The sequence below is a fragment of the Pseudonocardia sp. Ae505_Ps2 genome (genome assembly GCF_001932425.1).
GTDB lineage: Bacteria > Actinomycetota > Actinomycetes > Mycobacteriales > Pseudonocardiaceae > Pseudonocardia.
In genome coordinates, this window is record NZ_MCIP01000001.1 from 2,673,872 (window position 1) to 2,728,976 (window position 55,105).

Sequence of the window (55,105 nt, forward strand, 5' to 3'; positions counted from 1 at the left end):
AGCCGGAGCCGGAGCCGGAGCCGGAGCCGGAGCCGGAGCCACGACCTGCCCTGCCGCCACCGTGCTATCGCCGAGAGGCGGACCGGACGGCGCAGGAGGGACCTCAGGACCCACCGCGATGACTTCGTAGCCGGGCGCCGCTGCTGGCGGGCTATCACTGTCAACCGTCGGCCCCGATATCACCGCCGACGGCACACCACCGTCAGCAGGGGCTGGCATGGCGACTGCGGGCGGGGGCACCTCGCTCCACGTCCCTCCTGTCCCATCTGGCCCAGCCGCGGCCGGCCCTACTGGTACGACTGCCATCGCTTCCCAGTCGGTTGTGGTGTCAGGTGGGGAAGACTCGGTAGCTGCTCTAGGAACTGTTGCGCCGACAGGAGAGGGAGAACAGAACAGGAGGACTATAGTCGCGGAGATCGCGAACAAGAATTGCAAACCTCCCGCAGTTCCGTTTGGTGTGCGCACTCGTCGTCTCCTGTTGAGCGAGATATCCGGAAAGAGTGACCAGGCTTGCTTTTCGCCATTGTGGATCGCGGAGCGCGCAGCAAGCATGCTCAGTGCGAGTTGTGCGAGATCGTCCAGACCGATACCTGAGATGGCATAATTCGGCTACGAGTTCAGCTCAACGCTGGTGCGGTACTAATCAAAGTGGTCGATACTTGAGTATCGGAGCTCGGGTTCTCGTTGCCGACGCTCGGAACCCTGGCTCACTGAGGTGTTCTCAGTAGCGGGGTGGCAGGTCGTGGCGACACGCCGAGGGTGGTGAGATGAGCGGGAACGGGGCAGGACCCCGGTAGATCGGTTCGGTCCAGCACAGATCGACACCGTCACCGAGGTCCTGCATGTCTGATCCTGTCACCTACACCGCTGTCCTCCCGATCGGGGAGCGCACCGTGGCCTATCTGGCGCGGCTCCTGGTCCTTCAACGCCGTCGACGTGGCACCCGGCGGCGGGCGTTGACCCCGTTCGCCCAGGCAGTGCTGGTGATCCGCTGGTTCTGTGATGCTACCCGGGTCCGATGTTCGGCCGGTGACAACGCGATCAGCACTGCAACGGCCTACCGTTACCTGCACGAAGGCATCGACGTCCTCGCCGCGGCCGCACCCGGCCTGCACGGAGCCCTGCTCGCCGCCCGCACAGCCGGGCCCACCCACGTGAATCTCGACGGCACCCTGATCGCCACCGACCGGTGCCGCGCGCTCGGCCTCACCCCCGGGGTCGACCTGTGGTGGTCGGGCAAGCACCGCCGCCACGGCGGGAACATCCAGGTCCTCACCGCACCTGATGGATGGCCGCTATGGACCAGCGACGTGCGGCCGGGCCGCGAGCACGACACCCGCTGCGCCCGTACCCACCCCGGGCTGCTCGAGGGCCTGGCCGCGTTCACCGACGACACCCACGCCGCGCTGGGCGACCTCGGCTACGAAGGCGAAGCCGACCGGCTCACCGTGCCCATCAAACTCGCCCCCGGCCGCGGGCAGACGGTCAACCAGCGCACCGTCAACACCCTGCACTCAGCCCTTCGTGCTCTGGCCGAACGCGGAAACGCCCTGCTCAAGACCACCTTCGCCGCGTTGCGGCGAGTCACGCTATGTCCCTGGCGCACCGGCGCGATCATCGCAGCTGCGCTCGTACTACTCCACACCGAGTACGACCGCACGACATGATCAACCCGCTACTGAGAACACCTCACTGACCGAGATGGTCACCGCGCTGCACGCGGTCCTCCGGCGGTGGCGCGTCGAGCCGCTCTCCCCGGAGCCGTTCCGGCCCGCGGTGGAGGCCACCATCACCGCACGCGGCCTGACCCTGCGGGTCGTGGCACGGGACGCCGCACCGGCGGTCGGCGAGCCCTCGGCAGGGGCCGGGTGCCCGGCATGACGGCGGGCTACGGAGCGGGTCACCTCGACCACGACGAGCCGCTGGAGCTGCGCAGACTCCGGGCCCACGAGGAGTTCGCCGACGCAGGTTCCCGACGGGCCCTCGACGGACTGGACCCGATGCCCGGCTGGCGATGCCTGGAGCTGGGCGGGGGGACCGGGTCGGTGGGGCGCTGGCTGGCCCGGCGCTGTGCGCCGGGCGAGGTGGTGGTCACCGATCTCGACACCACCCTGCTCCCGACCGACGTCGCGAACCTGACGCCGTTGCGGCACGACGTCCTGCACGACGACTTCCCGGCCGCCTCGTTCGACCTCGTGCACGCCCGCGCCCTGCTGGAGCACCTGCCCGACCGGGCCGCCGCGCTGGCCAGGATGGTGGGGTGGACCGCGCCGGGCGGGTGGGTCTGCGTCGACGCCACGCTCCGCATCACCCCGCCCGGCGGCAGCCGCACCGCCTTCCACCGCTGCCTGGAGGGGCTCTCCCGGCTCGCGTCCGGCCGGATGGGCGCCGACATCGGGTGGGCCACCGGCCTGCCGCTGATGCTCGCCGAAGCCGGGCTGGTGGAGGTCGGCGTGCTCTGCACCCCCGGCGTCGTGGGGTCGACCGGCAACGCCACCAGCCTCGTGCGTGTCTCGCTGGCGCAGTTCGGCCCGCTGCTACGCGAGCACGATCTCGTCTCCGACGACGACATCTCCGACTGCCTCGCCCTGCTCGACGACCCCGGGCATGCCGACCTGCCGTTCCTGCTGATCTCCGCCTGGGGCCGGCGGCCCCGCCCGTGAGCACCCCCACCACCACGGAGGACCTGCGATGTCCGGTCTCACCCGCTACGTCCACGACGACTCCGGTCCCGCCCGCGCCGATGCGCTGACCGCGACCGCCACCGCGACCGCGCTGCCCTATCCCGACGGCTGGTTCTGCCTCGCCTTCTCCGACGAGCTCCCGCCCGGTGGCGTCCTCACCCGCACGCTGATGGGGGAGGAGGTGGTGCTCTTTCGCACCCGCGGGGGAGTGCTGCGGGCCGTGCGGCCCTACTGCCCGCACCTGGGAGCACATCTGGGGGCGGGCGGCGCGGTCGAGGGCGAGAACATCGTCTGCCCGTTCCACCGGTTCGCCTTCGACACGAGCGGGACCTGCGTGGCGACCGGCTACGGGCTGCAGCCGCCGAAGGCCGCGCTGACGCGGTACGACGTGTGCGAGGTGAACAGCTCCGTCTACGTGTGGCGGCATGCGCTGGGAGAGCCGCCGACCTGGGAGGTGCCCGCCCTGCACGGCCCGCGGCCCAGCGTCTTCCGGCACACCACGGTCGACCTCGCGGGCCATCCGCAGATGATCGTCGAGAACGCGTTCGACTTCGGGCACCTCACCCAGCTGCACGGCCTGAGCGGGCTCACCATCGACGCCGATCCGGTGATCGGGGAGCCCACCTGCACGATCCCGGTGACCGCGGGCGGGCGGGCGTTGGTCCCCAGCGCGTCCTACGAGCTGACCGTCGTCGGCCTCTCGACGTTGGCGGCCGTGGCGCGGCTCGGCCCGCTCGGTGACATGTACGTCCTGCTGCACGCGACCCCCACGGCGCCGGGCAGGCTCCACCTTCGCCTGGGCGCCACCGTGGCGCTGGAGAAGGTCCCGTTCGTGCCCGACGTCCTGGGCCGGCTGATCACCGACCCGCTCTCGCAGCTGTTCAGCCGCCTGGCGCACCACATCACCCTCCGGGACGCCGCTCCCGACTTCCCGGTGTGGAACCACCAGATCTACGTCGAGCACCCGAAGCTCGCCCCCGGTGACGGGCCCGTCGGCCGCTACCGGCGGTGGGCCCGGCAGTTCTACTCCGCTCCGGCCGGCGGGGACGTTCCGGTGGCCCCGCCCCGGACCTGACCCGGCCGACCGGCCCGGCGCCCGCCTGCAGTCGGGGCGGCTCGGCCTCGACGGGCCGGTCGGTGTCCCCTCCTGCGACGGGCGGGGTCGGCCGTCACGGGCGGAACAGCGGGCCCGCCGAGGCCGGGGGACGACGTCGAGCGGGGAGCCGCCTCAGCCCCGTGCCCGGTCCGTGGCGGCCAGCGAGCCGAGCAGCCGCAGGGCGTCGCCGGAGGCGCCCGGCTCACCGTGGTAGACGACGAGCTGCTGGCCTGGGGCCGAGCGGACGTCGAAGGTCTGCACGGTCAGGGTCAGCGGCCCCACCCGGGGATGCCGGAGGCGCTTGCGCTCCAGCGACTTGCCCCGCGCGTCGTGCGCCGCCCACAGCGCCTCGAACTCCGGGCCGCTCGAGAGCAGCCGGTGCAGGACCGCCCTGATCCGCGGGTCCTCCGGGGCGCGGCCGTGGTGGAGCCGGAACCCCGCGACGGTGTTCGCCGCGACGGCGTCCCGGTCGACGTAGAAGCTGCGGGCGGCCGGGTCGCAGAACACGATCTCCATCAGGTTCCGCGAGAACGACCAGCCGTCGAAGAGCGCATCGGCGATCTCGTTGGTCGCCAGGACGTCGAAGGCCCGGTTGTGGACCAGCGCCGGGTTGTCCGGCCACGCGTCCATCAGCTGCCGCAGCGCGGGGTCCACCCGGTCCGTCGCGACGGCCGTGGCCTTCCTGGGTGTGGCCCCCGCCAGGGCGAACAGGTGCGAGCGCTCGTCGGCGTCGAGCTGCAGGACCGTCGACAGCGACTCGAGGACCTCCGCCGACGGGCGGCGCTCGCGCCCCTGCTCCAGGCGGACGTAGTAGTCCACGCTCATCCCGGCGAGCATCGCGACCTCCTCCCGGCGCAGCCCCTGGACCCGGCGTAGCCCCGCCGAGGGCAGACCGACCGCGTCCGGGGTGATCCGGGCGCGCCGGGTGGCGAGGTACGCGCCGAGCTCCGAAGCCATGGCGCACACGGTAGGAGGTCCGCCGCGGCCGTGGGTGGGTGTGGCACACCCCCGGACGACCGGGGCCTGCCGGTGCGTGCGCGCACCGGCGACGGTGGGCCCATGACCACACAGAAGATCATCTTGGTGACGGGGGCCAGCAGCGGGATCGGGGAGGCGGTGGTGCGCCGGCTCGCGGGCGAGGGGCACGTCGTCGTGGCCGGGGCGCGCCGTACTGACCGGCTCGCCGCGCTGGCCGACAGCGCGGAGGGCGCTGTGGAGGCCGTGCGCGTCGACGTGACCGACCGCGACGACGTCCGGGCGTTCGTCGACTCCGCCCGGGAACGACACGGCCGGGTGGACGTCCTGGTGAACAACGCGGGCGTGATGCCGCTGTCCCGGCTCGACGCCCTGCTCGTCGACGAGTGGGACCGGATGGTCGACGTGAACCTGCGCGGTCTGCTGCACGGCATCGCCGCGGCCCTGCCGGTGTTCACCGAGCAGGGTGGCGGGCACTTCGTCACGACCGCGAGCATCGGCGCGCACCAGGTCGTCCCGACGGCGGCGGTGTACTCGGGCACGAAGTACGCGGCGTGGGCGATCACCGAGGGCCTCCGCCTGGAGAGCGACCCCTCGATCCGCGTGACCACCCTGACCCCCGGCGTGGTCACGTCCGAGCTCGCGGACTCGATCTCCGATCCGGACGCCGCGGGCGGGATGCGCACCTACCGCGCCCACGCGATCGACCCCGATGCCATCGCCCGCGCGGTGTCCTTCGCCCTCGCCCAGCCCGAGGACGTCGACGTCAACGAGATCGTGGTGCGGCCCGCCCGTCAGCGCTGACCGCTCGCCCCGGCGCGGGCCCGCGCCGGCCCGGTGCCGCCCGCGCCGTGGTCGCGCGCCGGCGGCGCCGGGACCGGGTCCGCGTTCCCCCCGCCCAGCACATCGGAGGGGCTGCGAGCTTCTTCCCGGCGCTACGCTGCCGCCCACGTCAGCCGTGCCTCGCCGGGGTACCGGTCCGGCCTGTGACGTAGTCGTGACTGCACGCGCCCGCTTCCGGCATTACCTTCCGAAAGACCCACGACCGGTGCGAGCGACGAGGCACGCGCAAGATCGAGGAGAGTGCATGAGCGACAGCCCTGAGCCGTCGGGACCGGTGATGCGGATCGGTGTGGCCGCGGAGTCCGAGCCCGAGACGCGCGTGGCGATGAGCCCCGAGACGGTCGCGAAGGTGGTCGGTCTCGGCTACGCCGTCACCGTCGAGTCCGGGGCCGGTGCCCGGGCCGGGTTCACCGACGAGGCCTACGCCGAAGCGGGCGCCGACGTCGCCGACGGCCCCGTCTGGGACACCGACGTCGTGGTGCGCATCAACGCCCCGCAGTCCGACGAGATCGGCAAGCTGCGCGAGGGCTCCGTGCTGATCGCGATGCTCGCGCCGCGCTTCGAGGAGGAACGCACGGCCGCGCTCGCCGCCCAGGGCGTCACCGCCCTGTCGATGGACGCGGTGCCCCGGATCTCGCGGGCCCAGTCGATGGACGTGCTGTCGTCGATGGCGAACATCGCGGGCTACCGGGCGGTGATCGAGGCGGCCCACGTGTTCGGCCGGTTCTTCACCGGTCAGGTCACCGCCGCGGGCAAGGTCCCGCCGGCGAAGGTGCTCGTGGCCGGGGCGGGCGTCGCCGGGCTCGCCGCCATCGCCGCCGCCAACAGCCTGGGCGCGGTGGTCCGGGCGACCGACCCGCGCTCCGAGGTCGCCGACCAGGTGCGGTCGCTCGGCGGGGAGTACCTGGCCGTCGAGGTGGAGCAGGAGGCGTCCACCGACGGCTACGCCAAGGCGACCTCGGCGGACTACGACAAGCGTGCGGCCGAGATCTACTCCGAGCAGGCCGCGGACTGCGACATCATCATCACCACCGCTCTCATCCCGGGGCGGCCCGCGCCGAAACTGATCACCGCCGCGGACGTGGCGTCGATGCGCCCGGGCAGCGTGGTCGTCGACATGGCGGCCTCACAGGGCGGCAACGTGGAGGGGTCGGTGGCCGGCGAGGCCGTCGTCACCGACCACGGCGTGACGATCATCGGCTACACCGACCTCGCCGCCCGGTTGCCCGCGCAGGCGTCGCAGCTCTACGGCACGAACGTACTGAACCTGCTCAAGCTGATGACCCCGGAGAAGGACGGGCGGCTCGCGCTCGACCTGGACGACACGGTGGTCCGTGGCATCACGATCGCGCATGCGGGGGAGACGCTCTGGCCCCCGCCCGAGGTGAAGGTGAGTGCGGCGCCCGCGGCCCAGCCGGCCGCCGAGCCCGTGGCGACGGAGCCGGAGAAGCCACGGTCCCCCTACACGGGGCTCGCCGCCGGCGTCGTCGGCGCGGTGGCGCTGTTCGCGGTCACGGCACTGGCCCCGGCCGAGCTCGCAGGGCACCTCACGGTGTTCGTGCTGGCGATCGTCATCGGCTTCTACGTCATCGGCAACGTGCACCACGCGCTGCACACGCCGCTGATGTCGGTCACGAACGCGATCTCCGGGATCATCGTCGTCGGCGCGATCCTGCAGATCGGCACCGGCGGCGACGCCCTGGTCATCGGGCTCGCCGCGGTCGCGGTGCTGCTCGCCGCCATCAACATCGTCGGTGGCTTCGCGGTGACGCGCCGCATGCTGCAGATGTTCACGAGGAGCTGAGCCGTGCAGACGTGGACCACTGCGGCGTACCTGATCGCCGCCATCCTGTTCGTGATCAGCCTCGCCGGGCTGTCGAGGCACGAGACCGCCAAGTCCGGTGTGCTGTTCGGCATCACCGGCATGACCATCGCCCTGGTCGCCACCGCCGTCGTCGCGCTGGGGCAGGCGTCCGGGCTCGGCGTCGCGCTGCTGCTCGCGGCCGTCGTCGTCGGTGCGGCGATCGGGCTCTGGCGGGCACGCGTCGTCGAGATGACGGGCATGCCCGAGCTCATCGCGCTCATGCACAGCTTCGTCGGCCTCGCCGCGGTGCTGGTCGGCTGGAACGGCTTCCTGGAGGTCGAGGCCGGGCACCTGGTGCTGGAGGGGCCGCTGCTGGGCATCCACCACGCCGAGGTCGCGGTCGGGGTGTTCATCGGGGCGGTGACCTTCACCGGCTCGGTGATCGCCTACCTGAAGCTGTCGGCGAAGATCAAGTCGGCGCCGCTGATGCTGCCCGGCAAGAACGTCCTCAACCTCGGCGCGCTCGTCGCGTTCGCGGTGCTGACGGTGTTCTTCGTCATCACGCCGCAGATGTGGATCCTGGCCGTGCTCACGGTGCTGGCGCTGCTGCTCGGCCTGCACCTGGTCGCCTCGATCGGCGGCGGTGACATGCCGGTCGTGGTGTCGATGCTGAACTCCTACTCCGGATGGGCCGCCGCGGCGGCGGGCTTCCTGCTCGGCAACGACCTGCTGATCATCACCGGCGCGCTCGTCGGGTCCTCCGGTGCCTACCTGTCCTACATCATGTGCAAGGCGATGAACCGGTCGTTCATCTCGGTCATCGCCGGCGACTTCGGGGCCACCTCCTCGGCGGCCGCGGCGGTGGAGGGCGAGCACCGCGAGATCGACGCCGACGGCGTCGCCGAGCTGCTCGCGAACGCCGAGAGCGTCGTGATCACCCCCGGCTACGGCATGGCGGTCGCCCAGGCCCAGTACCCGGTGGCGGAGCTGACCCGGTCACTGCGCGACGCCGGCGTGAACGTGCGCTTCGGTGTCCACCCGGTCGCGGGACGGCTCCCCGGCCACATGAACGTGCTGCTCGCCGAGGCCCAGGTGCCCTACGACATCGTCCTGGAGATGGACGAGATCAACGACGACCTCGCCGAGACCGACGTCGTGCTGGTGATCGGCGCCAACGACACGGTGAACCCGGCCGCCTCGGAGGACCCGGGCTCGCCGATCGCCGGGATGCCGGTGCTGCGGGTGTGGGACGCCAAGGACGTGATCGTCTTCAAGCGGTCGATGGCCACCGGCTACGCGGGCGTCCAGAACCCGCTCTTCTTCCGGGACAACACCCAGATGCTGTTCGGCGACGCCAAGGAGCGCGTGCAGGACATCCTGGCCTCGATCAAGAGCCTCGCGAGGACGGGCTGACCGTCGGGCGTCTTCACCCGGGCGGGGCGCAGGTGTTACCGAGCCGACTCCTGCGCTCCGCTTGCCCGGAACGTCCGGTGGGCACCCTGTGACCATGAGTGAGAGCAGCACGCAGCACGCGAACGAGACCTGGCCCCACCCCGAGAGCGAGCAGGCCCGACACGACGGGCGCTACACCCCGGTCGCCCGCGGGGGCCACCGCGGCCACCGGTCCGACGACCCGTCGACCGCCATGTGGGACTGACCCGACCCCACCGCCCGGTCCGCGACGGATCGGGCCCGATGAGAACCGGTCGCCGTCACCCGCCCTCGGGCGTGGGGTGCGGCGACCCTGTCGTTGCGGGGCCTGTCGTTGCGGGGCCCGTCGTGGGCCCGGGCGTCTCAGGACGCGGGGGTGCACAGCCCCGGGCAGCGGCCGATCCGGCCCCGGAACGTGACGGTGGTCCCGTCAGGACCCGGCTCCACCCGCACGTCCTCCGCGACCGCCTCGATCATCCCGATGCCCCGTCCACGGTGGCCGGGGTCGGTGGGCGGGTCGCGCCAGCACCCGCGGTCGCTGACCTCCATCCGCACCCGGTACCCCTCGGCCTCGCCGTGCAGCAGGACCGTCGCGGCGCCCTCCGAGCCCGTGTCCTCCGAGCCGGCGGCCCCGTAGGCGTGCTCGATGCAGTTGGACACGGCCTCGTTCACCGCGAGGACGAGGTCCTGCACGGTCGGGCACTGCTCGTCGGTCCCGCACAGCGACGCGAGCCACCTGCCGGTCTCCCGGCGGGAGCGACCTGCCGACGCGGGTTCGACGGGCAGCTCGACACGCAGAGTCGGGGGCATGGGGCAGCAGTACCCACCAGGTCGCCGTGCAACTCATCGGAGTGACCGCCGATCGAAAATGTCGACCAGGTCACGCGAAGTTCGACGTGCGGGCCCGCGGCCCGCGGCCTACCGTCGATCGGTGATGGCAGTCGATCGTTGCCGGCCGCGGAGACGGCATGGCTGAGCCGAGTACGGACGCGGACACCCGCCCCGACGAGTACACCCACCTCGTCGAGCCTCTCCGTGCCTTCGCGGCCGCCGGCCCCGGGGACCCGGAACGGGAGCGGCTGCGCTCCGAGCTGGCACAGGGCTTCCACCCGGTGGTCCGACACATCGCCGGGCGCTACCGGCACCGCGGCGAGCCCGTCGAGGACCTGGAGCAGGTCGGCGCGATCGGTCTGCTCAACGCGCTGGACCGGTTCGACCCGGACCAGGGCACCCCGTTCCTGGCCTACGCCGTCCCCACGATCACCGGGGAGATCCGCCGGTACTTCCGCGACCGCACCTGGTCGATGCGGGTGCCGCGGCGGCTCAAGGACATCCAGAGCCGCATGACCCGCGCCCAGGAGGAGCTGGCCTCGCGGCACGGCCGCGCCCCGAAGGTCTCCGAGCTCGCCGAGCACCTCGACATCAGCCGGGAGGAGGTCATCGAGGGGCTGCAGGCCCAGGACTCCTACCGGTCGGACTCGCTCGACAAGCTCGTCGGCGACACCGACAACCCGCTCGGCGAGATCGTCGGGGGGATCGACGCCGGGATGGACGCGGTCGAGGCCCGCGAGTCGCTGCGCCCGGCCCTGCGCAAGCTCCCCGAGCGGGAGCGGACCATCCTCATGCTGCGGTTCTTCGGCAACCAGACCCAGACCCAGATCGCCGCCCAGGTGGGGCTGTCGCAGATGCACGTGTCGCGGCTGCTCGCCCGGGCCCTGGTGACCCTGCGCGGTCATCTCGCCGACGACCAGGACCAGCACGACGGGGTCCCCGAGGCGGGCTGACCGCCCTCCCGCTACGACGGTCGGGTGCCCGCGATGGTCCGACCGGGGCAGCCGGGCCGGTCGTCGTTGCCTCGCCGTCACCTGGGCGTTTCCCCGCCGGTCTCCGGGGGCACCCTGTCGTGTTCCGCGCACGCCGCCGCCCGTTCACCGGGTCGCGGTGCCGCGCATCCGACGATGTCGGCGAGACCGTCGTCCCGCGACCCTCACCTCAGCGCCCGGCCGGTGTCCCCGTCGGCCGGTCCCGCGTGGTGCCGTCGGTCGCGAGGACAGGAGAGGACCCGGGTATGGCCGTGCAGGAGAAGAAGTCCGTGAGCAAGAAGAGCACGAAGAGCAAGAAGGGCAAGAAGAGCGGCCGGGAGGCCGTCGAGGCCGCGAAGGCCGAGACGAAGAAGGCCCGCCGCGCGGAGGAGAAGGACGCGGAGAAGGCCGTCCGCGCCGCCCGCAAGGCCGAGAAGAAGGCCCGCGAGCAGGCGAAGGCCGCGCGTGCTGCGCAGAAGAAGGCGGCGGCTGCCGAGAAGAAGGCCGCCGCGAAGGCGAAGGCCGCGCGGCTGGAGAAGGTCGCCCAGCGCGACGCCGCCGCGAAGGCGGAGAAGAAGGCCCGGAAGCTGGCGAAGGAGCGGGTCGTCGCCGGGCAGCCGGGCAGCGGTGTCGGTACGCCCGAGACCACGCCCGCCGAGCGGGAGCAGCGCCGTCGTGAGGCCGAGCAGGCGGCCGGCCGGCTCGCCGCCGCGGCCGAGCACAAGGCCACCGCCGAGCGCCCCGCCGAGGTGCACCACACCAACGGCGCGCGCGTCTGACCACCGAACAGAACACCGCAGCACCGGCGACGCCCGGACCCGGCCGGGTCCGGGCGTCGCCGTATGTCAGATCCTGCACACCTGTCCGGATATTCAGGCTTGCACGAGCCAACGGCGGGACCGTAACGTTCGCCCGTGCACATCGCCGAGGGCTATCTCCCGCCGCTGCACGCGGCGGCCTGGACCGTCGTCGCCGCGCCGTTCGTCGTGCACGGCGCCCGGGCCGTGGTACAGCGCGTGCGCGAGGATCCGGACACCAAGCTGCTGCTCGCCGCGGCCGGCGCGTTCACCTTCGTCCTGTCCGCGCTCAAGATCCCGTCGGTGACCGGGTCGTCGTCGCACCCGACCGGCACCGGGCTGGGCGCGGTGCTGTTCCGACCACCGGTGATGGCGCTGCTCGGGACGGTGGTGCTGTTCTTCCAGGCCGTCCTGCTCGCCCACGGCGGGCTGACCACGCTCGGCGCCAACGCGTTCTCGATGGCGATCGCCGGGCCGTGGATCGCCTACGGCGCCTACGTCGTGGTCCGCAGGCTCGGGGGGTCGCTGGGGCCCGCGGTGTTCGCCGCGGCCTTCCTCGGTGACCTCGGCACCTACACGATCACCAGCGCGCAGCTGGCGCTCGCGTTCCCCGACCCCACCTCCGGGTTCGGCGGAGCCTTCGTCACCTTCGCCTCGATCTTCTCGATCACGCAGATCCCGCTGGCCGTGGCCGAGGGGCTGCTGACCGTGCTCGTCGTGCGGCTGCTCGTGCGCATCACCCCGGACGAGCTGCGCCGCCTCGGCGTGCTGCGTCCGGCCACGAGCACGGCCACGACGACGAGCACGACCACCGACACCGGTGGCGCCGCCCCGGCCGCGACCGCGCAGGGCCCGGAGAAGGAGGCGTCGGCGTGAGTCGCTCGACCGTCGTGAACATCCTGCTGGTCGTCGCCGTCGTCGCGTTGTTCGCGGTGCCGGTGCTGTTCGTGCCCGGCGAGTACGCCGGGTCCGACGGCCAGGCGGGTGAGGCCATCGAGGCCACCGGCTACCAGCCGTGGTTCAGCCCGGTGTGGGAGCCGCCGTCGGGCGAGATCGAGTCCGGGATCTTCGCGATGCAGGCCGCGGCCGGCGCGGGTGTGCTCGGCTACTGCATCGGCGTCGCCCGCACGCGCAGCCGGGAGAAGGCCGCCCGGCAGACCTGATGCTGCTGATCGACGAGACCGCCCACGCCAACCGCTGGCGGTCCCGGCACCCGGGGGAGAAGGCGTTCCTCGCGCTGGGGCTCCTGCTGCTCGCGGTCGTCCTCCCGCCGTGGCCCGGTGCCGTGCTGACCGGTGGCGCGGCGCTGGTGCTGCTCCTGGGTGGGGCCCGGGTGCCGTGGCGGACCGCGCTGCGGCTGCTCGCCCTGCCGCTCGGGTTCGTCGTCGTGGGGGCGCTGCCGCTGCTGGTGACCGTGGGCGGGGACCCGTGGCTCGCACTCGCATCGGGCGGACCGGCCCGGGCGGCCGCGCTCGTCGGACGCTCGCTGGCGGCGGTGGCCTGCCTGATCCTCTTCGCCGCGACGACGCCGCTCGCGGACACCCTGCCGCGGCTGCGGTGGGTGCCACCCGCCGTCCTGGAGATCACCCTGCTCGTCTACCGGATGCTGTTCCTGCTGCTGGACTCGCTGACCGCGGTCCGGGAGGCCCAGTCCCTCCGGATGGGGTTCCGGACGCGGCGGACCACCTTCCGGTCGCTGGCCGCGCAGGGGAGCGCGGTGTTCGTCCGGGCCTTCGACCGTGCCCGCCGCCTCGAGGCGGGCCTCGCCTCCCGCGGCTACGACGGATCGCTGCGCGTCCGGGTGCCCGCCCGCACCGTCTCGCCCGCCTTCGTCGCGGCGAGCGCGGCGCTGCTCGTCGCCGTCCCGCTGACGGCACTGGTGGTCCTCCCGTGACCGCGGTCCTGGAGGCCCGCGGACTGGTCTTCGCCTACCCGGACGGGCCGGTCGTGCTCGACGGGGCGGACCTCGCCGTCGACCCGGGGCGCAGGCTCGCCGTGCTCGGACCCAACGGCGGCGGCAAGACCACCCTGTTCCGGCTGCTGCTCGGGCTGCTCGCCCCGGCGGCCGGAGAGGTACTGCTCGACGGTGAGCCGGTCCGGCGCACCCGCCGCGGGCTGGTGCGGCTGCGCGAGTCCGCCCAGCTCGTCCTGCAGGACCCCGACGACCAGCTGTTCTCCGCCGACGTCGCGCAGGACGTGTCGTTCGGGCCGCTCAACCTCGGTCTCGACGGGGCCGAGGTCGACGCCCGGGTGCACGACGCGCTGGCCGCCGTCGGCATCGCCGACCTCGCCGACCGGCCGACGCACCGGCTGTCGTTCGGACAGCGCAAGCGGGTCGCGATCGCCGGTGCCCTCGCCGTCCGGCCCCGGGTGCTGGTGCTCGACGAGCCGACCGCGGGCCTGGACCCGGCCGGGGTGGAGGAGCTCGTCGTCGTGCTGGAGGACCTGCAACGCGCCGGGACCGCGGTCGTGCTGTCCACCCACGACGTCGACCTCGCCCACCGCTGGGCCGACGACGTCGCCGTCGTCGCGCGGGGGCGGGTGCGGCGCGGTCCGGCGGCCGAGATCCTCGGCGACGCCGCGTTGCTCGCGGACGCCCGGCTCGGCCCGGCGTGGGCACCGGCCGTCGCGCGGCTGCTCGCGCTGGTGGGCCTCCCGGGCACGACCCCGGCCACGGCGGCGGAGCTGCACGAGGTCCTGTCGGGACTTGCGGCCAGGGAGACACCGGCGGGAGGGTGAGGTCCATGACCGTCCCGGAACCCGCACCCGTCCCGGTGGACGAGATCGACCTGACGCTGCCCAACCCGGCGCGGATCTACGACTACATGCTCGGCGGCGGCCACAACTTCGCCACCGACCGGGAGTTCGCCGAGCGCCTGCTCGTCGCGCTGCCCGACACGCGGGAGCTCGCGCTCGCCAACCGGGCCTTCCTCGGCCGGGCCGTGCGTGCCTGTCTCGGCCGGGGGGTGCGCCAGTTCCTCGACCTCGGCTCCGGCATCCCCACCGCCGAGCCGGTGCACGAGATCGCCCACCGTGCCGACCCGACGGCGCGTGTCGCCTACGTCGACGTCGAGCCGGTGTCGGTCGCGATGAGCCGCCAGCTCCTGACCGGTGTGGAGGGTGCCTCGATCACCGCGGCCGACCTCACCGACGTCGAGGCCGTGCTCGCCGCCCCGGGCGTGGCGGGCCTGCTCGACCCGGCCGAGCCGGTCGCCGTGCTCGCGGTCTCGGTGCTGCACTTCGTCGGCGACGACGACCTGCTCGGCGCCCTGTTCGACCGCTACGCGACGGCGTTCGGACCCGGCAGCATGCTCGTCGTCTCGCACGGCAGCACCGATGTCGACGACCCGCGCATCGCCGAACGGATGCGCACGGTCGAGCGGTTCACCCAGGACACCGCGCAGCCGGCCCGGTCCCGGGACCGGGCCCTGCTGCGCAGGCTGCTCGTCGACCGGCCCGGGCACCGGCTGGAGCTGCTGGAGCCGGGCATGGTCGACGTCGCCGACTGGCGGGCCGAGGCCGGGCGGTCGCCCGCCGGCCCCGCCGGGATGTACGCGGTCGTCGGTGAGGTCGTCCCGCGACGGTAGGGCGGATCAGTCCCGGAAGACGCCCTGGCGCTTCTCCATGAACGCGGTGACGGCCTCGGTCAGGTCGGCCGACACGAGCTGCCCGCCGTTCCAGGTGGCGATCTGGTCGAGCCCGTCGGCGACGGAGTGGTCACGGGCGTAGGTGATCGCGTACTTCGTGCCGCGCAGCGCCAGCGGGGACTTCGCCGCCAGCGACGCGGCGAGCTCGGCGACACCGTTCTCCAGCGCCTCGGCATCGTCGTACACGCCGTTGACCAGGCGCAGCTCCTTCGCCTCGGTGCCGGACACCGGGCGGCAGGTGTAGGCCAGCTCGCGGGTGACGCCCTCGCCGACGATGCGTGGCAGCCGCTGCAGGACGCCGACGTCGGCGGCCAGGCCCATGTCGACCTCCTTCAGCACGAACGACGCGTCGGCGGTCGCGTAGCGCAGGTCGCAGGCGACGGCCAGGTCCAGGCCCGCGCCGAGGCAGACGCCGTGGATCGCGGCGATCACCGGTGTGCGGCAGCGCTCGATCGCGGTCAGGCAGTCCTGCAGATCGAGGATCGTGCGGCGCAGCGCGTCGGCGCCGTGACCCACCGAGTCACCCGAGGCCTTCTCACGCAGCCCGCCCAGCATCGACACGTCGATGCCCGAACAGAAGTGCCGCCCGTTGCCGCTGATCACCACGACCCGCACGGCGGGGTCGGCGTCCAGCTCGCGCACCGCGTCACGCAGCCCGAACCACATCGGCTCGTGCAGCGCGTTCGCCGCCTTCGGGCGGTCCAGGCGCAGCCGCGCGACCCCGTCCGTCACCTCGACCGCGATCCCCGTCGGCTCGCCCATCGGTCCCACCCTCCACGTGTCCAGCCCGGTCACCGGGAGGTTACCCCGGAGTAGGACGGCGGTGTCCTAGGCTCGTCCGGTGCCCGACCTGACCAGCACCGCCAACCCGCGCGTCAAGAACCTGGTCCGGCTGCGCACCCGTCGCCACCGCGACGCGGCGGGCGTCACCGTGATCGAGGGGCACGACGAGCTGGCGCTCGCGCTCGACGCCGGCGTCGAGCCGAGCGAGGTGTACTGGGCGCCGGAGGTGGTGCGGTCCGACGCGCTGCTGGCCCGGATGCCGTCGGCGCGGGTGTTCTCGGTGAGCCGGGAGGTGTTCGCCCGGATCGCCTACCGTGAGTCCCCGGACGGCTGGCTCGCCGTCGCACCGGCCCCCGGCCGCCCGCTCGACGAGCTGGACCTCGGGCCGGACCCGCTCGTGCTGGTCGCCGAGGGCGTCGAGAAGCCCGGCAACGTCGGGGCGATGCTGCGCACCGCCGAGGCGTGCGGGGTGGACGCGGTGGTCATCGCGACGCCGGAGCGGGGCGGCACCGACTTCGCCAACCCCAACGTCGTGCGCGCGTCCAAGGGGACGGTGTTCGCGGTGCCGGTCGCGTCCGCGTCGACCCCCGAGGTCCTCGACTGGCTCGACCGGCGCGGCATCGCCACCCTCGTCACCACTCCTGCGGGGACGACCGGGCTCGCCGCCACCGACCTGACCGGGCCGAGCGCGCTGGTCATCGGGACCGAGGCGACCGGGGTGACCGACGCGTGGCTCGACCGGGCCGACGCCACGGTGGTCATCCCGATGCGCGGGCGGGTCAACTCGCTCAACGCCTCGATCGCCGCGGCCGTGGTGCTCTACGAGGCGGTCCGTCAGCGCGGCTGACCGGCGAGCTCGGCGCGCAGCCGCTTCTTGTCGGTCTTGCCGATCCCGGTCAGCGGGATCCGCTCGACGAACTCCACGGTGCGCGGCACGTACATCGCACCGGCGCGGTCGGCGACCAGCTCGGTCAGCTCGTCCGCGCTCGGGGACGGGGAGTCGGTGACGACGGCGGCGTGCACGGTCTCGGTGCCGTCGTCGTCGGGCACCCCGAAGACCGCGGCGTGCCGGACGGCCGGGTGCTCCATGAGCAGGTCCTCCAGCTCGGAGGTGTACACGTGCCCGCCCACGACGACGATCATGTCCTTCACGCGGTCGAGCAGGTGTAGGTAGCCGTCGCCGTCCTGGCGGGCGACGTCACCGGTGCGGACCCAGCCGTCGACGACCGTCGCGGCGCTCAGCTCCGGCTGCTTCCAGTAGCCGTCCATCTCCATGCCGGTGTGCACCCACAGCTCGCCGCGCTCGCCCGGGGCGACGGGCCGGCCGTCGGCGTCGGTGATGGCGATCGTGGTGGTGGGGATCGGCCGCCCGACGGTGCCGAGCAGGTCGGGGTTCCGGTGCTCCTCGGCGGTGAGCACGCTGATCCCGCCGGCCTCGGTCTGGCCGTAGAACTGGGTGAACACCGGGCCGATCCGGCGCAGCGCCTCGGCGATGCGGCGCGGGTTGGCGGGGGCACCGCCGTAGACCAGCGACCGCAGCGACGACAGGTCGGTCCGGTCCAGGTCGGGGTGGTCGAGGAGGCGGTAGATCAGCGGCGGCAGCAGGAAGGTGTGGGTGATCCGCTCCCGCTCGATCGCGGCGAGGAACGCACCCGGCTCGAAGGAGTCCTGCAGCACGACGGTGCCGCCCTCGGCCAGCGTGCGGTCGGCCATCGAGCCGCCGACGTGGGCGACCGGGGTGGCCACGAGCAGCCGCCCGCCGGTGGCGCCCGCGCCGAAGTTGCCGGCCCGGCGGCGCATCTCGGCGCCGCGCCGGTGGTGGTCGAAGGTGTAGGTGATGCCCTTCGGGTGCCCGGTGGTGCCGCCGGTGTGGCGGATCTGCTCGACGTCGTGCGGGCGGGCCCGGCCCCGGACCGGCTCGGCCGACGCGGCCGCGGCGAGCTCCAGCAGGTCGGTGCCGCCGTCGTGGGCACCCAGCCAGAGGACCTCGACGCCGTCGACGAGAGCCAGGACCGCCTCGGCGGACGCGGCGGCGTCGGCGTCGGCGAGCACCATCGGCGCCTCGACGTCGGCGACGATCCGGGCCGTGGCGGCGGCCGACAGGCCCTCGTGCGGCTGGGTGATCCCGGCACCGAGCAGGGTCACCGCGAGCCGCGCGACGACGGCCTCGGGGGTGTTGCCCGCCAGCAGCGCGACGACCGATCCCCGCTCGACCCGCCCGTCGAGGACGTGGGCGAGCCGGTGCACCGTGTCCACCAGCTCGCCGGCGCGGATCCGGCGGTCGCGGTGCACCAGCGCCTCGCGGTCGCGGTCGGCGGCGAGGGCGTCGAGCAGCTCCTCGACGTCGCTGTACAGGCCCCCGCCGTCCGGGACGGCGCCGTCAGGGACAGCGCCGTCCAGGACGTCCTCGTGCAGACCGGTGGTCATCGCGGGTCTCCTCCCGTCGGGATCGTTGTTTAACGCAACGATCAACTCGGAGGCAGGCTTCCCAGAGGTGATCCGATCGACACCTCTCGTTTACACCGGAGTGCTCAGGCGGCCAGGGCGAGCTCCGCGCGCCGCTCGGCGCGCTCCATCCGCACCGCCTGCCACAGGGCGACCAGGCCTAGCAGCGGCAGCACCGTCGCGACGGCGGCGGGCGAGGTCCAGCCCCACTCGGCGGCCAGGACGAGTCCGCCCAGTGCGGCACCGAGGGCGTTCGCCACGTTGAACGCCGCGTGGTGCAGCGCCGCGCCCAGCGTCGGGCCCTCGCGGCCGGCGTCCATCAGCCGGGTCGCGAGCGCCGGGGTGGTCGCGGTGGTGGTGAAGGCCAGGGAGAACAGTGCCAGCAGCGCGAACACCGGCGAGGACGCGGTGAGCGCGAACAGGGCCATCGACACCGTGGCGGCGCCGAGCCCGGCCGCGATCGTGCGCACCGGTGCCGCCTCGGCGAGCCGGCCGCCGACCTGGTTGCCCAGCGTCATTCCGAGGCCGAACACGGCGAGCGCGAGCGGCACGGCCGCGGCGGCCAGGCCGGACACCTCGGTGAGCACCGGGGTGATGTAGCTGTACACCGCGAACGACCCGCCGAACCCGGTCGCGATCACCGCCATGGTGATCCACACCTGGCCGCGGCGCAGCGCGGAGAGCTCACCGAGGATCGAGCCCCGGCGCTCCTCGCGGACGTCGGGGACCAGGCGCCACACGGCCAGCATCGTGACCACCGCGACGACGCCGACGGTCAGGTAGGCGGCCGGCCAGCCCGCCGCCTGCCCGAGCCAGGTCGCCCCGGGCACACCGACGATGTTGGCGATCATCAGCCCGCTCATGACGGTGGCGATGGCGCGCGGGCGCCGCTCGCGCGGCACCAGCGAGGCCGCGAGCACCGACGCGGTGCCGAAGTAGGCGCCGTGCGGCAGTCCGGCCAGGAACCGGGTCACGACGAAGGTGCCGAAGGTCGGGGCGAACGCCGACGCCACGTTGGCCACCGCCAGCGCGCCCGCCAGGGCGAGGAGCAGGTGCTTGCGCGGCCACCGTGCGCCGAGCACGGCGAGGACCGGCGCGCCGACGACGACGCCGATCGCGTAGGCACTGATGGCGGTTCCGGCCTGCGGCACGGTGGCGCCGAGGTCGGCGGCGAAGGCGGGCAGGAGGCCCATCGAGGCGAACTCGGTGGTGCCGATGGCCAGGCCGCCGAGGGCCATCGCGGCGAGCGCGAGCCCGGTGGTGGGAGACTGGGGCGAGGCGAGAGCCTTTTGCATCGTGACACGAGGATAAATCGTGGCAGGCCGGAGGTGTCAACGACGATGACCGCGATGTCGGCGGGTTCACGTTCCGGGCCCGCCGCCGATCCGGGTGAACGCCCCGGACGGGCCGAGACCGACCGCTGGCGTGCCACCGCCGAGGTGCTGGCCGAGGTCCGGCGCGAGCCCGGCCTGACCCGTGTCGAGCTCGCCCGGCGGCTGCGCCTGGCCAGCGGTTCGGCCACCGAGATCGCGGCCCGGCTGCGTGACCTGGGCTGGGTCACCGAGGAGCGCGCCCCCGGCGGTGGGCGCGGGCGGCCGACCACCACCCTGACACCCAACCCGGACGGGCCGGGCGTCGTCGCCGTCGACGTGCGGTTCGAGGGATGGCGGGCCGGACTCGCCGGGCTGGACGGCGTGCCGTTCGCGGTGCGGTCGGGCCCGCACCGGCGTCGCGACCCGGACTCCGTCGCCACGGAGCTGGACGGGGTGGTCGGTGAGCTGGTCGCGCAGGCACCCGGACCGGTGGTGGCGGTCGGGGTCGGTGTGGCCGCGACGGTCGTCGACGAGCACTTCGCCGAGACCGGTGGCGGCCAGGGCTGGAGCCCGCTGGACGTGCGCCGGATCGGCGCCGGGCCGGGCCTGCCCGTGCTGGTCGGCAACGACGCCAACCTCGCGGGCATCGCCGAGGTCCGCGACGGTGCCGCGGCCGGTGCGGGAACGGCGCTGTTCCTCACCGTCGAGGTGGGCATCGGCGGGGCGCTGCTGCTCGACGGGCGCGCCCAGGCCGGTGCCCGTGGCGCGGCGGGGGAGCTGGGGCACCTGCCCTTCGGTGACCCGGCGGCCCGCTGCGCCTGCGGCGCGCGGGGCTGCTGGACCACCGGCGTCGACGGCCGGGCGCTGGCCAGGATGCTGGGCGAGCCCGAGCCGGACGCCCCGTACAGCTACGCCCGCGCCGTGCTCGACCGTGCCGCGGCCGGTGAACCCGGCCCGGCGGCCGCGGTCACGAGCGCGTCGGCGTCGCTGGCCCGTGGGACCGCCGGGCTGGTCAACGCGCACGACCCGGAGGTCGTCGTGCTGGCCGGGCTCGGCCCCGCGCTGCGGGCCGCGGCGCCCGAGGCGTTCGCCGTCGCCTACGACGACGGGCTGATGGCCTTCCGTCGCGCCCTCGCGCCGCCGGTGCACGACGACGCGCACGGCGAGGACGGCGTGCTCCGGGGCGCCGCCGCGATCGCGCTGGACCACGCGGTCTCGGCCCCCGGGCTCGCCGCCCGCGCCGGCTGACGCGCCCCGCTCAGGGGCGCGGGATCGACCGCAGGTTGCTGCGCGCCAGCTCGACCATCCTCCCGACGCCGCCGTCGAGCACCGTGCGGGTCGCGGCGAGGGCGAACCCGCGGACCTGCGCGGCGGTGATGTGCGGCGGGATGGACAGCGCGTTCGGGTCGGTGCGCACGTCGACCAGCGCCGGGCCGCGGTGGTCCAGCGCCCGGCGCAGCGCGGCGCGCACGTCCGACGGGTCGTCGACGGCCTCGGCGTACAGGCCGGCGGCGCGGGCGATCCCGGCCAGGTCGGCCGGGCCGTGGTCGGTCTGGAACGACGGGTAGCCCGCGACCATCATCTCCAGCCGGATCATGCCCAGCGACCCGTTGTTGAACGCGACGACGGTCAGCGGCAGGTCGTGCTCGGCCGCGGTCAGCAGCTCGCCGAGCAGCATGGTCAGCCCGCCGTCGCCGGACAGGGACACGACCTGGCGGTCCGGGTACGCGAACTGCGCACCGATCGCGTGCGGCAGGGCGTTGGCCATCGTCCCGTGCCGGTAGGAGCCGATGATCCGGCGCCGGCCGTTGGGGGACAGGTAGCGCGCCGCCCACACGTTGCACATGCCGGTGTCGACGGTGGCGATCGCGTCCTCGGCCATCTCCTCGTCGAGGACCGCCGCGACGTGCTCGGGGTGGATCGGGCGAAGGTCGGAGACCTTGCGGGTGTAGGCGCCGACGACCTTCTCCAGCGCCTCCGCGTGCTTGCGCAGCATCCGGTCGAGGAAGGAGCGGTCGGTCTTCTCCACGATCCGCGGCAGCAGCGCGTCCAGGGTGGACGCGGCGTCGCCGTGCACGCCCAGCTCCAGCAGGGTGCGACGCCCGAGGCGTGCGGGGTCGACGTCGATCTGCACGGTGCCGCGCTGGGGCAGGAACGAGTCGTAGGGGAAGTCGGTGCCGATCAGGATCAGCAGGTCGGCCTCGTGCGTCGCCTCGTAGCAGGCGCCGTAGCCGAGGAGTCCGGACATGCCCACGTCGTAGGGGTTGTCGTACTGGATCCACTCCTTGCCGCGCAGCGAGTGGCCGATCGGCGCCTTCACCCTGTCGGCGAGTGCGAGCACCTGCTCGCGGGCGCGCTCGATGCCGGCCCCGACGAACAGCGTCACGGTGTCCGCGGCGTCGACGAGCCGGGCCAGCTCGGCCACCTGCTCCTCGGACGGTCGCACGACGCCGGTGGGCGGGGACAGGTGCGAGGAGCCGGTGTCGTTCGGGGCATCGAGCGCGCTGACGTCGCCCGGCAGGACCAGCACCGACACGTCGGACTCGGCGAGCGCGGTCTGCATCGCGATCCGCTGCATCCGGGGCATCTGCTCGGGCCGCGAGATCAGCTCGCAGTACGCCGAGCACTCGGTGAACAGCCGTTCCGGGTGGGTCTCCTGGAAGTAGCCGGTGCCGATCTGGACCGACGGGATGTGCGAGGCGATCGCCAGCACCGGCGCACCGGTGCGGTGGGCGTCCATCAGGCCCTGGATCAGATGCGTGTTGCCGGGGCCGCAGCTGCCGGCGCAGACCGCGAGCCGCCCGGTGAGCTGGGCCTCCGCCGCGGCCGCGAGCGCCGCGGCCTCCTCGTTGTGCACGTGCACCCACCGGATGCGGCCGTCGCGGCGGATCGCGTCCGCGATCGGGTTGAGGCTGTCGCCCACCAGGCCGTAAATCCGTTCGACGCCGGCCTGGTGCAGCAGCTCGATCATCTGGTCGGCCACGGTGCGGCCCATGTCGTCCTCCTCGCGCTCGGGTGCGAGAGCCGTGTTCCCCCTCCGGCGCCGGGCCGAACCGTTCCGGCGTGTGACGGTCCCCGCGTACCGCCCGGCGCACGGCAGGTCACGAATCGGGCATCGGAATCGATTCCCGCGCTGCGGAACCATCCGGACGTGAGTACTTTCCCCTCACATTCCTGGGAGGGGACGCGAAATGATCATTCTTGGTCTGATCCTGCTGCTGGTGGGCTATTTCACCGGTATCTCCATTCTCTACTACCTCGGCGGCCTGCTGGTGATCGTCGGTGTGGTCCTGCTGATCCTGGGGGCGATCGGACGGCCGGTGGGAGGACGCAAGGCCTGGTTCTGACCGGGCCGGCCGGACTCGGTCACGGGAATCCGCGGACCGGGTGACGGCCGGCGTCGTTGCATTCTCCGCGGGGGTGCGTGTCCGGGGGACCGGAACGCACCCCCGCGGTGTGTCGTGGCGAAAGGATTACCGGGTGGGCCGGATTCCGGGAATGTCGCGGGCGGCGGGGGGCCACGACCGCTGCGGTCGTAGGCTCGCCGCTGTGATCGGCAGACGCGGTACCGCACTGGCCGGGGTCGTCCTGGCCCTGGGGCTGTTGGCCGGGTGCGGCGACCAGCCCCTCCCGCTGACCGAGGGTCCGCCCGGCGCGTCCCCGGCCGACGGGCTCATCCGGATCGTGGAGCTGTCCGCGCAGCGCGCCCGGATCTCGGACCAGGTGGCCGCGGCGAAGTTCGGCACTGCAACGGCCGTCACCGACGCAGGCCGGGAGGCGGCCGTCGTCGCCGAGACCCGGGCCGACGCGACCCGCGACGGCGTCGACCCCGACTGGGCGGCCCGGATCGTCGCCGACCAGATCGCGGCGAGCACCCAGGTGCAGAACGACCTGATCCGGCAGTGGACCGACCGGCCCGACACCCGTCCCGCGCAGCGGCCCGAGCTGGCCCGGGTGCGGCCGCAGCTGGACCGGATCGGCGACGAGCTGGTGGCCGCGCTGAAGCTGGCCGGCCCGGCCCGGGCGAACGAGGAGTGCCCGTCGACCCTGGCCCAGGCCGCGGTCGAACAGGCCCGTGGGCTCGACGAGGTCCACCGCAACGCCCTCGGGCGGTCGCTGAAGTCCGTCTGCGACGGCGCCCCCGGCTGATCCGTCCCGTGTGACGGTGCCGTTTCCGCTCGTCGCAAGGTATTGCGTATCCGGATAGTACGTGCTCGGATTAATCGGACGAGACACGGAGGTGCGCGATGGACCAGAACCTGTTCAACGACATCTGCCTGCAGCAGCTGACGCTGTCGGGCGTGCACGAGGGGGAGACGGTCGTCGTCCTCACCCGGGGCGCGGAACGGACCGAGTACGCCGACGCCTTCCTCTGGGCGATCCAGAAGCTGGGTGCGACCGGCTACCACATGCGGCTGCCGTCGCCGGCGAGCGCGGGCGGCGCCTGGGCGGTCGGCGACTCCGGCCTGGGCAACATCCCGCTGGCCGTGGACGCGCTCAAGGCCGCGGACATGGTCGTGGACTGCACGTTCCTGCTGTTCAGCAAGGAGCAGTTCGCGATCCAGGACGCGGGCACCCGCATCCTCACCGCCGTCGAGCCGCCCGAGCTGCTGGCCCGGCTGATGCCGACCACCGGGCTGCGCGAGCGCGTCGAGACCGGCGCGGAGCTGCTGGCCAAGGCGTCGACCATGCGGATCACCAGCCCGCACGGCACCGACGTCACCTACCGGCTCGGCATGTACCCGACGATGAGCGAGTACGGCTACACCGACACCCCCGGCCGCTGGGACCACTGGCCGGCCGCGTTCGTGTTCACCGGCGGTGCCGACGACGGCGTCGACGGGAAGATCGTCCTCGCCCCCGGCGACGTGCTGCTGCCGTTCAACACCTACGTGCAGACCCCGGTCGAGATCACCATCGAGGAGGGCTTCATCCGCGACATCCGCGGTGGCGCGGGCTCCTCCGGGCTCGACGCGGACCTGCTGCGCTCCTACATCGAGAGCTTCGACGACCCGCGCGGCTACGGCATGAGCCACGTCGGCTGGGGCCTCGACGAGCGCGCCCACTGGCACGGCCTGACCCAGTTCGGCGGGGGCATGGGCATGGAGCTGCGCAGCTTCTACGGCAACGTCATGTTCTCGATCGGCCCGAACAACGAGCTCGGCGGCCCGAACGACACCGCCTGCCACTTCGACATCCCGATGCGCGGCAACTCGCTGTTCCTCGACGACGAGCTGATCGTCGACGCCGGGGAGCTGACCGTCCCGGAGATGCGCCCGGTGGGGAAGCGATGACCGACCACCACGTGGGGATGATCGTCCCGAGCTCGAACCTCACGATGGAGACCGAGCTCCCGCGGATGCTGCGCGCCCGCGAGGACGTGCTGCCCGACGACCGGTTCGTCTTCCACGCGGCGCGGGCCCGGATGCAGCACGTGACGCCCGAGCAGCTGCGTGCGATGAACGCCCAGGCCCGGCGGGCCGCGGCCGAGCTGGCCGACGCCCGCCCGGACGTCGTCGCGACCGCCTGCCTGGTGGCGATCATGGCGCAGGGCCCCGGCTACCACTGCACCGCCGAGGACGACATCACCGCCGCGCTGCGGGCCGAGGGCTCGTCGGCGCCCGTCGTGTCCAGTGCGGGGGCGCTGCTGTCCGGGATCGCGGCGCTGGGTGCGACCCGGGTCGCGATCATCACGCCGTACCTGGAGCCGCTGACGAAGGCGGTCGTGGACTACATCGAGGACGCGGGGGTGCGGGTCGTCGACTCGCTGTCGCTGGAGGTGCCCGACAACCTCGCCGTCGCCCGGCTCGACCCGGCCGACCTGCGCGAACACTGGCGCAGGCTGGACCTGGCCGGTGCCGACGCGCTGGTGCTCAGCGCGTGCGTGCAGATGCCGTCGCTGCCCTCGATCGAGGCCGTGCAGGAGGAAGTGGGGATCCCGGTGCTGTCCGCGGCCACCGCGACGGCGCACCGCATCCTCACCGAGCTCGGGCTGGAGCCGCGGGTGCCCGGGGCGGGGGCGCTGCTCGCCGGCTGAGCCCCGTGGGGCCGGGACCCGCGTGCCGCACCGGCACGCGGGTCTCCGTCGTGTCCGCGGCCCGACCGCCTCCGTGATCGCCGGGTGTGGAGCGCGGGGGTCGCCGGGCCGGCGTCCGCACTCCCCACCCGGCGATCACGAGATCGGGACCGGTGCCGACGTGGGGGTGGACGGGGACGCCCTGCTGCTGTACATGTTTGTACATGTCTGAACAGGGTGGCCGCTCCAAGAGGGCGCGCCTCGTCGAGGACCTCGCCGGGCGGATCCGCTCCGGCCGGTTGCCGAACGGTGAACAGCTCCCGGGGGAGAACCAGCTCGCCCGCACCTACGCCGTCTCGCGCGGCACGGTCCGCAGCGCGCTGGCCGAGCTCGCGCGGCGCGACCTCATCACCACCGAGACCGGTGTCGGCTCGTTCGTCACCTTCGACGGGTCGCCCCTGGACCAGCGGCTCGGCTGGGCGCAGGCGTTCGCCGCGTCCGGCGCGGCCGTCCGCACCGAGCTGCTCGGCATCGCCGCCGGCGGCGACCCCGGTCCCACCGGGTACGAGGGGCCGCTGGTCACCGTGCGCCGGCTGCGGCGGGCCGGGTCCGACCCGGTCTCGCTGGAGACCGCCTCGCTGCCCGCCACCGGTGACCTCGCCCGGCTCCCGGAGACCGGTCTCGTCGACGGATCGATCACCGCCACCCTCGCCGCGGCGGGCCTGCTCGGCGTCGCGGGGGAGCAGTGGATCTCGGTCGCCCCGCTCGACACCGCCGACGCCGTCACCCTCGAACGCGAGCCCGGCGAGCTGTTCCTGCGCGCCGTCCGGGTCACCCGCGACGCCCGCGGCGGGCTCGTCGAGCACGTCGTCAGTCTGCTGGATCCGCAGCGCTTCCGGTTCCACCTCGCGTTCGGGGAGCAGCGGTGAGCGACCCGCACGACCGCGCCATGGGCGCGCTGCTCGGCCTCGCCGTCGGCGACGCCCTCGGGATGCCCACCCAGTCGCTGTCCCGGGCCGCGATCACCGAGCGCTACGGCGTCGTCGACCGGCTCCTCGACGGCGCCGACGACCAGCCGATCGCCCCGAAGCTCCCGGCGGGCACCGTCACCGACGACACCGAGCAGGCGCTGCTGCTCGCCCGGATCCTGCTCGACCACGGGGGCCACGTCCCGGCCCGGGTGTTCGCCGGTGCCCTGGAGGCGTGGGAGCAGGACATGATCCGGCGCGGGTCGCTGGACCTGCTCGGCCCGTCCACCCGCCGGGCCCTGACCCGGCTCGCGGACGGTGAGCCGCCGGAGCTCGCGGGCCGCGACGGCGTCACCAACGGCGCCGCGATGCGCGTCGCGCCGGTCGGCATCGCGCACACCGGTCCGCGGCTCCTCGACGCCGTGGTGGAGTCCGCGGTCGTCACCCACCACACCGCACCCGGGATCGCCGCCGCCGCCGCGGTGGCCGCCGCGGTGTCGGCCGGGGTGTCCGGCGCGGGGCTCCCTGCCGCGCTGGACGCCGCGCTCGACGCCGCCCGGGCCGGTGCGCGACGTGGCGGCTGGGCGGCGGGCGCCGACGTCGCCGCCCGCCTCGACGTCGCGTTCCGGGTCCTGCCCGGGCTCGACCGCGCCGCGCTCGCCGACACCGTCGTCGACGTCGTCGGCACCTCGGTCACCGCGACCGAGTCCGTCGTCGCGGCCCTCGGGCTCGCCGCCGCCCTCGGCGACGATCCCCGGGCCGCGCTGGTCACCGCCGCCTCGCTGGGCGGTGACACCGACACCGTCGCCGCGATCTGCGGCGCGGTCCTCGGAGCGGTGCACGGCGCCGCCGCACTGCCCGCCGACCTCGTCGGCACCGTTCGCCGGGTCAACGCCGCCCTGCTCGATCCCCTCGACGACGTGGTCGAGGGGCTGCTCCGCCTCCGCCTTCCATCCTGACAGGAGGCCGACATGGCCACCAGCACGACCGACACCGGCACCGCCGGGACCGGCACGCTCGAGACCCGCGGCATCGAACCCGTCCCGGTCGCCGAACGGCACGGCCGCCCGGGGCAGCTCTTCTGGGTCTGGTTCGCCGCGAACATCTCCATCCTCGGTCTCCCGCTCGGCGCGACGCTGGTCGCCTCCGGGCTGAACATCACCCAGGCGGTGATCGCCGCGGTGCTCGGCAGCGTCGGGTCGTTCGCGATCGTCGGCGCCGTCTCGATCGCCGGGCGGCGCGGCGGGGCCCCCGGGCTGACGCTGTCGCGTGCGGTGTTCGGCGCCCGCGGCAACATCGGCCCGACCCTGGTGTCGCTGCTGTCGCGGCTGGGCTGGGAGACGGTCAACACCACCACGGCCGCGTTCGCGCTGCTGTCGCTGGTCACGATCATCGCGGGCACCAGCCCGTCGGCGAAGGACCACCCGGTGATCACGATCGTCTGCATCGCGGTGTTCGTGCTGTGCACGGTGCTCGTCGCCGGGCTGGGGCACGCGGTGCTCGTCGCGGTGCAGCGCTGGGCGACCTGGGTGTTCGGCGCGCTGAACATCGTCGTCGGCGGGTTCCTGGTCGCCACCGTCGACTGGGCCGCGGTCGCCGCGGCCGCCCCCGCGCCGTCGGGTGCGGTCGTCGCCGCGGTCGGGGTGATCGCGGCGGGCACCGGCATCGGCTGGGCCAACGCCTCGGCCGACATGTCCCGCTACCAGTCCCCGTCGGTGCGGGCCGGCTCCCTGGTCGCCTCGGCCGCCGCCGGTGCGGGCATCCCGCTGGTGCTGCTGATCTCGCTGGGCAGCCTGCTCGCCGCCGGTGACCCGACCCTGGCCACCGCCGAGGACCCGGTCGCCGCGATCCGCGACCTGCTCCCCGCGTGGATGGCGATCCCGTACCTGGTCGCCGCGTTCGGCGGGCTGCTGCTGTCCAACCACCTGTCGGTCTACTCGGCCGGGCTGACCACGCTGACCCTGGGCGTGCGGCTGCCGCGGGTGTACGCCGTCGTCGTCGACGTGCTCGTGACCTTCGTCGGCGCGATCTACTTCATGCTGATCGCCGACGGCTTCTACCCGCCGTTCATTGCCTTCATCAGCGCCCTCGCCGTGCCGATCACCGCCTGGGTCGGGGTGTTCGCCGTCGACATGCTGCGTCGCCGTCACTACGACCCGGTGGCCCTGATGGACACCTCGCGCAGCAGCGGCTACTGGTACCGCGGCGGGATCGAGCCGCGGGCGACGGCGGCCTGGGCGCTGGCGATCGTCGTCGGCTACCTGTTCGCCACCGTCGGGCCGTCGTCGGAGCCGTGGTTCACCGGGCCGCTCGCCGGCACCTGGTTCGGCGAGAACGGGCTGGCCTGGGTGATCACCTTCGTCGTCGCGGCCGGGGTGTACGCCGCGCTGGGCGGGGCCCGGGAGCAGCGGTGACCGGCCAGCTCGTCCACTCCGGACAGGTCCTGGTCGACCTGGTCATGCAGGTTCCCGCGCTGCCTCCGCCGGGCGGTGACGTGCTCGCCACCGGCACCACGATGCTGCCCGGCGGCGGGTTCAACGTCGTCGCCGCGGCCGCCCGGGCCGGGGCCGAGGTCCTCTACGCCGGCGGGCACGGCACCGGTCCGCACGGTGACCTGGTGCGGACCGCGCTGGCCGCGGAGGGTGTCACGGTGACCGCGCCGCCCGACCTCGGTGGCGACACCGGGATCTGCGTGACCCTGGTCGACCCGTCCGGGGAGCGGACCTTCGTCACCGGCAGCGGTGTCGAGACCGCGCTCCCCGCCGGGCTCCCCGCGACCACCGCCGACGACGTGCTCTACGTGTCCGGCTACAGCCTGCTCGTCCCGGACAAGGCCGGGGCGCTGCTCGCCGCGGCCGAGGAGTCGTCGGCGACGGTCCTGCTCGATCCGGGGCCGCTGGTCACGGACGTGCCGGACACGCTGTGGGAGCGGATGCTCGCCGCGACCGGGGTGCTCAGCACCAACGCGCGGGAGGCGCGGCTGCTGACCGGGGAGCCGACCGCGGCGCGCGCCGCCGAGGCGCTGGCACGGCAACTGCGCGACGACGCGGCCGTGGTCGTCCGCGACGGAGCCGCGGGCTGCGTGGTCGTCCGCGACGGGGCGGTGGAGGCCGTCCCGGCGCCGGTGGTGGACGCCGTCGACACCAACGGCGCCGGGGACGCGCACTGCGGTGTCCTGGCCGCGGAGCTGCTGCGCGGCACCGCGTGGTCCGAGGCGGTCGCCCGGGCCGGTGCGGCCGCGGCACTCGCGGTCACCCGGCACGGGCCGGCCACGGCGCCGACCCGGGCGGAGCTGGACGCGTTCCTCACCGGGGCTGCCGCGGGGTGAGGGTGTGCGCCGTCGCCGCGGGACGGCGGTGTGCTCCGTCGCCGCGGGATGGCGGGGCCGCTCCCGCCGCGGGCTCGCCGGTCGACGCGCCGGGGCCGGCCGGGGTGCGCGTCGCCGTTCCATGATCGCCAGGAGTGGAGCGTGGAGGTGGGCGGACTGCGCTCCGGACTCCACTCCTGGCGATCATGGACGGCGCAGGGCCCTCAGGTTCCGGCGCCCGCCGCCGTCGCCATGCCCTGGACGGTCTCCTGGACCGCGCGGAACGCCGGGCCGCAGACGGTGGCCTCGCCCTCGGCGAGGGTTCCCGGGTCGGCCTGGCAGCCCTTCGCGGCGAAGTCGTCCAGCGCCTTCCCGACGAGGTCGGCCTGCGTGGCCGCGGCGGGTGCGTCGTGGCGGACCTGGGGCAGCACGTTGCGGATCTCGGTGGTGAACCGGCCGCAGCGCGGGAAGACCTTCGCCGCGTCGCCCGTCCAGCAGGGGTCCTGGGCGTAGAAGCGGAACTTGGTCCGCAGCGCCTCCAGCCCGGGGGCGCCGACCCGCTCCGAGGCGGTCTGTCCCGGCCAGGGCTCGGTGTCCTGCGCCGACGAGGCGGCGGGACGGTCGGCGGAGCAGCCTGCCAGGAGCAGGGCGGCCACCAGCAGGACGGCCGCCCGCAGCAGGGACGTGATCGGGCGCGGGCACGGTTGCACACCGAGACGGTAGGCCCGCGCCGATCGCCCCGGGAGCCGGGGCGGCGTAGGGCGGGGCGGGGTCAGCCCCGGAGGAGCCCGGTGAGCGTCGTGCGCAGCAGCTCCAGCGCCTCGGCCGGGTTGTCCCAGAACACCATGTGCCCGGCGTCCGGGACGGCGACGAGCCGGGAGCCCGGCCGGGCGGCGGCGAGCTCGGCGACCCCGGACGCGGGCACGACGGGGGAGTCCGCGCCGTACAGCAGGGTCACCGGCGCCGGGACGCTCGGCCAGACGTCGAAGAAGTCCTCGGACTCGAACCCGGCGTGCGTCGCGGCGATCGCGGCCTCGTCGCAGGAGGACAGCCAGCGTGCGCGCAGCTCCTGCTCGCGGCGGGGCCAGCGAGGCCAGGACCGCGCGACCCCGTCGGCGTCGGTGCCGTGCTGTGCCTCGTGCAGCTGGCCCAGGAACGCCTCCAGCGTCGTCGGGTACGGCGCGCGGCCGGGTCCCGACAGCGGCGGGTCGACGAGCACGGCGCCGCCGACCGGCCGTCGCGTGGCGGCGACGGCGGCGATCCGGGCGCCCATCGAGTGCCCGAACAGCACCGTGTCGGGGCCCAGGTCCAGCGCGTCGAGCACGGCCACGGCGTCGCCGGCGTAGTCGTCGAGGGTCCAGGAGCCGCCGGTGTCGGACAGCCCGCGACCGCGGACGTCGAGCACCACCGGGCGGCACAGGTCGACGAGCTCGCGGGCGACGAAGTCCATCGTCACCGCGGGGCTGGTGATGCCGGGCAGGACCAGGACGGCGACGCCGTCGCCGCCGTAGTCCAGGGCGTGCAGCGCCAGGTCGCCGTGCCGCACCCAGCGGGACACGGCGGGGACGTCGGCGAGGTCGGCGAGCGCGTCCTGGCGGACCTGCCGGAGGCGGGTGGACGTGACGGTCACAGGAGTCCCTTCAGGTAGGCGAGCGCGTCGTCGAGACCGATCACGTCGCCGTACTTGGCGTGGATGTCGAACAGGTTCGCCTCGTGCGGCCCGGCCGCGCGGTCGCCGACGCACTCACGCGGCACCAGTACGCCGAACCCGGACTGGACGGCGTCGACGGCGGTCGCGCGGACACAGCCCGAGGTGGTGGCCCCGCACACCAGCACGGTGTCCACACCGGAGGACTGCAGCAGGGTCGCGAGCCCGGTGTCGAAGAACGCCGAGGCACCCTTCTTGGTCAGGGTGTGGTCGGTGCCGCGGACGTCGAGCCGAGGGTCGAAGCCGACGGCGGCCGAACCCTCGACGAGCGAGCGCATGCCGGGCGCCTTCACCAGCCAGGGCAGGGTGTCGAGCTCGGCGGGGGTGTAGGCGATCGTCGTCCACACCACCGGGGCGTCGAGGGTGCGGGCCGCCCCGACCAGGGTCGACGTCGCCGCGACGACCTCGGACAGCTCGCTGCCGGTGGGCAGCGCGGGGTCGGTGAACCCGACCGTCAGGTCCACGACGACGACCGCGGGCCGGGTCCCGCGCCGCGCGGCCGCGCCGAACCCGGCGGTCGCATAGGTCGCGTCGGTGCCGGCCCCGTGCGGACCGGTGGCGTGCGGGCTCATGCGGATGCTCCGTCCAGTGCGGACTGCGGGGCGGACTGCGGGGCGGAACGGGGTGCGGAGTCCAGTGCGGACTGCAGCGCGGCGCGGCGCCGGCCCGCGCAGTCCTCCACGGCGTCGACGATGGTCTGGTAGCCGGTGCACCGGCACAGGTTCGACGCCACGACCTCGCGGATCTCCTCGCGATCCGCGTCGGGGGACTCGGCGAGGTAGCCCTCGGCCAGCATCAGGAACCCGGGGGTGCAGAAGCCGCACTGCAGACCGTGGTGCTCGCCGAAGCACTGCTGCAGGTCCGACAGCCCGCCGTCGGGCCCGGACAGCGACTCGACGGTGCGGATCGCTGCGTTCTCCACCTGCACGGCGAACAGCAGGCAGGCGCGGGCGGGCGCGTCGTCGACGAGCACGGTGCACGCCCCGCAGATCCCGTGCTCGCAGCCGACGTGGGTGCCGGTCAGCCCCAGGTCGTGGCGGAGCACGTCGGCCAGCGTGCGGCGCGGCGGGATCGCCAGCTCGTGACGCTCGCCGTTGACGGTCAGCTCGACCAGCTGGACGTCGGTCACGATGCCTCCTGGTTCAGGGCCGCGAAGAGGGCGGCGCGGGGGATCGGGGTGGAGTCCAGCTCGACGCCGGTCGTGCGCAGCGCGTCGTTGACGGCGTTGAGCACGGCCGCGGGGGCGCCGATCGTGCCGCCCTCGCCTGCGCCCTTCGCGCCGTCGGCGGTGAACGCGCACGGTGTCTCGAGGTGCTCGATGCGCACGTCGGGGATCTCGGCGGCGGTCGGGACCTTGTACTCCATGAAGCTCGGCGCGAGCGGCTGGCCGAGCTCGTCGTAGACGACCTGCTCGAACAGCGCCCCGGCGATGCCCTGGGCGATGCCGCCGCGGGCCTGCCCCTCGACCACGCGCGGGTGGATGGCGACGCCGCAGTCCTCGACGCAGACGTAGCGCAGGATCTCCACGCCGCCGGTGCCCGGGTCCAGCGCGACGACGCAGCCGTGCGTGGCGTTGGAGAACGTGCCGTCGCCGCCGACGTCGAAGCTCGCCGTCGCGGTCAGGCCCGGCCCGACCTCCTTGGGAAGCAGGTGCGCGCGCAGGTAGGCGACGTCGGCCAGCTCGGCGTAGGAGAACGTGCGGTCCCCGGCGCGGACGCCGCCGCGGCCGTCGAGCTCGGCGGAGTCGACGTCGCTCCCGGCGAGGTGCGCGGCCAGCGCACGGAGCTGGTCGCCCAGCTTCACCGCCGCCGCGGCCGCCGCGGACCCGCCGATCGTCACCGAGCGGGACGCGAACGAGCCCCAGCCGTAGGTGATCCGGTCGGTGTCGCCCTGGACGATCGTGACCTTGTCGTAGGGCAGGCCGAGCCGGTCGGCGACGATCTGGGCGAAGGTCGTCTCGTGGCTCTGGCCGTGCGAGAGCGTGCCGGTGGTGACGGTGACCGTGCCGTCCAGGTCCATCGTGATCTGGGACAGGTCGAACCCGGGGACGACCTGTATCTTCCGCGCCGCGAACGCGCCGGAGCCGTAGCCGGTGCGCTCGGAGAAGCAGGAGTAGCCGATGCCGAGGACCCGGCCGTCGGACAGGGTGCGCCCGGGCCAGCCCTCGTCGCGCAGCACCTGCTCGCACAGGTCCAGCGACTCCCGGTAGGACCCCGGGTCGTAGGTGATCGCGTTGACCCCGCGGTAGGGGAACTCGGTGATCAGGTTGCGGCGGCGGACCTCCAGGGCGTCGAGCCCGAGCTCGCGGGCGGCGCGCTCCATCAGCCGCTCCATCACCATCACGTACTGCGGCCGGGACACCCCGCGGTACGGCGCGGTCGGCGCTTTGTTCGTGGTGACCGCGCGGCCGCGCACCCGGTAGGCCGGCACCCGGTAGACGCCGGGCATCTCCGCCGAGGCCATCAGCGGCTCGATGCCCGCGGTGAACGGGTAGCAGGAGTAGGCGCCCATGTCGCAGACGACGTCGGACTCCAGGGCGAGGATCTCCCCGTCGGCGGTGAACGCGGCGCGGGCGGTGTAGTGCTGCTCGCGGGCCAGGAAGCTCGCGGTCAGCGCCTCGCGCCGGTCCTCGATCCACTTCACCGGACGGCGGAGCCGCTTCGCGGCGGCCGCGGCGGCGATCTCCTCCCGGCCGACGACGCACTTCTGCCCGAACCCGCCGCCCATGTCCGGCACCAGGACCCGGACCTGTCTCTCGTCGAGCCCGGCACAGCGGGCCAGGACCGTGCGGACCTGGTGCGGGACCTGGGTGCAGGTGCGCACGACCAGCTGCTCGTCGCGGTCGTCCCAGTCGGCGACGACGCCGCGGGTCTCCAGCGGGAGCGCGTTCTGCCGACCGGTCCGTGCCTCGACCGAGACGACCGTGTGCGCGTCGGCGAACACGTCGTCGATGCCCTCGGTCGCGAACAGCGACACGTCCACGAGCACGTTGCCGGGGGCCTCGTCGTGCACCGGCGGGCCGGCCGCGGCCAGCGCGGCGGCCTCGGTGACCACCGGGTCGAGCGGGTCGAGCTCGACGACGGCGGCCTCCACCCCGTCCTCGGCGGCGTAGGGGTCGGTGGCGAGCACGATCGCGAGCGGTTCGCCGACGTAGCGGACCTTCTCCCCGGCCAGCACCGGCATCGAGGTCGGGACGAACTCCTCGATCGGCCGGTCGAGCAACGCGGTGATGTCGCGCAGGGCGAGGTCGGCGGCGGCGAACGCGGCGACGACGCCGGGGACCGCACGGACCTCGGACAGGTCGACGTCGACCACCCTGGCGTGTGCCTCGGTGCTGCGCACGAACGCGGCGTGCAGCATCCGGGGCAGCGTGATGTCGTCGACGAACCGGCCGCGGCCGGTGAGCAGCCGCGGGTCCTCCCGGCGCGGGACGGACGCGCCGACCCAGCTGCCGTCGCGGCGGAATCCGGGCTCAGCCACCGGCGGCCTCCTCCCGTGCCCGGGCGACGAGGGTGCGGACCAGGCCGCGGCGGTACGCCGCGGGGATCCCGGCCTCGTCGCGCAGCTCCAGCCCGTCGGCGACCTCCGACGGCGTCCCTGCCGGGCCGACCAGCACCGGGACGGCGCCGACCCCACCGAGCACGACCTCCTCGGTGTCCAGGTCCACCCCCGCCGCGACGACGGCGAAGTCGCCACGCCGGTCGGCGTACTCGGTGAGCGCCGCCCGCGGCGCGGGCCGGGGGAACACGACCTCGACGATCACCTCGTCGGGGGCCAGGGCGGTGGTGAACGGGCCGAGGAAGAACTCCCGCGCCCGGATCTCGCGGCGCCCGCCCGGCCCCTCGGCGACGACCACGGCGTCGAGGAGCACGGCCAGCAGACACCACTCGGCGGTGGCGTCGCCGTGCGCGATCGACCCCCCGACGGTGCCGCGGGTGCGGATCGGCAGGTGCCCGACCCAGCGCATCGCGGCCGACAGGACCGCGAAGTCCGGCCCGAGGTCGGCCCGCTCGACGGCCCGGTGCGTGGTGAGTGCGCCGATCCGGAGTGCACCGCCGGTGCGGCGGATGCCGGCCAGGCCCGGCACGTGCGTGAGGTCGATCAGGTGCCCGGGGCGGGCCATCCGGTAGTTCATCATCGCGACCAGGCTCTGCCCGCCGGCGAGCAGCTTGGGCTCGTCGTCGGCCAGCTCGGTCAGCAGGTCGACCGCCCCGCGCACCGACGACGCCCGGTGGTAGGTGAACGCGGCGGGCTTCACGCCTTCTCCACCCGCTCCACGGCCGGCGCGTCGAGGGTCTGCTCGTCGCCGGTGATGCGGTCCAGCTCGCGGCCCCGGGTCTCGGGGGCGCCGAGCGCCATGAACGTCACCGCGGCCAGCACCAGCAGCGCCATCAGCGTGAAGGTCAGCGGCAGGCCCAGCACCGGCCACAGCAGGCTGCCGAAGATCAGCGGGACGAAGCCGGTCACCGCCCGGCTCGACGACGACGCCCAGCCGAAGCCCGAGGCCCGCAGCTCGGTGGGGTAGAGCTCGGAGACGTAGGCGTACATGACCGGGATGACGACCAGGGCGAAGAACCCGAACACCGCGATCATCGCGACCGCCGCCGTGGACGAGCCCATGACCAGCGAGAACACGACCAGCGACAGTGCGGCGCACGGTCCCGCGACGCCGATGACCCACTTGCGGCCGACGACCTCGACCAGCAGCACCGAGGTGATGACCCCGAGGATGCCGACCGCGTTCATGACCGTGGTGGAGGCGAACGCGGCCACCTCGCCCATGCCCTGGGCCCGCAGGATCGACGGCATCCAGGACAGCGCGGCGTAGTAGACGACCATGACGGTGATGAACAGCGACCAGGCGACGCCGGTGATGCGCGGGTTGAACGACCACACCATGCGCAGCTGCTCGGCCAGCGCGCCGAGACCGCGGCGGCGCGAGGTGGTCGGCTCCGGCGCGGCGGCGGTGATCGTGTACTGCTCGACGGGGGCGCCGGTGCGGCGGACCATGTCGTCGATGACGGCGCGGGCCTCGGCCTCGCGGCCGGTCCGGGCCAGGTAGAGCGGGGACTCCGGGACGCCGCGGCGGACCCAGACCAGCAGCAGCGCGGGCAGCACCATCAGCGCGAGCATCCAGCGCCAGTTGCCCTCGACGGGCACCAGCAGGGTCGCCGACAGCCCGGCGAGGGTGGCGCCGATCGGCCACCAGCCGTCCATCGCGGCGAGCACCTTGCCCCGGTAGCGCCGGGGTGAGAACTCACTGACGATCGCGTAGTCGACGGGGATGCAGCCGCCGAGCCCGATGCCGGCCAGGAAGCGCAGCGCCAGGAAGACCTCCCAGCTGGGGGAGAAGGCGCCCAGTACGGAGAACAGGGCGAAGATCAGCAGCGTGATGCTGAAGACCCGCTTGCGGCCCATCCGGTCGGCGATGGTGCCGAACGCGACGGCGCCGACGGCCATGCCGATGAGGTTGGCCGTCGCGACGAGGCCGCGCTGGCCGGTCGAGAGGTCGAACTCGACGCCGAGCAGTGGGGTGAGGAAGCCGTTGAGGGCGACGTCCCAGGCGTCGAACATGTAGCCGAGGCCGCCGATGAGGAAGATCTTCCCCTGGACGCCCCAGCGCCAGGGCAGGTCCTGGACGACCTGGTCTCCGGTACGCATGTCGGTGCTCCTCTATCGGGCGAAGGGGTAGGTGACGGACTCGTCGTCCGGATCGTTCAACGGGGAACCCCGCCACAGCCAGTCGTAGGACACGTCGGACTCGCCCTGGAAGCGGCGCAGCTTCTCGTCGCGTTCGCGCTGCTCGGGGCCGTCGGGCAGGTGGTAGAAGTCCATGTTCTGCAGCGAGGCGTCCTGGACGACGCCCGCGTGCTTGGCGCGGCGCTGCACGTACCGCGCGAGCGCGGTGTCGATCCCGCCGCGGCCGGCCGCGCCGAGCTCCTCGGCCAGCACGGCGGCGTCCTCCATCGCCTGCGAGGCGCCCTGGGCCTGGTAGGGGAGCATCGCGTGGCAGGCGTCGCCGAGGAGGACGACCCGGCCGTCGAGCCAGACCGGGTCGCGGCGGCGCCGGTACAGCGCCCACACCGAGACGTCGTCCTTGGCCTTGGACAGCATCGCCGGGACGCGGTCGTCCCAGTCGGCGAAGTCGGCGACGAGGTCCTCGGCGGTGGCGGGGGCGCTCCAGTCGCGCTCGACCTGCTCGGTGCAGGGCACGATCGCGACGACGTTGAGGTACTCGCCGCGGCGGATCATGTAGTGCACCAGGTGCTTGCCGGGGCCGTACCAGATCGTGGAGTGGTAGCGGTCGAGCAGGAACCGGGTCGCCGGGTCCGCGGCGATCAGCTCGCCGGGGATCAGGGCGCGGTAGGCCATCTCGCCGGAGAAGGCGAGGGTGTCGTCGAACCCGGCGAGGTCGCGCACCCCGGACCGGATGCCGTCGGCGCCGACCAGCACGTCGCCCGCGACGCGCAGCCCGCGCGCGGTGACCGCCACCGGGCGGTCCGGGTCGCTGCGGTCGAGCTCGACGACCTTCGCGTCGGTGTGCACGGTCACGGCGGGGCCGGGGCCGTCCGGGTCGAGGCAGGCATCGAGCAGGACGCGGTGCAGGTCGGCGCGGTGGTAGTGCCAGTACGGCGCACCGTAGGCCTCGACGACCTGCTGCCCGAGCGGGAGCTGGGCGATGATCGAGCCGTCGGCCCAGCGCCGCCGCACCTGGTCCTGCGGGGCGGTGTGGATCCGCTCCAGCGACCGGCGCAGCCCCAGGCCGAACAGGATGCGGCTGGCGTTGGGGGCGGTCTGGATCCCGGCGCCGACCTCGCCGAGCTGCGGCGCGGCCTCGAGCACGGTGGCCCGGAAGCCCTGGCGGCGCAGGGCCAGTGCGGCGGTCAGCCCGCCGAGGCCGCCGCCCGTGACCGTGATCTCCAGGGACTGGCTGGGTGCCACGACTACCTCCTCGCATCCGGCGGACCTGTGACGTGGCCCGCACGAGAAGTAATCCGAGCACGTACTATCCGGATACGCAAGGTTCTCGCGGGAACGACCCGGAAGGGAAACCGGGACGTAACGGGGCGGGCGGGTTCAGTCGTCGCCGGGCAGCGACGTCCGCTCCGCGACCGCCTCCCAGTGGGCACCGAGGGTGTTGAGCAGGCCGGCGATCTCCGAGCGCCGGTCCTGCGGGACCGCGGCCAGCAGCTCCGCGTCCAGGCGCCGCGTACGGCGGGTGACCTCGGCGAGGGCAGCTGTGCCGTCGTCGGTGAGGGAGAGGATCTTGCGCCGGGCGTCGCGGGGGGACTCGGTGCGCTCGATGAGTCCTCGGCGCTCCATCCGGCGGCAGACGTCGGCCATCGTGGAGGTGTCCAGGGCGACGGCGCCGGCCAGTGAGCTCTGGTCGGACTCCGGGTAGGCGCGGATCGCCGACAGCACCGCGAACTGCGGGCCGGTCAGCACCGGGTCGACGTGGCGGCTCCAGGCGGCGAGGTACGCCTGGTACATGCGGCGCGCGCCGTAGCCGGGGGCGGCAACCAGGTCGGCCGGCGGAGCGGTCGCGACGGCCGGGCGGCGGTGTTCCCCGCGGTCCGTTCCGCGGCGCAACGGCTCGCCCATGATGCCTCCGTGCTCGTCCGGGCCGGTGCCCTCGTCCGGGACGGATCCTACGTGTCCGGACGATCACCCCGGGTGCCCGGGTCGGGGCTCAGCGCGGACGCAGGCCGTCGACGAGCAGGTCCAGCAGCCGTCCGGCCTGCTCGCGAGCCTGTGGGTCGGCGACGGCCATGCAGATCCCGCTGGTGCCGACGAGCACGTCCGCGGCGTCGACGTCGTCGCGCAGGGTGCCGTCGGCGACGCCGGCCTGCTGGAGCAGGCGGACGGCCTCGACCATCCGCTCGCGACTCTGGGCGAACGGGTTGTGCCCGCAGGCGACGAGGGCGTGCAGCGAGTCCGCGAGATGCTTCTTGGTGATCACGTAGTCGACGAAGCGGTCCATCCAGGCCCGTAGTGCCTGGTCCGCGGGCAGCTCGGTGCGCAGCTGTTCGGCCGCGGCGCAGAGCCGGTCGAGCTCGTTGCGGTAGACCGCCTCGACCAGGGAGTCCCGGTTCGGGAAGTGCCGGTAGAGCGTGCCGATGCCGACGCCGGCGTCCTTCGCGATGCCGTCGAGGGTCGTGGCGGGGCCGCCGCGGCTCTCCGCGGTGAACGCGCGCACGGCCGCGGCCAGCAGCAGCTCACGGTTGCGCGCGGCGTCCGCGCGCAGGCCGGAACGTGTGCTGGTGCCCATGACGGTGCCTCCTCGGGTGGACTGACGATCCCACGATACGTCTTGCGATCCGGAGGATGCTCCGGATAGAGTCCCGAGTCATGCGGAGGATCCTCCGCTTACTTGTCCCCGGGGACACGGCGACGCAACGACGACGTCACCGACCGCGTACCCGGTGCTCAGAAGGGATCACGCCATGCTGTTCCGCTCCACGACCGACCGATCCCGTCCCGTCTCCACCATCACCTCGACCACCTCGACGGCGGCCGCCGTCCTCCCGGTCGCACCGGCCGCGGCCACCGCCGCCGACGTCCTCGCCGGCGTCGACCTCACCGGGCGGCGCGCCGTCGTCACCGGTGCCACCACCGGGGTCGGCCTCGCCACCGCCCGCGCACTGGCCGCCGCCGGGGCCGAGGTCACCCTCGCCGTGCGCGACGCCGAGGCCGGGGCCGTCGCCCGCGACGGCATCGTCGCCGACACCGGCAACGAGCGCGTCGCCGTCGGCGAGCTCGACCTGTCCGACCAGCGCTCGGTCGCCCGCTTCGTGCGGCTGTGGGACGGCCCGCTGCACATGCTCGTGCACGCCGCCGCCGTCGCCGGTGCCCCGCTGACCCGCACCGTCGACGACTGGGAGCTGCACCTGGCCGTCAACCACCTCGGGCCGGCGTCGCTCACCTCGGGGCTGCACTGGGCGCTCACCGCGGTCGACGGCGCCCGGGTGGTCACCGTGACCTCCGCCGCCCACCGGGACGCGGCGTTCGACCCGGAGGACCCGCACTTCTCCGACCAGCGCTACGACGCCCACCTCGCCCACGCCCGGTCCCGGAGTGCAGCGCTGCTGCACGCGGTCGAGGCCGCGCGTCGCTGGTCGGGCGACGGGATCGCGGTGAATGCCGCCGACCCCGGCCCGGTGGGGGTCGACCCCGAGCAGGGGGCCGCGACGGTCGTACTGGCCGCGGCGTCACCGCTGGTCGGGGGGATCAGCGGGCGCTACTTCGCCGGGCTCGCGGAGGCGGGACCGGTCGGGCCGGGAGTGGCGGGCGGGGTCGCCGCCCACGCGCTCGACCCGGTCGTCGCGCGGCGGGTCTGGCGCTGGACCGAGCGCACGCTGCGCGAGGTCTGGTTCGCCGGGCTGCCCATCGTGGCCTGAGCCGCCGACGGCCGGGCCGGGCACCCGCCCGGCCCGGCCGTCGTGGTGTGGACGGTCAGTGACGCAGCTCAGTGCCGCAGCTCAGTGGCGCAGCCACACCGCGGTGTCGGAGGGGACCTCGCCGCGCGCGGTGAGCGGGCCGCTGGCCAGCATCACCTCGGCGTCCTCGGGCAGTGACACCGGCGCGGAGGAGACGTTCACCAGGCAGGTGAAGCCGCCGTCGCCGGCGTCGGAGGTACGGGTCAGGGCCAGCGTGCCCTCCGGCGACTCCTGCCAGGCCAGGGTGCCGCCGCCGAGCGCGGGGTGGGCGCGGCGGATGGCCAGCGCGTCGCGGTAGAGGTGCAGCACCGAGTCCGGGTCGGCCTCCTGGGCGTCCGCGGCGTGCCGGGCGAAGACCGCGGGCTGGGGCAGCCACGGTTCGCCGGACGGGCCGAAGCCGAAGCCCGGCGCGTCCGCGACCCACGGCAGCGGGACGCGGCAGCCGTCGCGTCCGCGCAGGGTGTGCCCGGACAGCTCCCAGGTCGGGTCGTCGAGCCGGTCGGTCGGGATGTCCTCGACCTCCGGCAGCCCGAACTCCTCGCCCTGGTAGAGGTACGCGGTGCCGGGCAGCGCGAGCATCAGCAGCGTCGCCGCCCGGGCCCGGCGCAGCCCGAGCTCCGGGTCGGCGGGCAGGGCGATCACGTCGTCGAGGTTCCAGCCGCGTCCGGCCTCGGGCTTGCGGGCCAGCCGGCTGGGGTGCCGGCAGACGTCGTGGTTGGACAGCACCCAGGTCGCCGGTGCGCCGACCCGGGTGTTCTCGGCGATCGCGTCGTCGATGTTGGCGCGCAGGTCGTCGGCCAGCCAGGCGGCGGTGAGGAAGTTGAAGCTGAACGCGGTCTGCAGCTCGTCCGGGCGCAGGTAGCGGGCCAGCCGCTGCGGGTCCGGCACCCAGGCCTCGGCGACGAACACCCGCGGCGGGTCGTAGGTGTCGCCGATCCGGCGCCACGACCGGAAGATGTCGTGCACGCCGTCGCGGTCGAGGTAGGGGTGGCTGCCGTCCTGGACGTCGTTGACGCCCTCGACGATGTCGGGCAGCCCGGGCTCCTTCACCATCGAGTTCGCGACGTCGACGCGGAACCCGTCCACACCCCGGTCGAACCAGAAGCGCAGTGTCTCCTCGAAATCGGCGCGGATCTCCGGGTGCTCCCAGTTCACGTCCGGCTGCCGGATGTCGAACAGGTGCAGGTACCACTGCTCCGGGGTCCCGTCGGGGGAGACGACCCGCTCCCACGCGGACCCGCCGAACATCGACTGCCAGTTGTTCGGCGGCAGCGCGCCGTCGGTGCCGCGGCCGTCGCGGAAGATGTAGCGCTCGCGCTCCGGCGAGCCGGGGCCGGCGGCCAGCGCCTGCCGGAACCACACGTGCTCGTCGGAGTGGTGGTTCGGGACGATGTCGAGCAGCACCTTGATGCCGCGCTCGTGCGCCTCGGCGATCAGGGCCTCGGCCTGCGCGGTGTCGCCGAACATCGGGTTGATCGCGCGGTAGTCGGCCACGTCGTAGCCGCCGTCGGCCAGCGGAGACGGGTACCAGGGGTTGATCCAGATCGCGTCGACGCCGAGCCGGTCGAGATGGTCGAGCCTGCTGCGCAGGCCGGTGAGGTCACCGTCCCCGTCGCCGTTCCCGTCGGCGAAGCTGCGGATGTAGACCTGGTAGACGACGGCGTTGCGCCACCAGTCCTGCTCGTGCACGGACATGATGCTCCCGGGGACGGATCGTGGGCGGGGCGGTGTTGCAGAGTGTTTCATCCGGTTGCAACCGCTGTCGAGAGGCGGGCACGATGACCCCCGTGACGGACGAGCCGGTGCGCGAGGTCGTACGCCGGGTGGGTGTCCGGCGGGTCGCCGAGCTCGCCGGGGTCTCGCCGGCGACGGTGTCGCGCGCCCTGCGCGAGGGCACCCCCGTCTCGCACGACACCCGCGAACGCGTCCGGCGGGCGGCGGCCTCCCTCGGCTACTCCGTCCCGGTCCGGCCGCTGACGGTCGCCGTGCTCGCCCGCTTCCCGACCCGCTGGTTCTTCGCCGAGGCCGTCGCCGGGGTGGAGGGCGTGTTGTCCGCGGCCGGGCACGTCACCCAGCTGCACAACCTCGGCGACCCGCAGGCGCGGGCGCACTTCTTCGCGACGCTGCCGGTGCGCGGTCGCGCCGACGGGCTGATCGTCGTCGCCTCGGCCATCGACACCACCGAGGCCGCGGCGCTGGACGCGCTGGGGATCCCGGTCGTCGTACTCGGCGGGGACATGCCCGGGCGGCCGCGGATCGGCATCGACGACCGCGCCGGTGCCCGGACCGCCGTCCGTCACCTGCTCGGGCTCGGCCACCGCGGCGTCGCGCTGGTGTCGTTCGACCCCGACGAGGCCAACGGCCGCGCCACGACGACCGACCGGCGCGACGGCTGGGCCGACGCGCACGCCGAGGCCGGGCGCCCCCGAGGCCCGGTCGTCGCCACCGGGGCCGGGGTGGCCGACGGCGACGCCGCGGCCGCCGAGCTGCTCTCGCTGCCGGTGATGCCGACCGCGGTGTTCGCGATGTCCGACGAGCTCGCAGTCGGCGTGCTGCGCACCCTGCGCCGCGCCGGCGTGACGGTGCCGGGACAGGTGTCGGTGGTCGGGTTCGACGACCACGACTCGGCCGCCGTCGCCGAGCTCACCACGGTCGCCCAGCCGGTTCGCCGCCAGGGTGAGCTCGCCGCCCGGGCGCTGCTCGCCGCGCTGGGCGGCGGCGTCCCCGGCGGCGTCTCCGGTGATGTCCCCGGTGATGTCGAGGTGCCGACCCGGCTGGTGGTCCGGGCGACGACGGCGCCACCGCGGGTCAGCTGACCAGCCGGTCCGGGCGCAGCTCCACCCGGCGCAGCAGCTGCGCGTTCAGCGCGACGACGACCGTCGACAGGCTCATCAGCAGCGCACCGACCGCGGGCGGGAGCACGAACCCGACCGGGGCGAGCACTCCGGCCGCGAGCGGCACCGAGACCAGGTTGTAGCCGGCCGCCCACCACAGGTTCTGCAGCATCTTCCGGTACCCGGCGCGGGACAGTGCGATCACCGACAGCACCCCGCGCGGGTCGGACGAGGCGAGGACCACCCCGGCCGAGGCGACGGCGACGTCGGTTCCGGCCCCGATCGCGATGCCGACGTCGGCCCGGGCCAGCGCCGGGGCGTCGTTCACGCCGTCGCCGACCATCGCCACGACCGCGCCGCGGGCCTGGAGCCGGGCCACCGCCTCGTCCTTGCCCTCGGGCAGCACCTCGGCGACCACCTCGTCGACGCCCAGGTCGCGGGCGACCGCCTCGGCGACCGGGCGCGCGTCGCCGGTGAGCATCACGACCCGCACACCGCGGGCGTGCAGTGCGTCGACCGCGGCCCGGGACTCCGGGCGGACCGCGTCGGCGAGCGCGAGCGCGCCCACCACCTCGCCGGGTTCCGCACCGGTCACCACGTACAGCACGGTGGCGCCGTCGTCGCCCCACCGGCGCACGTCGCCGGCGAGCTCCGCGGGCACACCGAGACCGCGCTCGCGCAGCAGCGCCGGGCCGCCCACCGCGACCGGCCGCCCGTCGACGGTCGCGGAGACACCGCGTCCGGTGTACGAGCGGAACCCCTCGGCGACCGGGACGTCCCGCCCGCCGGCCGCGGTGACGACCGCCCGGGCCAGCGGGTGCTCGCTGTCGACCTCGACGGCGGCGGCCAGGGCCAGGGTCTGCTCGGCGCCCGCGGTCCCGACGACCCGGGGGCTGCCGGTGGTCAGCGTGCCGGTCTTGTCGAACAGCACCGTGTCGACGGTGCGGGTGCGCTCCAGCGCGAGCCGGTCGGTGACCAGCACCCCCGACCGCGCCGCGCGGGCCGTGGAGATGGCGATGACCAGCGGGATCGCCAACCCGAGCGCGTGCGGGCAGGCGATCACCAGCACGGTGACGGTACGGGTGACCGCCTGCGCGGTGTCGCCGAGCAGCGTCCACGCGGCGAAGGTCGCCACCCCGGCACCCGCGGCGAACCAGAACAGCAGCGCCGCCGCGCGGTCGGCGAGTGCCTGGGCCCGGGAGCGCGAGGCCTGCGCGTTCGCGACCAGGCGGCGGATGCCCGACAGCGCGGTGTCCTCGCCGACGGCGTCGACCCGGACCCGCAGTGCGGAGTCGGTGGCGACGGTGCCCGCGACCACGCGGTCGCCGGTCCCGCGCGCGACCGGCCGGGACTCGCCGGTGATCATCGACTCGTCCACCTCGGCAGCACCGTCGACGACCGTGCCGTCGGCGGGCACCCGGGCGCCGGACCGGACCAGCACGACGTCGCCGACAGTCAGGTCGGCCGGTGCGACCGCGCCGATCGTGCCGTCGGCCCCGATCCGCTCGGCGGTGTCGGGCAGCAGCGCGGCCAGTGCGTCGAGGGCTCCGGACGCCTGGCCGAGCGCACGCATCTCGAGCCAGTGCCCGAGCAGCATGATCACGACCAGCAGCGCCAGCTCCCACCAGAAGTCCAGCCCGCCGACGCCGAGCGAGCTCAGCAGGCTCGCCACCCACGCGACGCCCACGGCCATGCCGATCAGCAGCATCATCCCGGGCCGGCGCGCCCGGATCTCGGCGACGGCGCCGGACAGGAACGGCCACCCCGGCCAGAAGAGGATCACGGTGCCGAGCACCGGTGGGGCCCACGCCGACCACGTCGGTGGCGTGTACCCGAGCAGCATCCCGGTCATCGCGCTGAACCCGACGACGGGGACGGCGAGCACCAGCGCGACGACGAACCGGTCCCGGAACGCCGCCGCGTGGTCGGCGTGTCCGTGTCCGGTGTGGTCGGCGTGCCCTCCGTGACCACCCCCGGGGTGCGTCCCGTGCTCCTGCGGGGCCGAGGCCGCCCGTGGCTCGCCGTGCATCGTCTACCTCCCGACGTCGTGGACGCCCGCTGGAGCGCTCATACCCCCCCAGGGTATTCCCCCGGGGCGGTTCCCGCGGGGTACGGTCGCGGTCGTCCCGCGGGGACACCACGGGAGGTGGTCGGCGTGGTCCGGGTCGAGGGGCACTGGCGCAACCGCAGCTGGGTCGCCGCGCACTACCGGCACCCGATGCGGCCCGGTGCCGACCAGACGGTGCTCGTCGCGCTGCCCGCCTGGTCGGTGTGCATCGACCTGTCCGCACACGGCGGACCGTTCCCCGCCGAGCCGGTGGACGGGCGCCCCGCGCCACCGCTGCCCGCACCCCGACCGCCCGCCGAGCACTGAGGCGGCAGGATGGTGCGGTGCCGAAGCTGATCGAGAACGCCAGCCGGGTCACCGCCGCCGGGACCCCGCCCAAGACCATCGACGAGTACGTGGGCCGGGTGAACTCCGGCGACGACGCGGTGTCGGTCGCCCACATGCGCAGCCCGTCCGGCTGGGCCGAGCCCGGCCAGACCCCGGAGTTCGACGAGTACACCCTGGTCCTGCGGGGCGCGCTGCGCGTCGAGTACGACGGCGGCGAGCTCACCGTGGCCGCCGGGCAGGCCGTGCACACCGCGCCGGGGGAGTGGGTGCGCTACAGCTCGCCCGGTCCGGAGGGGGCGGAGTACGTGGCCGTCTGCCTGCCCGCCTTCGAGATCGGTGCCGCGCACCGCGACGACGAGGCCGGGAGCTGACCGCCCCGGCCGGGGCCGCGATCCGGTACACCGGGGAGGTGACGAACCGGACAACTGCACTCGCCGCACTCGCCGCCGCCGCGCTCGTCCTGTCCGGCTGCGGTGCGGCCGGCGATCCCGACGGCGATCCCGACGGCGCGGCGGACCGCGACGGCCCGCGCGCCGCCGAGGCCTCCGACCTCACCGGCGTGCGCTGGCTGCCCGCCGACGGCACCGCGCAGGGCCGCGCGTTCGCCGAGTTCGCCCCGGACGGCACCTGGACCGGCTCGGACGGCTGCAACGGGCAGAGCGGCGAGTGGACCCTCGGCGGCGACGGCGCCCTGCGCGCGACGGCGGGCCCCAGCACGCTGATCGGCTGCGAGAACGTGCCGGTCGCGCGCTGGGTCTCCGGGGCCGTCCGCGTCGAGACCGACGGTGAGGCCCTGCTCCTGCACCCCGCGGCGGGCGAGCCCGTCCGCCTGGTCCCCGCGCCCCGCTGACGCCCCGCCCCGCCCCGCCCTGCCCTCACCGCGCCGAGGCCCGCACTCCGGCCGACGCCGAGTCGCACGTTTCCGCCCCGCGCAGGGCGGAAACGTGCAGCTCGACGCCGGCCGCGACGGTCGAACGCCGCGGGACCGGGGCGGGGTCAGCGGGGGAGCGGCAGCCAGTCCAGGACGTCGCGGATCCGGGCCTCCCAGTAGCCCCACTCGTGCTCGCCCGGGCCGAACGAGGAGGTCACGGCCACCCCGGCGGCCCGGGCCCGCTCCGCGAACCGCACCGACTGCGGGTGCAGCGGGTCCTCGGTCCCGGCACACACGTACAGGGCGGGCGCCGCTCCCGGGTCGAGCCGGTCGAGCAGCGCGAACAGGTCGGCGTCGCTCCCGGCCACCGGGGCGCCGTCGAAGATCCGTTCCCAGATCCGGGGGTCCTCCTCGCGCGGCGGACCCGCGGCCAGCGCGGCGAGGTCCAGCGCCCCGGACAGCGACGCCGCTGCCGCGAAGCGGTCCGGCTCGGACAGCGCCCAGGACAGCGCACCGTAGCCGCCCATCGACAGCCCGGCCACGAACGTCTCCGCCGGGTCGGCCGACACCCGGAAGAACCGCGCCACCAGCGCGGGCAGCTCCTCGGTCACCCAGGTGCGGTAGCGGCCGCCGTAGGCCTGGTCGGTGTAGAAGCTGCGGTGCACCTGCGGCATCACCACGGCCAGCCCCAGCTCGTCGGCGTAACGCTCGACGGAGGTGTAGCGGGTCCAGGCGGTGTCGTCGTCGGACAGGCCGTGCAGCAGGTAGAGCACCGGCGGCGGGGCGTCGAGGTCGCGCACCCCGCCCCCGATCCGGGTCCGCGACGGCTGGGGCAGCAGCACCGTGACCGAGGTGGCCAGTCCGAGGGAGTCGGCGACGACGTCGCAGCGCAGCCGGGCCATCCGGCGATACTCGTCGGCGCGTCCCGGGCCGGTCAAGGCACACTCGGGTGGTGCACGTCCTCATGTCGACCACCGCCGCGCACGGCCACGTCCACCCGAACCTGCCGGTGATGGCCGAGCTGGTCGCACGTGGCCACCGCGTCACCTACCCGGTCTCCGAGCGGTTCGCCGAGGCCGTCGCCGCGACCGGGGCGACCCCGCTGCGGATCCGCACCGACCTGCCCGACCCGGCGAAGGGCGAGCAGTGGCCCGACGGCGGCGTCGTGGCGATGCGGCTGTTCTCCGCCGAGGCCCGCTCCGCCTACGCGCAGATCGCCGACGCGCTGCAGTACGAGCACCCCGACGTCGTCTGCTACGACGGTTCCGGCTGGGCCGGGCACGCCTTCTCCCGGGTCCGCGGCATCCCGCGGATCGAGCTGGCCCCGCACATGGTGGCCTGGGACGGCTTCGAGGCCGACATGGCAGAGGCCTTCGCGTTCCTGGAGACCCCGGAGGGGCTCGCCTGGCGGGCCGAGCTGGACGCCTGGCTCGACGAGGTCGGCGCGGGCGTCGGGAACCGGGAGTTCCTCGGCCGGCCGGACCGCTCGGTGGTGCTGATCCCGGAGGCGATGCAGCCCGAGCTCGACCGGGTCGACCGCGACCGCTACACCTTCGTCGGCCCGGTCATCGGCGACCGCTCCCACCAGGGGCTGTGGCCCAAGCCGAAGGCCCCGTTGCTGCTGGTGTCGCTCGGCTCGGCCTACACCGACCGGCCCGCGTTCTGGCGGGACTGCATCGAGGCCATGACCGGCACCGGCTGGCAGACCGTGCTGGCCACCGGCCCGCACGTCTCCCCGGCCGACCTCGGCGCGATCCCCGACGACGTCACCGTCCGGGAGTGGGTGCCGCAGCTGGCGGTGCTGGCGCACGCGTCGGCGTTCGTCACCCACGCCGGGATGGGCGGCTGCACCGAGGGCCTCTGGCACGGGGTGCCGATGGTCGCCGTGCCGCAGGCCGTGGACCAGTTCGGGAACGCCGACCGGATCGCCGCGCTGGGGGTGGGGGAGCACCTGCCCGCCGACGCGGTCACCCCGCAGAGCCTGCGCGACGCGGTGCTGCGGGTGTCGTCGTCGGAGGAGGTCGCTCGCCGCTGCGCCGAGGAGAAGGCGAGCGCCCGTGCTGCCGGCGGGGCCGCGGCGGCCGCGGACGTCATCGAGGGACTGGTGCCGTCCGCACGGTGCGCGACCTGCGCGCTCGTCGGAGGTTGTGGCGGTCGAGGCTGAGACGTCCGTTTCTCGTTGATCCGTTCGGGCTACCGTCGGGCGTGGCGATTGTGGACGCAGCGTCGCCGGTGGCACGGTCTGGCTCTCGGTCGGGGGGCGGGCGCGTGCGCCCGGAGAGGTGGAGCCGGTGCGCAGGACGATCATCACGCTGCTCGTCGCCGTGGGGGTGACGTTCGGGACCGCCGGTCCCGCCGTCGCCGCGCCGGCGGCACCCGCGCCGCCCCCGCCGGGGGCGGGCATCGTCTGGGGCGCGTGCACCAGCCCGTCGCTGCAGCAGGCCAAGGCCGAGTGCGGCTTCCTGAAGGTCCCGCTGGACCACGCGAAGCCCGCCGGCAAGAAGATCGAGATCGCGGTCTCGCGGATCCGGCACACCGTCCCGCAGGCGCAGTACCAGGGCGTCGTGCTCGTGAACCCGGGCGGACCGGGCGGCCCCGGGCTGGGCCTGTCCCGGCTCGGCGCCGCCGTCCCGAAGAACGCCGGCGCCGCCTACGACTGGATCGGCTTCGACCCGCGCGGGGTCGGCACCAGCCGGCCCGCGCTCAGCTGCGACCCCGACTACGGCGGCTACGCGCGCCCGGACTACCGGCCGGAGAACGGCGCCGAGAAGGCGTGGCTCCCGAAGGCCAAGGCCTACGCCCAGGCCTGCGGGAAGGCCGGCGGCGAGCTGCTCGCGCACCTGCGCACCGAGGACACCGTCCGTGACATGGACCTGATCCGCCAGGCGCTCGGCGCGAAGCAGATCAACTACTACGGCTTCTCCTACGGCACGCTGCTCGGCCAGGTCTACGCGACGATGTTCCCGGACAAGGTCCGCCGGATGGTCCTCGACGGCGTCGTCGACCCCCGCGACTGGTGGTACCGGGCCAACCTGAACCAGGACGTCGCGTTCCAGCGCAACATCGAGACCTTCTTCGACTGGGTCGCCAAGAACGATGCCGTCTACCACCTCGGCAACACCGGTGACGCCGTCGAGAAGCGCTTCTACGCGCTCTACGACGAGTTCCGGAGGGCCCCGCTGGGCGGGAAGATCGGCTCCTCGGAGTGGACCGACATCTTCCTGCGGGCCGGCTACAACGTGGCGGAGTACACCTCCGTCGCCGACGCGTTCGTCGCGGGGGCGAAGAAGGACGCCGCGACGCTCAAGGCCGCCTTCGACCAGGCTGGCTCGCCGACCGACGACAACAACTACGCCGTCTACCTCGCCACCCAGTGCACCGACGCCCCGTTCCCGCGCGACTGGGCCACCTGGAAGCGCGACAACACCGCCACCGACCGGAAGGCGCCGTTCGAGACCTGGGGCAACGCCTGGTACAACGGGCCCTGCCGGGACTGGCCGGTGAAGCCCAGGCCCGCCCCGAAGGTCGCCGGGACGCTGAAGACCGGTCCGCTGCTGATCTCCGAGACCTACGACGGAGCCACCCCCTACGCCGGCGCGCTGCAGGCCCGGCGGACCTTCCCCGGCTCGTCGCTGATCGAGGGTGTCGGGGGGCACACCCACTCGTCGTCGCTGTCGGGGATCGCCTGCACCGACGACGCGGTCGCCGACTACCTGCTCACCGGCGTGCTGCCGAAGCGGACCGGCGGGGACCGGTCGGACAAGCAGTGCCCGCCGCTGCCGCCGCCGTCCCCGACGACCGCGGGCAGCTGAGCGGGGCTCAGCCGGCGAGCAGCACGAGCGCCAGCGGTACCGGGACGGCGACCAGCGCCAGCAGCACCGCGTTGGCCACTCGGTACTCGCGCAGCACGGCGACGAACTCGCGCAGCACCGCGCTGGGCCAGTAGTAGCCTGCGGTCGGCGCCCCGACGGCCTGGGCGTCGATGCCCAGCCGCCGGGCCAGCAGCGCGGCCCGCAACGCGTGGTAGTTGCTGGTCACGATGACCCCGGGGCCGTCGCCGACCAGCGCCGAGCTGAACCGCAGGTTCTCCTCGGTGGTCCGCGAGCCGGTCTCCGCGGTCAGCACCGCCGGGTCGGCGCCGTGCGCCGCGGCCCAGCGGGCCATCGCCTCGCCCTCGGCGAGCCGCTCGTCGTCGCCCTTGCCGCCGGACAGCACCAGCCGCCCGGCGCGACGCCGGGCCAGCTCGTCCATCCCGGTCGCGATCCGCGACGCCAGCAGCGGTGGCACCTCGCTGCCGTGCAGCCCGGAGCCGAGCACGACCACCCAGTCCGCGGGCCGGTCGCGCACCAGCCACCGGTGGAGCCATGCGTAGCCGAGGAACGCGGCGAACTGGAACGCCAGGAACGCCGCCGCGAGCAGGCAGGCCAGCCACAGCGCGCGCAGCACGAGCGAGTCCAGCGCCAGCACCGGCCAGACGGCGACGAGCAGGCCGATGATCGCCAGGCCGGTGAGCAGTGACAGCGAGTTGCCGAGCGAGAGACGCTCCCGGCGGAGCATGACCGCGCCGTTGAGGACGCAGAACACCGCGAACACCAGCGTGATCAGTGGCGACAGCACCACGGCGAGCACGAGCGCGCCGAACACCGGGTTGCCGCTCGACCCGGCGATCGAGAGCACCCACCCGAGGAGCACCGCCGTGGCGAGCAGCCAGTAGGCGTTGCCCAGCCGCCGGGGATCGCGCCGGATCCGCCGCACGGTGACCACCGTGACGACGACCGCGACGACGACGGGCAGCACGACCGCGAGGACGGTCACGAGCAGGAGGAGGTTCGACTCGGACATCGACGTCGATCCTCGTCGCCGCCGCGCGGACCGGCCCCGGGCGGTGCGGACGGCCACCCGGTCGTGGCGGTCGGTGGTCGCGTCTGCGCGCCGAACTCCGGGTCCGGCGACGGCGCCGCCTGGCGGTCGGGGAGGACGACCACACTGTGTCATCCCTCTTCGCCCCCACCGTCCGGGTGCCCGGTGGCCGCTTCAAACCGGACCCACCGGTCCCCGCACGCGACGTCGCGCGCGCCGACCGCCGGGTCCGCCGTGCGACGGGGGTGCTCGCCGCCCTGGCGGTGCTGCTCGTCATCGCCTGGTGGGTCGACGGCGGTGGCCCCACCGGGCTGCTGGAGGGCGGCACCAGCGCGGTCGCCGAGACCGGACGGCTCTGTGGGCTGCTGGCGTCGCTGCTGCTGCTCGGGCAGGTGCTGCTCGCCGCCCGGATCCCGCTGCTGGAGCACGCGTTCGGCCAGCGGCACCTCATCGCGCTGCACCGCGGGACCGGCATCGCCTCGTTCGCCGGGGTGCTGGCGCACGTCGGATGCGCGAGCTGGGCGCACGGCCCCGCCGGCGCCGGTCGTGTCCCCGCCGGCTTCTGGGAGCTGACCTGGACCTGGCCCGGGATGGCGGTCGCCTCGCTCGGGACCGTCCTGGTGGTGCTGGTCGTCGTGACCAGCGCACGCTGGATCCGCACCCGCCTGCGCTACGAGTGGTGGCACCTGCTGCACCTGTGGGGCTACGCCGGGGTGTTCCTCGCGCTGCCGCACCAGCTGTGGGCGGGGCGGGAGTTCACCACCTCGCCGTCGCGGACGGTGTTCTGGTGGGGCCTGTGGATCGCCGCGGTGCTCGCCGTCGCGGTCTGGCGGGTCGCGGTCCCGGTGGTGCGGTCGCGCCGGCACCGGATCACCGTCGCCGCGGTGCTGCCCGAGGGCGACGGCAGCGTGTCGGTGCACATGACCGGCGAACGGCTGCGCGAGCTCGGCGCCTCGGCCGGGCAGTTCTTCGTCTGGCGGTTCCGGTCCGGGCGCGGCTGGCCCGCGGGCAACCCGTACTCGCTGTCGGCGCCGCCCACGGCCCGCTCGCTGCGGATCACCGTCAAGCAGCTCGGCGACGGGAGCGCCGCCGTCCCGAACCTGCGGCAGGGCACCCGGGTCTACATCGAGGGCCCCTACGGCAGGCTCACCCCGCGCACGCGGACCAGCCCGCGGGTCGCCCTGATCGGTGCCGGTGTCGGGATGACCCCGTTGCGGGCGCTGGCGGAGAAGTTCCTCAACGAGTCCGCCGACGTCGTGGTGGTGCACCGCTTCACCCGCGAGCCGTTGTTCGCCCGGGAGTTCACCCGCCTCGCCCGGGAGCGGAAGCTGCACGTCGTGACCTCGCCCGGGCCACGCCGGCGGTCGGGGTCGTGGTTCGGCGCCGACGCGGGCCGGGCCGACGACCTCGCCGCGCTGCGGGCCCGGATCCCGGACATCGCGGTGCGCGAGGTGTACGTGTGCGGGCCCGGCCGGTGGACCGCGATGGTCCGGCGCACCGTCCTCGCCGCCGGGGTGCCGGAGCGTCGCGTGCACGTGGAGAACTTCGGCTGACGGGCGGTCCGGGAGCCCCCCGGGTCAGGCGAGGTGGACGTACTCGTACTCGACGGGCTTGCCGTTGATCCCGTTCGACGGCGGCGCGATCCAGCCGGCGATCTTCCCGGGCTCGTAGACCGGGCGCATCAGGTTCTGCACGAACGTCCGGTCCGCCTCCGACGGCAGCCAGTCGTCCCGGCGGGACGCCCACACCTCGGACGAGATCAGGTCGCCCTTCGGGGTCAGCTCGTGCCCGGAGAACAGCCCCACCTGCCGGTTGAACCCGACGTGCGGGAGGTAGACGCGGTCGTCGAACCCGTTCTTCTCCAGGATGCGGTTCCAGCGCTTCAGCCCGGAGCCGCAGTCCTTCACGTACTCGTTGCGCAGGTCCAGGTTGAGCGCCAGCAGGGCCGGGACCTCGTCGGTGACGACGCGGCCGTCGCGGACCTGCTCCATGCCGTAGCCGTCCTCGGTCAGCACGTGGTCGTCGCGGCGCCGCTCCTCCTGCCAGCGGCCCTTGAGCCCGGCGGTGAAGTAGTTCGCGGCGTTGGTCGACTGCTCGGAGCCGAACAGGTCGAGGCTGACCGAGTAGTGGAAGTTGATGTACTTCTGGATCACGTCCAGCGGGATGCCGCCGTGCGGGGCGATGTCGGCGGTGTCGTGCTCGCGCATCAGCTCGCAGGTCCGCTGGATCACCCGGTCGATGCCGGTGGTGCCCACGAACATGTGGTGGGCCTCCTCCTTCAACATGAACTCGCAGGTGCGCGAGAGCGGGTCGAAGGCGGACTCCTTCAGCGTGCCGAGCTGGTACTTGCCGTCCCGGTCGGTGAAGTAGGTGAACATGAAGAACGACAGCCAGTCCGGGGTCTCCTCGTTGAACGCGCCGAGGATGCGGGGGCTGTCGAGGTCACCGGAGTTGCGCTGCAGCAGCGCCTCGGCCTCCTCGCGGCCGTTGCGGCCGAAGTAGGCGTGCAGCAGGTACACCATGGCCCAGAGGTGGCGGCCCTCCTCGACGTTGACCTGGAACAGGTTGCGCAGGTCGTAGAGGCTGGGGGCGGTCTCACCGAGGCGGCGCTGCTGCTCGACCGAGGCCGGCTCGGTGTCGCCCTGGATGACGATCAGGCGCTGCAGGTCGGCGCGGTACTCGCCGGGGACCTGCTGCCAGACCGGCTCGCCGCGGTTCTCACCGAACGCGATCCGGCGGTCGTCGCTGCGCTCGGCCAGGAACACGCCCCAGCGGTACTCCTCCATCGCGACGTGCCCGAACTGCGCCCAGCCCTCCTTCCCGACGTCGACGGCGGTGCGCAGGTAGACGTCCTGGGTCGGCACGGCCGGGCCCATCGTCTTCCACCAGGTGAGGAAGTTGGGCTGCCACGACTCCAGTGCGCGCTGCAGCTTGCGGTCCCCGGCGAGGTCGACGTTGTTGGGGATCTTCTCGGAGTAGTCGATGCTCATGGCTCACACCCGCTTGCGGTCGAAGTCGGCCCTGCGGCCCGTGCCGTACTTGCGCAGCGCGCCCTCCGGCCCGGAGGCGTTCGGCCGCACGAAGATCCA

55 protein-coding genes (1 of these 55 only partly in view) are annotated in these 55,105 nt (G+C 74.1%); 33 read left to right on the forward strand and 22 right to left on the reverse strand.

The window, feature by feature from the left end:
* Positions 1-842: 842 nt before the first annotated feature.
* The 4 genes from Ae505Ps2_RS12880 to Ae505Ps2_RS12895 are packed head-to-tail and all read left to right on the forward strand — an operon-like array spanning position 843 to position 3,759.
* Positions 843-1,667, forward strand: coding sequence for a transposase family protein (locus Ae505Ps2_RS12880; protein ID WP_075553651.1), 825 nt, complete (start codon positions 843-845; stop codon positions 1,665-1,667).
* A gap of 34 nt (positions 1,668-1,701) precedes the next feature.
* Positions 1,702-1,881 (forward strand): hypothetical protein, encoded by a 180-nt coding sequence (locus Ae505Ps2_RS12885; protein ID WP_075308024.1) that lies wholly within the window; start codon positions 1,702-1,704, stop codon positions 1,879-1,881.
* Positions 1,878-2,663 carry a class I SAM-dependent methyltransferase gene (locus Ae505Ps2_RS12890; RefSeq protein WP_075312292.1) on the forward strand — a complete coding sequence of 262 codons (786 nt, stop codon included), beginning with the start codon at positions 1,878-1,880 and terminating at the stop codon, positions 2,661-2,663. The genes Ae505Ps2_RS12885 and Ae505Ps2_RS12890 overlap by 4 nt, the downstream gene beginning before the upstream one ends.
* A gap of 28 nt (positions 2,664-2,691) precedes the next feature.
* Complete coding sequence (locus Ae505Ps2_RS12895) at positions 2,692-3,759, forward strand: Rieske 2Fe-2S domain-containing protein (RefSeq protein WP_075308022.1); 1,068 nt, start codon at positions 2,692-2,694, stop codon at positions 3,757-3,759.
* 153 nt (positions 3,760-3,912) lie between these two features.
* Here the strand turns inward: Ae505Ps2_RS12895 and Ae505Ps2_RS12900 are convergent, their stop codons facing one another.
* Entirely contained in the window at positions 3,913-4,737 is an 825-nt protein-coding gene (locus Ae505Ps2_RS12900; RefSeq protein ID WP_075308020.1) for a helix-turn-helix transcriptional regulator, read from the reverse strand.
* 102 nt (positions 4,738-4,839) lie between these two features.
* On the opposite strand from Ae505Ps2_RS12900, the gene Ae505Ps2_RS12905 reads away from it, so the two are divergent.
* From Ae505Ps2_RS12905 to Ae505Ps2_RS32000, 4 genes are all read left to right on the forward strand, one after another.
* The gene (locus tag Ae505Ps2_RS12905) at positions 4,840-5,559 is read left to right on the forward strand and encodes an SDR family oxidoreductase (protein WP_075312290.1); all 720 of its coding nucleotides are present in this window, start codon (positions 4,840-4,842) and stop codon (positions 5,557-5,559) included.
* Between the two features lie 283 nt (positions 5,560-5,842).
* Positions 5,843-7,402, forward strand: coding sequence for a Re/Si-specific NAD(P)(+) transhydrogenase subunit alpha (locus tag Ae505Ps2_RS12910; protein WP_075329746.1), 1,560 nt, complete (start codon positions 5,843-5,845; stop codon positions 7,400-7,402).
* A gap of 3 nt (positions 7,403-7,405) precedes the next feature.
* Complete coding sequence (gene pntB, locus Ae505Ps2_RS12915; protein WP_075553652.1) at positions 7,406-8,815, forward strand: Re/Si-specific NAD(P)(+) transhydrogenase subunit beta; 1,410 nt, start codon at positions 7,406-7,408, stop codon at positions 8,813-8,815.
* A gap of 94 nt (positions 8,816-8,909) precedes the next feature.
* Entirely contained in the window at positions 8,910-9,059 is a 150-nt protein-coding gene (locus Ae505Ps2_RS32000) for a hypothetical protein (protein ID WP_158071455.1), read from the forward strand.
* A 137-nt stretch (positions 9,060-9,196) separates the two neighbouring features.
* Here Ae505Ps2_RS32000 and Ae505Ps2_RS12920 read toward each other — a convergent pair whose 3' ends face one another.
* Entirely contained in the window at positions 9,197-9,643 is a 447-nt protein-coding gene (locus Ae505Ps2_RS12920; RefSeq protein ID WP_075308018.1) for an ATP-binding protein, read from the reverse strand.
* 158 nt (positions 9,644-9,801) lie between these two features.
* Between Ae505Ps2_RS12920 and Ae505Ps2_RS12925 the strand changes: the two genes are divergently transcribed.
* The 7 genes from Ae505Ps2_RS12925 (at position 9,802) to Ae505Ps2_RS12955 (ending at position 15,019) form a co-directional block, all read left to right on the forward strand.
* On the forward strand, positions 9,802-10,617 hold the full coding sequence (locus Ae505Ps2_RS12925) for a SigB/SigF/SigG family RNA polymerase sigma factor (protein ID WP_020626265.1): 816 nt from the start codon (positions 9,802-9,804) through the stop codon (positions 10,615-10,617).
* Positions 10,618-10,901: 284 nt separating this feature from the next.
* Positions 10,902-11,414 (forward strand): hypothetical protein, encoded by a 513-nt coding sequence (locus Ae505Ps2_RS12930; RefSeq protein ID WP_075308016.1) that lies wholly within the window; start codon positions 10,902-10,904, stop codon positions 11,412-11,414.
* Between the two features lie 135 nt (positions 11,415-11,549).
* Complete coding sequence (locus Ae505Ps2_RS12935) at positions 11,550-12,308, forward strand: energy-coupling factor ABC transporter permease (protein WP_075308014.1); 759 nt, start codon at positions 11,550-11,552, stop codon at positions 12,306-12,308.
* Positions 12,305-12,595: an energy-coupling factor ABC transporter substrate-binding protein gene (locus Ae505Ps2_RS12940; RefSeq protein ID WP_020626268.1), complete on the forward strand. Its 291-nt coding sequence runs from the start codon at positions 12,305-12,307 to the stop codon at positions 12,593-12,595. The genes Ae505Ps2_RS12935 and Ae505Ps2_RS12940 overlap by 4 nt, the downstream gene beginning before the upstream one ends.
* The gene (gene cbiQ / locus Ae505Ps2_RS12945) at positions 12,595-13,326 is read left to right on the forward strand and encodes a cobalt ECF transporter T component CbiQ (RefSeq protein ID WP_020626269.1); all 732 of its coding nucleotides are present in this window, start codon (positions 12,595-12,597) and stop codon (positions 13,324-13,326) included. The genes Ae505Ps2_RS12940 and cbiQ overlap by 1 nt, the downstream gene beginning before the upstream one ends.
* Positions 13,323-14,171, forward strand: coding sequence for an ATP-binding cassette domain-containing protein (locus Ae505Ps2_RS12950; RefSeq protein ID WP_020626270.1), 849 nt, complete (start codon positions 13,323-13,325; stop codon positions 14,169-14,171). Before cbiQ ends, Ae505Ps2_RS12950 begins: the two co-directional genes overlap by 4 nt.
* A gap of 5 nt (positions 14,172-14,176) precedes the next feature.
* Entirely contained in the window at positions 14,177-15,019 is an 843-nt protein-coding gene (locus Ae505Ps2_RS12955; protein WP_020626271.1) for an SAM-dependent methyltransferase, read from the forward strand.
* Between the two features lie 6 nt (positions 15,020-15,025).
* Here the strand turns inward: Ae505Ps2_RS12955 and Ae505Ps2_RS12960 are convergent, their stop codons facing one another.
* Entirely contained in the window at positions 15,026-15,841 is an 816-nt protein-coding gene (locus tag Ae505Ps2_RS12960; RefSeq protein ID WP_075308012.1) for a crotonase/enoyl-CoA hydratase family protein, read from the reverse strand.
* Between the two features lie 79 nt (positions 15,842-15,920).
* On the opposite strand from Ae505Ps2_RS12960, the gene Ae505Ps2_RS12965 reads away from it, so the two are divergent.
* Positions 15,921-16,709 carry a TrmH family RNA methyltransferase gene (locus Ae505Ps2_RS12965; protein ID WP_020626273.1) on the forward strand — a complete coding sequence of 263 codons (789 nt, stop codon included), beginning with the start codon at positions 15,921-15,923 and terminating at the stop codon, positions 16,707-16,709.
* On the opposite strand, the gene Ae505Ps2_RS12970 is transcribed toward Ae505Ps2_RS12965, so the two are convergent.
* Positions 16,697-18,289, reverse strand: coding sequence for an AMP-binding protein (locus Ae505Ps2_RS12970; protein WP_083695615.1), 1,593 nt, complete (start codon positions 18,287-18,289; stop codon positions 16,697-16,699). The genes Ae505Ps2_RS12965 and Ae505Ps2_RS12970 overlap by 13 nt on opposite strands.
* Positions 18,290-18,393: 104 nt before the next feature.
* Positions 18,394-19,602, reverse strand: a complete 1,209-nt coding sequence (locus Ae505Ps2_RS12975) for an MFS transporter (protein WP_075553653.1) — start codon at positions 19,600-19,602, stop codon at positions 18,394-18,396.
* A gap of 45 nt (positions 19,603-19,647) precedes the next feature.
* Here Ae505Ps2_RS12975 and Ae505Ps2_RS12980 point away from each other — a divergent pair, with 45 nt between their 5' ends.
* Complete coding sequence (locus Ae505Ps2_RS12980; RefSeq protein ID WP_198932130.1) at positions 19,648-20,868, forward strand: ROK family transcriptional regulator; 1,221 nt, start codon at positions 19,648-19,650, stop codon at positions 20,866-20,868.
* A 10-nt stretch (positions 20,869-20,878) separates the two neighbouring features.
* Here Ae505Ps2_RS12980 and Ae505Ps2_RS12985 read toward each other — a convergent pair whose 3' ends face one another.
* Positions 20,879-22,615, reverse strand: a complete 1,737-nt coding sequence (locus tag Ae505Ps2_RS12985) for a pyruvate dehydrogenase (protein WP_075553654.1) — start codon at positions 22,613-22,615, stop codon at positions 20,879-20,881.
* Between the two features lie 196 nt (positions 22,616-22,811).
* Here Ae505Ps2_RS12985 and Ae505Ps2_RS32005 point away from each other — a divergent pair, with 196 nt between their 5' ends.
* From Ae505Ps2_RS32005 to Ae505Ps2_RS13020, 8 genes are all read left to right on the forward strand, one after another.
* Positions 22,812-22,967, forward strand: a complete 156-nt coding sequence (locus Ae505Ps2_RS32005) for a hypothetical protein (protein WP_020622688.1) — start codon at positions 22,812-22,814, stop codon at positions 22,965-22,967.
* Between the two features lie 202 nt (positions 22,968-23,169).
* On the forward strand, positions 23,170-23,769 hold the full coding sequence (aroQ, locus tag Ae505Ps2_RS12990) for a gamma subclass chorismate mutase AroQ (protein ID WP_084786265.1): 600 nt from the start codon (positions 23,170-23,172) through the stop codon (positions 23,767-23,769).
* A gap of 98 nt (positions 23,770-23,867) precedes the next feature.
* Positions 23,868-24,914: a leucyl aminopeptidase gene (locus Ae505Ps2_RS12995; RefSeq protein WP_075308008.1), complete on the forward strand. Its 1,047-nt coding sequence runs from the start codon at positions 23,868-23,870 to the stop codon at positions 24,912-24,914.
* Positions 24,911-25,657 (forward strand): aspartate/glutamate racemase family protein, encoded by a 747-nt coding sequence (locus Ae505Ps2_RS13000; protein ID WP_075553655.1) that lies wholly within the window; start codon positions 24,911-24,913, stop codon positions 25,655-25,657. Before Ae505Ps2_RS12995 ends, Ae505Ps2_RS13000 begins: the two co-directional genes overlap by 4 nt.
* 203 nt (positions 25,658-25,860) lie before the next feature.
* Positions 25,861-26,565 carry a GntR family transcriptional regulator gene (locus Ae505Ps2_RS13005; protein WP_020622692.1) on the forward strand — a complete coding sequence of 235 codons (705 nt, stop codon included), beginning with the start codon at positions 25,861-25,863 and terminating at the stop codon, positions 26,563-26,565.
* Positions 26,566-26,585: 20 nt separating this feature from the next.
* The gene (locus tag Ae505Ps2_RS13010; protein ID WP_075312282.1) at positions 26,586-27,563 is read left to right on the forward strand and encodes an ADP-ribosylglycohydrolase family protein; all 978 of its coding nucleotides are present in this window, start codon (positions 26,586-26,588) and stop codon (positions 27,561-27,563) included.
* Between the two features lie 12 nt (positions 27,564-27,575).
* Positions 27,576-29,018 carry a cytosine permease gene (locus Ae505Ps2_RS13015; RefSeq protein WP_075308004.1) on the forward strand — a complete coding sequence of 481 codons (1,443 nt, stop codon included), beginning with the start codon at positions 27,576-27,578 and terminating at the stop codon, positions 29,016-29,018.
* Complete coding sequence (locus Ae505Ps2_RS13020; RefSeq protein WP_075308002.1) at positions 29,015-29,932, forward strand: PfkB family carbohydrate kinase; 918 nt, start codon at positions 29,015-29,017, stop codon at positions 29,930-29,932. The genes Ae505Ps2_RS13015 and Ae505Ps2_RS13020 overlap by 4 nt, the downstream gene beginning before the upstream one ends.
* A gap of 203 nt (positions 29,933-30,135) precedes the next feature.
* Here Ae505Ps2_RS13020 and Ae505Ps2_RS13025 read toward each other — a convergent pair whose 3' ends face one another.
* The 10 genes from Ae505Ps2_RS13025 to Ae505Ps2_RS13070 form a co-directional block, all read right to left on the reverse strand.
* Positions 30,136-30,621 carry a hypothetical protein gene (locus tag Ae505Ps2_RS13025; RefSeq protein WP_075308000.1) on the reverse strand — a complete coding sequence of 162 codons (486 nt, stop codon included), beginning with the start codon at positions 30,619-30,621 and terminating at the stop codon, positions 30,136-30,138.
* A 62-nt stretch (positions 30,622-30,683) separates the two neighbouring features.
* Entirely contained in the window at positions 30,684-31,541 is an 858-nt protein-coding gene (locus Ae505Ps2_RS13030) for an alpha/beta hydrolase (protein ID WP_075307998.1), read from the reverse strand.
* Entirely contained in the window at positions 31,538-32,191 is a 654-nt protein-coding gene (locus Ae505Ps2_RS13035) for an isochorismatase family protein (protein WP_075307996.1), read from the reverse strand. The genes Ae505Ps2_RS13030 and Ae505Ps2_RS13035 overlap by 4 nt, the downstream gene beginning before the upstream one ends.
* Positions 32,188-32,748 carry a (2Fe-2S)-binding protein gene (locus Ae505Ps2_RS13040; protein WP_075333050.1) on the reverse strand — a complete coding sequence of 187 codons (561 nt, stop codon included), beginning with the start codon at positions 32,746-32,748 and terminating at the stop codon, positions 32,188-32,190. Before Ae505Ps2_RS13040 ends, Ae505Ps2_RS13035 begins: the two co-directional genes overlap by 4 nt.
* Positions 32,745-35,099 (reverse strand): xanthine dehydrogenase family protein molybdopterin-binding subunit, encoded by a 2,355-nt coding sequence (locus Ae505Ps2_RS13045; RefSeq protein ID WP_075553656.1) that lies wholly within the window; start codon positions 35,097-35,099, stop codon positions 32,745-32,747. The genes Ae505Ps2_RS13040 and Ae505Ps2_RS13045 overlap by 4 nt, the downstream gene beginning before the upstream one ends.
* Positions 35,092-35,877, reverse strand: coding sequence for an FAD binding domain-containing protein (locus Ae505Ps2_RS13050; RefSeq protein WP_075307991.1), 786 nt, complete (start codon positions 35,875-35,877; stop codon positions 35,092-35,094). Before Ae505Ps2_RS13050 ends, Ae505Ps2_RS13045 begins: the two co-directional genes overlap by 8 nt.
* On the reverse strand, positions 35,874-37,280 hold the full coding sequence (locus tag Ae505Ps2_RS13055) for an MFS transporter (RefSeq protein WP_075307989.1): 1,407 nt from the start codon (positions 37,278-37,280) through the stop codon (positions 35,874-35,876). The genes Ae505Ps2_RS13050 and Ae505Ps2_RS13055 overlap by 4 nt, the downstream gene beginning before the upstream one ends.
* Positions 37,281-37,292: 12 nt before the next feature.
* The gene (locus Ae505Ps2_RS13060; RefSeq protein ID WP_075307987.1) at positions 37,293-38,561 is read right to left on the reverse strand and encodes an FAD-dependent monooxygenase; all 1,269 of its coding nucleotides are present in this window, start codon (positions 38,559-38,561) and stop codon (positions 37,293-37,295) included.
* A 135-nt stretch (positions 38,562-38,696) separates the two neighbouring features.
* Positions 38,697-39,221, reverse strand: a complete 525-nt coding sequence (locus Ae505Ps2_RS13065; RefSeq protein ID WP_075307985.1) for a MarR family winged helix-turn-helix transcriptional regulator — start codon at positions 39,219-39,221, stop codon at positions 38,697-38,699.
* Between the two features lie 88 nt (positions 39,222-39,309).
* Positions 39,310-39,888: a TetR/AcrR family transcriptional regulator gene (locus Ae505Ps2_RS13070; RefSeq protein ID WP_075307983.1), complete on the reverse strand. Its 579-nt coding sequence runs from the start codon at positions 39,886-39,888 to the stop codon at positions 39,310-39,312.
* A 175-nt stretch (positions 39,889-40,063) separates the two neighbouring features.
* On the opposite strand from Ae505Ps2_RS13070, the gene Ae505Ps2_RS13075 reads away from it, so the two are divergent.
* Positions 40,064-41,017, forward strand: a complete 954-nt coding sequence (locus Ae505Ps2_RS13075; protein ID WP_083695618.1) for an SDR family NAD(P)-dependent oxidoreductase — start codon at positions 40,064-40,066, stop codon at positions 41,015-41,017.
* 81 nt (positions 41,018-41,098) lie between these two features.
* Here Ae505Ps2_RS13075 and Ae505Ps2_RS13080 read toward each other — a convergent pair whose 3' ends face one another.
* Positions 41,099-42,751 (reverse strand): glycoside hydrolase family 13 protein, encoded by a 1,653-nt coding sequence (locus tag Ae505Ps2_RS13080; protein ID WP_075553657.1) that lies wholly within the window; start codon positions 42,749-42,751, stop codon positions 41,099-41,101.
* 83 nt (positions 42,752-42,834) lie between these two features.
* Between Ae505Ps2_RS13080 and Ae505Ps2_RS13085 the strand changes: the two genes are divergently transcribed.
* Positions 42,835-43,872: a LacI family DNA-binding transcriptional regulator gene (locus tag Ae505Ps2_RS13085; RefSeq protein WP_075553658.1), complete on the forward strand. Its 1,038-nt coding sequence runs from the start codon at positions 42,835-42,837 to the stop codon at positions 43,870-43,872.
* On the opposite strand, the gene Ae505Ps2_RS13090 is transcribed toward Ae505Ps2_RS13085, so the two are convergent.
* Positions 43,865-45,919: a copper-translocating P-type ATPase gene (locus Ae505Ps2_RS13090; protein WP_075553659.1), complete on the reverse strand. Its 2,055-nt coding sequence runs from the start codon at positions 45,917-45,919 to the stop codon at positions 43,865-43,867. The two genes, Ae505Ps2_RS13085 and Ae505Ps2_RS13090, sit on opposite strands and share 8 nt — an antisense overlap.
* A 126-nt stretch (positions 45,920-46,045) precedes the next feature.
* Here Ae505Ps2_RS13090 and Ae505Ps2_RS13095 point away from each other — a divergent pair, with 126 nt between their 5' ends.
* The 3 genes from Ae505Ps2_RS13095 to Ae505Ps2_RS13105 are packed head-to-tail and all read left to right on the forward strand — an operon-like array spanning position 46,046 to position 47,135.
* A complete protein-coding gene (locus Ae505Ps2_RS13095) occupies positions 46,046-46,264 on the forward strand; it encodes a hypothetical protein (RefSeq protein WP_139318798.1) in 219 nt (72 codons plus the stop codon).
* Positions 46,265-46,281: 17 nt separating this feature from the next.
* A complete protein-coding gene (locus tag Ae505Ps2_RS13100) occupies positions 46,282-46,656 on the forward strand; it encodes a cupin domain-containing protein (protein WP_060714438.1) in 375 nt (124 codons plus the stop codon).
* 38 nt (positions 46,657-46,694) lie between these two features.
* Complete coding sequence (locus tag Ae505Ps2_RS13105; RefSeq protein WP_075307973.1) at positions 46,695-47,135, forward strand: META domain-containing protein; 441 nt, start codon at positions 46,695-46,697, stop codon at positions 47,133-47,135.
* Positions 47,136-47,281: 146 nt separating this feature from the next.
* Here the strand turns inward: Ae505Ps2_RS13105 and Ae505Ps2_RS13110 are convergent, their stop codons facing one another.
* Positions 47,282-48,094 (reverse strand): alpha/beta hydrolase family protein, encoded by an 813-nt coding sequence (locus Ae505Ps2_RS13110; protein ID WP_249265260.1) that lies wholly within the window; start codon positions 48,092-48,094, stop codon positions 47,282-47,284.
* A gap of 14 nt (positions 48,095-48,108) precedes the next feature.
* Between Ae505Ps2_RS13110 and Ae505Ps2_RS13115 the strand changes: the two genes are divergently transcribed.
* Both Ae505Ps2_RS13115 and Ae505Ps2_RS13120 read left to right on the forward strand, forming a co-directional pair.
* On the forward strand, positions 48,109-49,320 hold the full coding sequence (locus Ae505Ps2_RS13115) for a macrolide family glycosyltransferase (protein ID WP_233147436.1): 1,212 nt from the start codon (positions 48,109-48,111) through the stop codon (positions 49,318-49,320).
* A gap of 127 nt (positions 49,321-49,447) precedes the next feature.
* Positions 49,448-50,968 (forward strand): alpha/beta hydrolase, encoded by a 1,521-nt coding sequence (locus Ae505Ps2_RS13120; protein ID WP_249265261.1) that lies wholly within the window; start codon positions 49,448-49,450, stop codon positions 50,966-50,968.
* Between the two features lie 7 nt (positions 50,969-50,975).
* On the opposite strand, the gene Ae505Ps2_RS13125 is transcribed toward Ae505Ps2_RS13120, so the two are convergent.
* Positions 50,976-51,998 (reverse strand): YdcF family protein, encoded by a 1,023-nt coding sequence (locus Ae505Ps2_RS13125; protein WP_083695620.1) that lies wholly within the window; start codon positions 51,996-51,998, stop codon positions 50,976-50,978.
* Positions 51,999-52,144: 146 nt separating this feature from the next.
* Here Ae505Ps2_RS13125 and Ae505Ps2_RS13130 point away from each other — a divergent pair, with 146 nt between their 5' ends.
* Entirely contained in the window at positions 52,145-53,569 is a 1,425-nt protein-coding gene (locus Ae505Ps2_RS13130) for a ferric reductase-like transmembrane domain-containing protein (protein ID WP_198932131.1), read from the forward strand.
* 24 nt (positions 53,570-53,593) lie between these two features.
* On the opposite strand, the gene boxB is transcribed toward Ae505Ps2_RS13130, so the two are convergent.
* Positions 53,594-55,006 (reverse strand): benzoyl-CoA 2,3-epoxidase subunit BoxB, encoded by a 1,413-nt coding sequence (boxB, locus tag Ae505Ps2_RS13135; RefSeq protein ID WP_075307969.1) that lies wholly within the window; start codon positions 55,004-55,006, stop codon positions 53,594-53,596.
* A gap of 3 nt (positions 55,007-55,009) precedes the next feature.
* Positions 55,010-55,105 carry the final stretch of a 2,3-epoxybenzoyl-CoA dihydrolase gene (boxC, locus tag Ae505Ps2_RS13140; RefSeq protein ID WP_075312272.1) on the reverse strand. The gene runs 1,614 nt beyond the window's last position, so 96 of the gene's 1,710 nt are visible here — the last part of the coding sequence; the start codon falls outside the window, past its right edge — the gene reads right to left on this strand; its stop codon occupies positions 55,010-55,012.

Excerpts from the sequence above, each read along its gene's own strand:
- cbiQ (WP_020626269.1), top strand. The coding sequence starts at position 12,595 with ATGCTGCTGATCGACGAGACCGCCCACGCCAACCGCTGGCGGTCCCGG.
- Ae505Ps2_RS12975 (WP_075553653.1), bottom strand. The coding sequence starts at position 19,602 with ATGCAAAAGGCTCTCGCCTCGCCCCAGTCTCCCACCACCGGGCTCGCG.
- Ae505Ps2_RS13125 (WP_083695620.1), bottom strand. The coding sequence starts at position 51,998 with ATGTCCGAGTCGAACCTCCTCCTGCTCGTGACCGTCCTCGCGGTCGTG.
- Ae505Ps2_RS12970 (WP_083695615.1), bottom strand. The coding sequence starts at position 18,289 with ATGACCACCGGTCTGCACGAGGACGTCCTGGACGGCGCTGTCCCTGAC.
- Ae505Ps2_RS12905 (WP_075312290.1), top strand. The coding sequence starts at position 4,840 with ATGACCACACAGAAGATCATCTTGGTGACGGGGGCCAGCAGCGGGATC.
- Ae505Ps2_RS13000 (WP_075553655.1), top strand. The coding sequence starts at position 24,911 with ATGACCGACCACCACGTGGGGATGATCGTCCCGAGCTCGAACCTCACG.
- Ae505Ps2_RS12925 (WP_020626265.1), top strand. The coding sequence starts at position 9,802 with ATGGCTGAGCCGAGTACGGACGCGGACACCCGCCCCGACGAGTACACC.
- Ae505Ps2_RS13005 (WP_020622692.1), top strand. The coding sequence starts at position 25,861 with ATGTCTGAACAGGGTGGCCGCTCCAAGAGGGCGCGCCTCGTCGAGGAC.
- Ae505Ps2_RS12985 (WP_075553654.1), bottom strand. The coding sequence starts at position 22,615 with ATGGGCCGCACCGTGGCCGACCAGATGATCGAGCTGCTGCACCAGGCC.
- Ae505Ps2_RS12980 (WP_198932130.1), top strand. The coding sequence starts at position 19,648 with ATGACCGCGATGTCGGCGGGTTCACGTTCCGGGCCCGCCGCCGATCCG.
- Ae505Ps2_RS13015 (WP_075308004.1), top strand. The coding sequence starts at position 27,576 with ATGGCCACCAGCACGACCGACACCGGCACCGCCGGGACCGGCACGCTC.
- Ae505Ps2_RS13075 (WP_083695618.1), top strand. The coding sequence starts at position 40,064 with ATGCTGTTCCGCTCCACGACCGACCGATCCCGTCCCGTCTCCACCATC.
- Ae505Ps2_RS12885 (WP_075308024.1), top strand. The coding sequence starts at position 1,702 with ATGGTCACCGCGCTGCACGCGGTCCTCCGGCGGTGGCGCGTCGAGCCG.
- Ae505Ps2_RS13065 (WP_075307985.1), bottom strand. The coding sequence starts at position 39,221 with ATGGGCGAGCCGTTGCGCCGCGGAACGGACCGCGGGGAACACCGCCGC.
- Ae505Ps2_RS32005 (WP_020622688.1), top strand. The coding sequence starts at position 22,812 with ATGATCATTCTTGGTCTGATCCTGCTGCTGGTGGGCTATTTCACCGGT.
- Ae505Ps2_RS13070 (WP_075307983.1), bottom strand. The coding sequence starts at position 39,888 with ATGGGCACCAGCACACGTTCCGGCCTGCGCGCGGACGCCGCGCGCAAC.
- Ae505Ps2_RS12880 (WP_075553651.1), top strand. The coding sequence starts at position 843 with ATGTCTGATCCTGTCACCTACACCGCTGTCCTCCCGATCGGGGAGCGC.
- Ae505Ps2_RS13080 (WP_075553657.1), bottom strand. The coding sequence starts at position 42,751 with ATGTCCGTGCACGAGCAGGACTGGTGGCGCAACGCCGTCGTCTACCAG.
- Ae505Ps2_RS12960 (WP_075308012.1), bottom strand. The coding sequence starts at position 15,841 with ATGGGCGAGCCGACGGGGATCGCGGTCGAGGTGACGGACGGGGTCGCG.
- Ae505Ps2_RS12890 (WP_075312292.1), top strand. The coding sequence starts at position 1,878 with ATGACGGCGGGCTACGGAGCGGGTCACCTCGACCACGACGAGCCGCTG.
- Ae505Ps2_RS12930 (WP_075308016.1), top strand. The coding sequence starts at position 10,902 with ATGGCCGTGCAGGAGAAGAAGTCCGTGAGCAAGAAGAGCACGAAGAGC.
- Ae505Ps2_RS13090 (WP_075553659.1), bottom strand. The coding sequence starts at position 45,919 with ATGCACGGCGAGCCACGGGCGGCCTCGGCCCCGCAGGAGCACGGGACG.
- Ae505Ps2_RS13085 (WP_075553658.1), top strand. The coding sequence starts at position 42,835 with ATGACCCCCGTGACGGACGAGCCGGTGCGCGAGGTCGTACGCCGGGTG.
- Ae505Ps2_RS12900 (WP_075308020.1), bottom strand. The coding sequence starts at position 4,737 with ATGGCTTCGGAGCTCGGCGCGTACCTCGCCACCCGGCGCGCCCGGATC.
- Ae505Ps2_RS12910 (WP_075329746.1), top strand. The coding sequence starts at position 5,843 with ATGAGCGACAGCCCTGAGCCGTCGGGACCGGTGATGCGGATCGGTGTG.
- Ae505Ps2_RS12920 (WP_075308018.1), bottom strand. The coding sequence starts at position 9,643 with ATGCCCCCGACTCTGCGTGTCGAGCTGCCCGTCGAACCCGCGTCGGCA.
- Ae505Ps2_RS32000 (WP_158071455.1), top strand. The coding sequence starts at position 8,910 with ATGAGTGAGAGCAGCACGCAGCACGCGAACGAGACCTGGCCCCACCCC.
- Ae505Ps2_RS12895 (WP_075308022.1), top strand. The coding sequence starts at position 2,692 with ATGTCCGGTCTCACCCGCTACGTCCACGACGACTCCGGTCCCGCCCGC.
- Ae505Ps2_RS12955 (WP_020626271.1), top strand. The coding sequence starts at position 14,177 with ATGACCGTCCCGGAACCCGCACCCGTCCCGGTGGACGAGATCGACCTG.
- Ae505Ps2_RS12995 (WP_075308008.1), top strand. The coding sequence starts at position 23,868 with ATGGACCAGAACCTGTTCAACGACATCTGCCTGCAGCAGCTGACGCTG.
- Ae505Ps2_RS13035 (WP_075307996.1), bottom strand. The coding sequence starts at position 32,191 with ATGAGCCCGCACGCCACCGGTCCGCACGGGGCCGGCACCGACGCGACC.
- Ae505Ps2_RS13010 (WP_075312282.1), top strand. The coding sequence starts at position 26,586 with ATGGGCGCGCTGCTCGGCCTCGCCGTCGGCGACGCCCTCGGGATGCCC.
- Ae505Ps2_RS13055 (WP_075307989.1), bottom strand. The coding sequence starts at position 37,280 with ATGCGTACCGGAGACCAGGTCGTCCAGGACCTGCCCTGGCGCTGGGGC.
- boxB (WP_075307969.1), bottom strand. The coding sequence starts at position 55,006 with ATGAGCATCGACTACTCCGAGAAGATCCCCAACAACGTCGACCTCGCC.